The organism is Reyranella aquatilis, from assembly GCF_020880995.1.
In the GTDB taxonomy this organism is placed as follows: domain Bacteria; phylum Pseudomonadota; class Alphaproteobacteria; order Reyranellales; family Reyranellaceae; genus Reyranella; species Reyranella aquatilis.
In genome coordinates this window covers 107926-162499 of record NZ_JAJISD010000014.1, presented here as the reverse complement: position 1 = coordinate 162499, position 54574 = coordinate 107926, and the positions used below count along the sequence as shown (strand labels likewise).

At 66.7% G+C, this 54574-nt stretch carries 60 protein-coding genes (2 of these 60 running past the window's edge); 38 read left to right on the top strand and 22 right to left on the bottom strand.

Going from position 1 to position 54574, the window contains the following annotated elements; all coding sequences use genetic code 11:
• Both LJ725_RS26005 and LJ725_RS26000 read right to left on the bottom strand, forming a co-directional pair.
• Positions 1-1356 carry the 5' portion of an OprD family outer membrane porin gene (locus LJ725_RS26005; RefSeq protein ID WP_230553868.1) on the bottom strand. 60 nt of this gene lie to the left of the window's left edge, so 1356 of the gene's 1416 nt are visible here — the first part of the coding sequence; the start codon lies at positions 1354-1356; its stop codon lies off the left edge, out of view.
• A 252-nt stretch (positions 1357-1608) separates the two neighbouring features.
• Positions 1609-2601: an HNH endonuclease gene (locus LJ725_RS26000; protein WP_230553867.1), complete on the bottom strand. Its 993-nt coding sequence runs from the start codon at positions 2599-2601 to the stop codon at positions 1609-1611.
• 230 nt (positions 2602-2831) lie between these two features.
• Here LJ725_RS26000 and LJ725_RS25995 point away from each other — a divergent pair, with 230 nt between their 5' ends.
• Positions 2832-3605, top strand: a complete 774-nt coding sequence (locus LJ725_RS25995) for a tetratricopeptide repeat protein (protein ID WP_230553866.1) — start codon at positions 2832-2834, stop codon at positions 3603-3605.
• Between the two features lie 10 nt (positions 3606-3615).
• Here the strand turns inward: LJ725_RS25995 and LJ725_RS25990 are convergent, their stop codons facing one another.
• The gene (locus LJ725_RS25990) at positions 3616-4122 is read right to left on the bottom strand and encodes a cytochrome c (RefSeq protein WP_230553865.1); all 507 of its coding nucleotides are present in this window, start codon (positions 4120-4122) and stop codon (positions 3616-3618) included.
• 187 nt (positions 4123-4309) lie between these two features.
• Between LJ725_RS25990 and LJ725_RS25985 the strand changes: the two genes are divergently transcribed.
• The gene (locus LJ725_RS25985; RefSeq protein ID WP_230553864.1) at positions 4310-5596 is read left to right on the top strand and encodes a patatin-like phospholipase family protein; all 1287 of its coding nucleotides are present in this window, start codon (positions 4310-4312) and stop codon (positions 5594-5596) included.
• A gap of 198 nt (positions 5597-5794) precedes the next feature.
• On the opposite strand, the gene LJ725_RS25980 is transcribed toward LJ725_RS25985, so the two are convergent.
• Together LJ725_RS25980 and LJ725_RS25975 are read right to left on the bottom strand one after the other, a co-directional pair.
• The gene (locus LJ725_RS25980) at positions 5795-7222 is read right to left on the bottom strand and encodes a DUF1254 domain-containing protein (RefSeq protein ID WP_230553863.1); all 1428 of its coding nucleotides are present in this window, start codon (positions 7220-7222) and stop codon (positions 5795-5797) included.
• Positions 7223-7239: 17 nt separating this feature from the next.
• Positions 7240-8193 carry a hypothetical protein gene (locus LJ725_RS25975; protein ID WP_230553862.1) on the bottom strand — a complete coding sequence of 318 codons (954 nt, stop codon included), beginning with the start codon at positions 8191-8193 and terminating at the stop codon, positions 7240-7242.
• A gap of 102 nt (positions 8194-8295) precedes the next feature.
• Here LJ725_RS25975 and LJ725_RS25970 point away from each other — a divergent pair, with 102 nt between their 5' ends.
• Complete coding sequence (locus tag LJ725_RS25970; protein WP_230553861.1) at positions 8296-9351, top strand: AraC family transcriptional regulator; 1056 nt, start codon at positions 8296-8298, stop codon at positions 9349-9351.
• Positions 9352-9513: 162 nt separating this feature from the next.
• Positions 9514-11874, top strand: a complete 2361-nt coding sequence (locus LJ725_RS25965; RefSeq protein WP_230553860.1) for a M10 family metallopeptidase C-terminal domain-containing protein — start codon at positions 9514-9516, stop codon at positions 11872-11874.
• Positions 11875-11911: 37 nt separating this feature from the next.
• Here the strand turns inward: LJ725_RS25965 and LJ725_RS25960 are convergent, their stop codons facing one another.
• Complete coding sequence (locus LJ725_RS25960; protein WP_230553859.1) at positions 11912-12502, bottom strand: hypothetical protein; 591 nt, start codon at positions 12500-12502, stop codon at positions 11912-11914.
• A 288-nt stretch (positions 12503-12790) separates the two neighbouring features.
• On the opposite strand from LJ725_RS25960, the gene LJ725_RS25955 reads away from it, so the two are divergent.
• From LJ725_RS25955 to LJ725_RS25920, 8 genes are all read left to right on the top strand, one after another.
• Positions 12791-13249 (top strand): hypothetical protein, encoded by a 459-nt coding sequence (locus tag LJ725_RS25955; protein ID WP_230553858.1) that lies wholly within the window; start codon positions 12791-12793, stop codon positions 13247-13249.
• A 253-nt stretch (positions 13250-13502) separates the two neighbouring features.
• Positions 13503-13838: a hypothetical protein gene (locus tag LJ725_RS25950; RefSeq protein WP_230553857.1), complete on the top strand. Its 336-nt coding sequence runs from the start codon at positions 13503-13505 to the stop codon at positions 13836-13838.
• A gap of 846 nt (positions 13839-14684) precedes the next feature.
• A complete protein-coding gene (locus tag LJ725_RS25945; protein ID WP_408015775.1) occupies positions 14685-15656 on the top strand; it encodes a HamA C-terminal domain-containing protein in 972 nt (323 codons plus the stop codon).
• Positions 15646-18246: a DEAD/DEAH box helicase gene (locus tag LJ725_RS25940; RefSeq protein ID WP_230553856.1), complete on the top strand. Its 2601-nt coding sequence runs from the start codon at positions 15646-15648 to the stop codon at positions 18244-18246. The genes LJ725_RS25945 and LJ725_RS25940 overlap by 11 nt, the downstream gene beginning before the upstream one ends.
• Positions 18247-18283: 37 nt before the next feature.
• On the top strand, positions 18284-18601 hold the full coding sequence (locus LJ725_RS25935; RefSeq protein ID WP_329958395.1) for a DCL family protein: 318 nt from the start codon (positions 18284-18286) through the stop codon (positions 18599-18601).
• A gap of 114 nt (positions 18602-18715) precedes the next feature.
• Positions 18716-19681: a hydroxyacid dehydrogenase gene (locus LJ725_RS25930; protein ID WP_230553855.1), complete on the top strand. Its 966-nt coding sequence runs from the start codon at positions 18716-18718 to the stop codon at positions 19679-19681.
• Positions 19682-19838: 157 nt separating this feature from the next.
• Positions 19839-20627 carry an HpcH/HpaI aldolase family protein gene (locus tag LJ725_RS25925; protein ID WP_230553854.1) on the top strand — a complete coding sequence of 263 codons (789 nt, stop codon included), beginning with the start codon at positions 19839-19841 and terminating at the stop codon, positions 20625-20627.
• 164 nt (positions 20628-20791) lie between these two features.
• Complete coding sequence (locus LJ725_RS25920) at positions 20792-21127, top strand: H-NS histone family protein (RefSeq protein ID WP_230553853.1); 336 nt, start codon at positions 20792-20794, stop codon at positions 21125-21127.
• A gap of 45 nt (positions 21128-21172) precedes the next feature.
• On the opposite strand, the gene LJ725_RS25915 is transcribed toward LJ725_RS25920, so the two are convergent.
• The 4 genes from LJ725_RS25915 to LJ725_RS25900 are packed head-to-tail and all read right to left on the bottom strand — an operon-like array spanning position 21173 to position 23538.
• Positions 21173-22093 carry a class I SAM-dependent methyltransferase gene (locus tag LJ725_RS25915; RefSeq protein WP_230553852.1) on the bottom strand — a complete coding sequence of 307 codons (921 nt, stop codon included), beginning with the start codon at positions 22091-22093 and terminating at the stop codon, positions 21173-21175.
• A 56-nt stretch (positions 22094-22149) separates the two neighbouring features.
• Positions 22150-22647, bottom strand: a complete 498-nt coding sequence (locus LJ725_RS25910) for a hypothetical protein (protein WP_230553851.1) — start codon at positions 22645-22647, stop codon at positions 22150-22152.
• A gap of 13 nt (positions 22648-22660) precedes the next feature.
• Positions 22661-23296, bottom strand: a complete 636-nt coding sequence (locus LJ725_RS25905; protein WP_230553850.1) for a hypothetical protein — start codon at positions 23294-23296, stop codon at positions 22661-22663.
• Positions 23297-23304: 8 nt separating this feature from the next.
• The gene (locus LJ725_RS25900) at positions 23305-23538 is read right to left on the bottom strand and encodes a hypothetical protein (protein WP_230553849.1); all 234 of its coding nucleotides are present in this window, start codon (positions 23536-23538) and stop codon (positions 23305-23307) included.
• A 158-nt stretch (positions 23539-23696) separates the two neighbouring features.
• Between LJ725_RS25900 and LJ725_RS25895 the strand changes: the two genes are divergently transcribed.
• Complete coding sequence (locus tag LJ725_RS25895) at positions 23697-23945, top strand: type II toxin-antitoxin system RelE family toxin (protein ID WP_329958394.1); 249 nt, start codon at positions 23697-23699, stop codon at positions 23943-23945.
• A 9-nt stretch (positions 23946-23954) separates the two neighbouring features.
• Entirely contained in the window at positions 23955-24308 is a 354-nt protein-coding gene (locus LJ725_RS25890; protein WP_230553847.1) for a helix-turn-helix domain-containing protein, read from the top strand.
• A 49-nt stretch (positions 24309-24357) separates the two neighbouring features.
• Here the strand turns inward: LJ725_RS25890 and LJ725_RS25885 are convergent, their stop codons facing one another.
• Together LJ725_RS25885 and LJ725_RS25880 are read right to left on the bottom strand one after the other, a co-directional pair.
• Positions 24358-24732, bottom strand: a complete 375-nt coding sequence (locus tag LJ725_RS25885) for an ester cyclase (protein ID WP_230553846.1) — start codon at positions 24730-24732, stop codon at positions 24358-24360.
• A gap of 26 nt (positions 24733-24758) precedes the next feature.
• Positions 24759-25289 (bottom strand): hypothetical protein, encoded by a 531-nt coding sequence (locus LJ725_RS25880; RefSeq protein ID WP_230553845.1) that lies wholly within the window; start codon positions 25287-25289, stop codon positions 24759-24761.
• Positions 25290-25459: 170 nt separating this feature from the next.
• Here LJ725_RS25880 and LJ725_RS25875 point away from each other — a divergent pair, with 170 nt between their 5' ends.
• Positions 25460-26317 carry a transglutaminase family protein gene (locus LJ725_RS25875; protein WP_230553844.1) on the top strand — a complete coding sequence of 286 codons (858 nt, stop codon included), beginning with the start codon at positions 25460-25462 and terminating at the stop codon, positions 26315-26317.
• Between the two features lie 91 nt (positions 26318-26408).
• On the opposite strand, the gene LJ725_RS25870 is transcribed toward LJ725_RS25875, so the two are convergent.
• Positions 26409-26624: a cold-shock protein gene (locus LJ725_RS25870; RefSeq protein WP_230553843.1), complete on the bottom strand. Its 216-nt coding sequence runs from the start codon at positions 26622-26624 to the stop codon at positions 26409-26411.
• Positions 26625-26934: 310 nt separating this feature from the next.
• Here LJ725_RS25870 and LJ725_RS25865 point away from each other — a divergent pair, with 310 nt between their 5' ends.
• The 3 genes from LJ725_RS25865 to LJ725_RS25855 all read left to right on the top strand — a co-directional run bounded on the left by LJ725_RS25865 (position 26935) and on the right by LJ725_RS25855 (position 29647).
• Positions 26935-28377 carry a YcjX family protein gene (locus LJ725_RS25865; RefSeq protein ID WP_230553842.1) on the top strand — a complete coding sequence of 481 codons (1443 nt, stop codon included), beginning with the start codon at positions 26935-26937 and terminating at the stop codon, positions 28375-28377.
• Positions 28374-29306, top strand: coding sequence for a DUF697 domain-containing protein (locus LJ725_RS25860; protein ID WP_230553841.1), 933 nt, complete (start codon positions 28374-28376; stop codon positions 29304-29306). The genes LJ725_RS25865 and LJ725_RS25860 overlap by 4 nt, the downstream gene beginning before the upstream one ends.
• A gap of 92 nt (positions 29307-29398) precedes the next feature.
• The gene (locus tag LJ725_RS25855; RefSeq protein WP_230553840.1) at positions 29399-29647 is read left to right on the top strand and encodes a hypothetical protein; all 249 of its coding nucleotides are present in this window, start codon (positions 29399-29401) and stop codon (positions 29645-29647) included.
• 135 nt (positions 29648-29782) lie between these two features.
• On the opposite strand, the gene LJ725_RS25850 is transcribed toward LJ725_RS25855, so the two are convergent.
• The 3 genes from LJ725_RS25850 to LJ725_RS25840 all read right to left on the bottom strand — a co-directional run bounded on the left by LJ725_RS25850 (position 29783) and on the right by LJ725_RS25840 (position 32266).
• On the bottom strand, positions 29783-30481 hold the full coding sequence (locus tag LJ725_RS25850; protein ID WP_230553839.1) for a hypothetical protein: 699 nt from the start codon (positions 30479-30481) through the stop codon (positions 29783-29785).
• 343 nt (positions 30482-30824) lie between these two features.
• Entirely contained in the window at positions 30825-31295 is a 471-nt protein-coding gene (locus tag LJ725_RS25845) for a hypothetical protein (RefSeq protein WP_230553894.1), read from the bottom strand.
• Positions 31296-31507: 212 nt separating this feature from the next.
• A complete protein-coding gene (locus tag LJ725_RS25840; protein WP_230553838.1) occupies positions 31508-32266 on the bottom strand; it encodes a LexA family transcriptional regulator in 759 nt (252 codons plus the stop codon).
• Between the two features lie 95 nt (positions 32267-32361).
• Here LJ725_RS25840 and LJ725_RS25835 point away from each other — a divergent pair, with 95 nt between their 5' ends.
• Both LJ725_RS25835 and LJ725_RS25830 read left to right on the top strand, forming a co-directional pair.
• Complete coding sequence (locus LJ725_RS25835; protein WP_230553837.1) at positions 32362-32556, top strand: hypothetical protein; 195 nt, start codon at positions 32362-32364, stop codon at positions 32554-32556.
• A complete protein-coding gene (locus tag LJ725_RS25830; RefSeq protein ID WP_230553836.1) occupies positions 32556-32900 on the top strand; it encodes a hypothetical protein in 345 nt (114 codons plus the stop codon). Before LJ725_RS25835 ends, LJ725_RS25830 begins: the two co-directional genes overlap by 1 nt.
• On the opposite strand, the gene LJ725_RS25825 is transcribed toward LJ725_RS25830, so the two are convergent.
• The gene (locus LJ725_RS25825) at positions 32873-33586 is read right to left on the bottom strand and encodes a hypothetical protein (RefSeq protein ID WP_230553835.1); all 714 of its coding nucleotides are present in this window, start codon (positions 33584-33586) and stop codon (positions 32873-32875) included. The genes LJ725_RS25830 and LJ725_RS25825 overlap by 28 nt on opposite strands.
• A gap of 84 nt (positions 33587-33670) precedes the next feature.
• Complete coding sequence (locus LJ725_RS25820; RefSeq protein ID WP_230553834.1) at positions 33671-34261, bottom strand: thermonuclease family protein; 591 nt, start codon at positions 34259-34261, stop codon at positions 33671-33673.
• Between the two features lie 173 nt (positions 34262-34434).
• Between LJ725_RS25820 and LJ725_RS25815 the strand changes: the two genes are divergently transcribed.
• The 3 genes from LJ725_RS25815 to LJ725_RS25805 all read left to right on the top strand — a co-directional run bounded on the left by LJ725_RS25815 (position 34435) and on the right by LJ725_RS25805 (position 35415).
• A complete protein-coding gene (locus tag LJ725_RS25815) occupies positions 34435-34689 on the top strand; it encodes a hypothetical protein (protein WP_230553833.1) in 255 nt (84 codons plus the stop codon).
• Positions 34689-35096: a terminase small subunit-like protein gene (locus tag LJ725_RS25810; RefSeq protein ID WP_230553832.1), complete on the top strand. Its 408-nt coding sequence runs from the start codon at positions 34689-34691 to the stop codon at positions 35094-35096. Before LJ725_RS25815 ends, LJ725_RS25810 begins: the two co-directional genes overlap by 1 nt.
• 154 nt (positions 35097-35250) lie before the next feature.
• Positions 35251-35415, top strand: coding sequence for a hypothetical protein (locus LJ725_RS25805; RefSeq protein ID WP_230553831.1), 165 nt, complete (start codon positions 35251-35253; stop codon positions 35413-35415).
• 263 nt (positions 35416-35678) lie between these two features.
• Here LJ725_RS25805 and LJ725_RS25800 read toward each other — a convergent pair whose 3' ends face one another.
• Entirely contained in the window at positions 35679-36080 is a 402-nt protein-coding gene (locus LJ725_RS25800) for a hypothetical protein (protein WP_230553830.1), read from the bottom strand.
• A 349-nt stretch (positions 36081-36429) separates the two neighbouring features.
• Here LJ725_RS25800 and LJ725_RS25795 point away from each other — a divergent pair, with 349 nt between their 5' ends.
• The 6 genes from LJ725_RS25795 to LJ725_RS25770 all read left to right on the top strand — a co-directional run bounded on the left by LJ725_RS25795 (position 36430) and on the right by LJ725_RS25770 (position 44024).
• Positions 36430-36876 (top strand): hypothetical protein, encoded by a 447-nt coding sequence (locus tag LJ725_RS25795; protein ID WP_230553829.1) that lies wholly within the window; start codon positions 36430-36432, stop codon positions 36874-36876.
• A gap of 285 nt (positions 36877-37161) precedes the next feature.
• Positions 37162-38013, top strand: a complete 852-nt coding sequence (locus LJ725_RS25790; RefSeq protein ID WP_230553828.1) for a carboxypeptidase-like regulatory domain-containing protein — start codon at positions 37162-37164, stop codon at positions 38011-38013.
• Positions 38014-38379: 366 nt separating this feature from the next.
• Positions 38380-39924: a hypothetical protein gene (locus LJ725_RS25785; protein ID WP_230553827.1), complete on the top strand. Its 1545-nt coding sequence runs from the start codon at positions 38380-38382 to the stop codon at positions 39922-39924.
• 8 nt (positions 39925-39932) lie between these two features.
• Positions 39933-40973, top strand: coding sequence for an autotransporter outer membrane beta-barrel domain-containing protein (locus LJ725_RS25780; protein ID WP_230553826.1), 1041 nt, complete (start codon positions 39933-39935; stop codon positions 40971-40973).
• Positions 40974-41011: 38 nt separating this feature from the next.
• Positions 41012-43168: a hypothetical protein gene (locus tag LJ725_RS25775; protein WP_230553825.1), complete on the top strand. Its 2157-nt coding sequence runs from the start codon at positions 41012-41014 to the stop codon at positions 43166-43168.
• Positions 43169-43196: 28 nt separating this feature from the next.
• The gene (locus LJ725_RS25770; RefSeq protein ID WP_230553824.1) at positions 43197-44024 is read left to right on the top strand and encodes an alpha/beta hydrolase; all 828 of its coding nucleotides are present in this window, start codon (positions 43197-43199) and stop codon (positions 44022-44024) included.
• 24 nt (positions 44025-44048) lie between these two features.
• Here the strand turns inward: LJ725_RS25770 and LJ725_RS25765 are convergent, their stop codons facing one another.
• Complete coding sequence (locus tag LJ725_RS25765) at positions 44049-44504, bottom strand: YccF domain-containing protein (protein WP_230553823.1); 456 nt, start codon at positions 44502-44504, stop codon at positions 44049-44051.
• A 178-nt stretch (positions 44505-44682) separates the two neighbouring features.
• Between LJ725_RS25765 and LJ725_RS25760 the strand changes: the two genes are divergently transcribed.
• From LJ725_RS25760 to LJ725_RS25735, 6 genes are all read left to right on the top strand, one after another.
• Positions 44683-45300, top strand: coding sequence for a class I SAM-dependent methyltransferase (locus tag LJ725_RS25760; RefSeq protein WP_230553822.1), 618 nt, complete (start codon positions 44683-44685; stop codon positions 45298-45300).
• A gap of 75 nt (positions 45301-45375) precedes the next feature.
• Positions 45376-46092 (top strand): SOS response-associated peptidase family protein, encoded by a 717-nt coding sequence (locus LJ725_RS25755; RefSeq protein ID WP_230553821.1) that lies wholly within the window; start codon positions 45376-45378, stop codon positions 46090-46092.
• A 118-nt stretch (positions 46093-46210) separates the two neighbouring features.
• Complete coding sequence (locus tag LJ725_RS25750) at positions 46211-46495, top strand: hypothetical protein (RefSeq protein WP_230553893.1); 285 nt, start codon at positions 46211-46213, stop codon at positions 46493-46495.
• Positions 46496-46506: 11 nt separating this feature from the next.
• Complete coding sequence (locus LJ725_RS25745; RefSeq protein WP_230553820.1) at positions 46507-47457, top strand: SGNH/GDSL hydrolase family protein; 951 nt, start codon at positions 46507-46509, stop codon at positions 47455-47457.
• Positions 47458-47787: 330 nt separating this feature from the next.
• Complete coding sequence (locus LJ725_RS25740) at positions 47788-49374, top strand: ABC transporter substrate-binding protein (protein WP_230553819.1); 1587 nt, start codon at positions 47788-47790, stop codon at positions 49372-49374.
• A gap of 16 nt (positions 49375-49390) precedes the next feature.
• The gene (locus LJ725_RS25735; protein ID WP_230553818.1) at positions 49391-50890 is read left to right on the top strand and encodes a M81 family metallopeptidase; all 1500 of its coding nucleotides are present in this window, start codon (positions 49391-49393) and stop codon (positions 50888-50890) included.
• Between the two features lie 44 nt (positions 50891-50934).
• Here LJ725_RS25735 and LJ725_RS25730 read toward each other — a convergent pair whose 3' ends face one another.
• Complete coding sequence (locus tag LJ725_RS25730; protein WP_230553817.1) at positions 50935-51351, bottom strand: hypothetical protein; 417 nt, start codon at positions 51349-51351, stop codon at positions 50935-50937.
• A 135-nt stretch (positions 51352-51486) separates the two neighbouring features.
• On the opposite strand from LJ725_RS25730, the gene LJ725_RS25725 reads away from it, so the two are divergent.
• Positions 51487-51747 (top strand): hypothetical protein, encoded by a 261-nt coding sequence (locus tag LJ725_RS25725; RefSeq protein ID WP_230553816.1) that lies wholly within the window; start codon positions 51487-51489, stop codon positions 51745-51747.
• 2 nt (positions 51748-51749) lie between these two features.
• Here LJ725_RS25725 and LJ725_RS25720 read toward each other — a convergent pair whose 3' ends face one another.
• Positions 51750-52382 carry a cell envelope biogenesis protein TolA gene (locus LJ725_RS25720; protein WP_230553815.1) on the bottom strand — a complete coding sequence of 211 codons (633 nt, stop codon included), beginning with the start codon at positions 52380-52382 and terminating at the stop codon, positions 51750-51752.
• Between the two features lie 920 nt (positions 52383-53302).
• On the opposite strand from LJ725_RS25720, the gene LJ725_RS25715 reads away from it, so the two are divergent.
• Positions 53303-54055, top strand: a complete 753-nt coding sequence (locus LJ725_RS25715; protein ID WP_230553814.1) for a hypothetical protein — start codon at positions 53303-53305, stop codon at positions 54053-54055.
• A 132-nt stretch (positions 54056-54187) separates the two neighbouring features.
• On the top strand, positions 54188-54574 hold the 5' portion of the coding sequence (locus tag LJ725_RS25710) for a DUF3800 domain-containing protein (protein WP_230553813.1). 276 nt of this gene lie beyond the right edge of the window; only the first 387 of its 663 coding nucleotides appear in the window; its start codon is at positions 54188-54190; the stop codon falls past the right edge of the window.

The following is a 54574-nucleotide window of genomic DNA, read 5'->3' as shown; positions in this document are numbered from 1 at the left end:
GCCGCCCTGCCAGATCGTGAAGCGGCCGTACTGCACGCGGAACCAGAGTCCCTGCAGCCGGTCGCGGTCGGGCCGCCAGTCGACATGGACGTCCCATTCGCTCTCGGCCAGCGGCGCGCCGGCCGCCGCGGCGCTGGTCCAGCCGTTGTAGAAGTGCGTCGAGACCGCGGCCGGCAGCCCCAGTCCGATCAGGCTGTGCGACACGCCGACCATCACCGCCTGCTCGCCGGCGCGCTGGAAGTTCTGGATCAGCGCGCTGGTGTAGAAGGGGCTGGCGCTCCAAGGCGTCAGGATGCCGAGGCCGGGGCCGGTGACGGAATAGCCGAGCGTGAGGATGCCGTTGCCGTAGCCGAGATCGACCTTCGCGCCGAACTCGCTGGTAGCGAACGGCGTTCCCCCGTTCAGCTGCGACTGGCCGGTGCTGTTCTGGGTGGCGATCTGCGCCGCAGCGAGCGCCGTGAAGCCGCGGCCGAAGTCATGGCCGATCTTGCCCTCGGCATAGAAGATGTTGAGCAGGTCCTGGCTGTAGTAGTTGATGGCGCCCACGCGCGCCGGACCCCAGCTCAGCAGGCCACCCAGCACGCCGACGCCGGCATTCGAGGTCGGAACGCCCGCTGCGCTCGCCATCGACTGGAAGGTGATGGCATCGCGCGGCTTGATCGCGTCGATGAAGCCACCGCCGTAGCGGAAGCTGGGTCCGCCGCTCAGCGTGCCGTCGCCACCCAGCGTGCCGTCCACGGAGTAGCCGGAGAAGGTCTGCGGCGCCATGCGGTTGTCGTGCGGCCCGAGGAACGGCGTATTGTAGAGATAGCGACCGACGGTGATGCGGTGATCGTCGAACAGGTGGGCTTGCCCGTAGAGCTGGCCGAACACCGCGAAGCCCTGCTGGTCGGGCAGCAGCAGCCCGGTGTTGCCATACTGCGGCGGCGCGATCACGGGAAACGAGGTGTAGAGAACGGCGCCCAGCGTCACGAGGTCGAACAGCTTGCCGGTCTCTGCCGAGACCGAACCGCCGCTCGCCCAGGCCTGCTCCATGGTGCTGCTGGCCGGTGAGCTCGACACATAGTCGCGGAAGTAGCTGCGCGCCTCGAAGCTCACGCGGGAATCACGCAGGAACGCCGGCGTGTCCTTCCACCGCTCGCGCAGTTCGGGAAACGCGGTCAGCGGCGGCGGCTTGGGCGGCACGAAGATCCGCTCGATCGCGGTCAGGTCCTCGGCGGGCGTGCGCGGGATCGGATATTCCTGCTTGCTGTTCTGCGCGAGCGCGCTGCCGGGCGGGGCCAGAACGACCGCGAAGGCTCCGGCGGAGGCGAGGATCGAAGCGGCGACGCGCTGCAGGTACCTGGTCCTAGCCAATTGCGGTTTCCGTTGCATGTTCTCCCGCCGCGCGAAGCTTGGTGGCTGCCTGTCGTGGGACTGGAGACTGATGGAGCCGAGTTCCACGCGCGCCGAGGCCAGTGTCTCGGATGGCACCCACGAAGAACGGCAAGATTGTCTCCCATCGGTTTCGGCCCCCGCATTCAAGCACGGATCACGGGTCGATGAATCGCGAAATAATCGAGTGCTGCAGGGAACTGCGGATGGTCGATGCTAACGCAGGCGCATGATTCAGGTGATGTAGACCTGTGCGCGATGGTAGTTGAGGTAGGCTCGCTGGTTGTCGGAGAAGGCCTGGGCCATCCACGGCATCGGCGCCTCCGAGAAGCCAAGCTGTTTCCAGGCCTGTTCGCCAAGGCCGAGGCGGCGAAGGTCGTTCTGATCGAAACGCGGAGAGACCCGAACTTCGCCGCTGTCTTCGAAGGAAATGAAGCCTCGATCGAACAGCAGGTCGGCATCCGGAGTCAGGAGCAGCCCGTTGGCGCCGTCCAGTCGCTGGTCTGCCGTTTCGCATGAACGCCACGGCCTTATGTGACTGGCGATCAAAAGTGCGGGGTTTCTAATGCCGGTGAGCCGGCAGGCTTGCTCTACCTTCTGCACGTTAGATCTGAAGATACCCTGTCCGCGGCGCGCCTGGATGGTCGCGGTGCGAATGGTGTCATCCATCGTCAGATTGGAGCGAATGTCGATCTCGATGCGGTCGTCGAGTTCCTCGACCACATTCTGGAATGTCAGCCGGTTCGCGCCGCCGGTCTCCAGGCGCACGTCGTCGATGTGTGTGTGAGCCCTGACAACTTCGTAGATGTCTCGCGGGATCGCGGCCAGGTACACACCTTGATTGCCCTTGCCGGTCGCATGCTGGAGAGGCGAGTACTTTTCCGGCAGAATCGGGCCAATCAGGTGCAGCAGATCACGCGGGCGAATGGGCGGATCGAGCCGGGTCCAGAAGACCGGTAGCAGCCAGCCCTCGTTGCTCCAGTACGAGCCCGTCGCGCCGAATTCGGAGGGCTTGGGCGCCGTGAAGGCAAAATCCACGACCCGCCCGACATAGCGGATAAGCTGGCTCGCATAGGAGAGGACGATGTCCCCCGGATTTGCCGCACGCATGTTGTCGTAGAAGCGGTTGCGAACGCCGTTCTTCGAGGTTTTCGGCGACCACAGATACTGATGCTCAATCTCCTGATTGAACGTCTGCTTGTGATTGACCCACCAGAACTGGCGCATGGTGGCGTTAATCTAGCCGCTGTAAGGGGCAGCGACCAGGTAGTAGGCGCCGGCTGGCGGGCGGGTGGCACCTCGTGGCGCTCTCGGACATTGTTTCACAGTGTCCTGACGCTCGCGGGGCCGCGCGAAGCCCGCCCACAAATCCCTCTTTCGCTACGGCAAGGCGGTCGGCATAAGCTTTCCCCCGGGGAGGGCCGGATTGCGGTCTTCGTATCGGACAGGGAACGGGAATGACGGCGCTTTGGGGGGAACGCAGGACCGACGTCCTGAGTCTTGTCGCGACGGTCGCGATGGGAGCGCTGGCGGCGGCCTGTGCGAGCGGCGGCGAGTCCTACCAGGCCGAGGCCATGCAGGCGTCCGACAAGGGCGACCTCAAGACCGCCACCAGCCTCGCCCAGAAGGAGGTCGACAAGTATTCGGCGTCCGACCAGTGCTCCTCCACCACCAACTACAATTGCGGCACGCTGGCGCTCGCCTATTCGAGCCTGGCCGAGTACCAGATCCGCAGCGGCGACACGGCCGCCGGGGAACGCAGCTTCGACCGCGCCAAGGGCGCGCTGCAGCGGGTGCCGAAGGACAACAAGCCGAGCGCCACCGGCATGGTCTATCGCGACGTCTCCGAGGCCTTCTGGAAGGCCGGCGACAAGCAGCGCGCGATCGCCGTGTTCCGCGAAGGCACGACCCGCGGCGCCGACGAATGGCTCTACACCTCGTCCGCTGCCAAGGCGGTCGCCCAGCAGGAAGGCCGTCCCGCGGCGCCGCCGCCGGGCACCGCGCCGGCCGGCAGCGCAACCGCGGGCAGCCCGCCGGCTTCGGCCGCGCCCGGCGGCAAATCCGGCGCGACGCCAGCCGTCGGAGGTGACGAAAAGATCAATCCGACTATGGTCAACGATCCGGCGGTGAACCCCTACCGGGTGAACGAACCCTCGGTCGGCCCGACGACCGGTCCGCTCACGCCATCGCCCCTGGCGCCGCTCGCGCCCAGCCCGCTCACGACGCGCTGAGGTCCGGCGGTCAGGGCTTCTGCGGGCGGAAGTCCTGGTCGGGGAAGGGCGTGCCCCTGGGCGCCTGGATGACGATGAAGCCGCGTTCCGTGGCCTGGTGGCAGGCATTGCAGGTCGCGGTGAGGCGGGCATAGGCTTCGCCGAATCCGGCCGCGTTGCCGCTCTTGATGGCGGCCGCCACCGCTTCCATCGGCTCCTTGGTCGTGGCCTCCATCAGCTCGGCCACGTTGGTCTTGCCATAGACCGGCCAGACCGCCGCCGCCCCTTCGAACGACTCCTCCAGCTCGTGCAGCGCGTAGGCGGCATAGGTCCAGTTCTTCTCCTGGCCCGCGAGGCCGAGCTTGGTGTGGCGCGGCTGGATGGTCATGGTCATCAGGTCGCCGAGGCTCGGCTTGAAGGCCTGGGGCGCTGGGGGCGCGGCCGGCGTCGGGGCAGGCGATTGGGCGATGACCAGTCCGGCCGCTGCGAAGGTGAGCGCGCCCGTGAGCAGCGCGAGGGCGATGGGCTTCAGCGACATGACGATTCTCCGCAGTGCCCGCCGGACGTTCCGGATGAAGGCGATGACGTACCGGCGATAGCGCACGCGACGGCGACCAGCCAGTACGCCGTCATCACATGAGCGGGAGCGATCGGCGCCGCCGTCGATGCGCGCGACCTCGCGCGGCATTGATTGTGGGCGGATGCTGCGGGCACACTGTCGCGCAATGAAGCGGAGGTCTTTCCTGTGGGCGGTGGGCGCCGGCGTCGTCTCGGCGTCGGCCGGCGGCTGTGCGTCGCCGGACCGGCTCGCGGCGCTGCCCGGAAATCTCGGCAACCACGGGCGCTTCGCCGGCATGCCGGACGATTGCCGCATCGTGCTGGACGGCAGCAACGACCGGCTGTTCGGCCGCATCGCCTTCACCGCCCTGCGCCGCGAGATGGCTTATGCGCAGGGTCGCGGCGTGCCGGTGGGACCGGCTGCCTATCTCGCGATCTCGGGCGGCGGCGAGAACGGCGCATTCGGCGCCGGCCTGCTGACGGGCTGGACGCGGCTCGGCAACCGGCCCGAGTTCAAGGGCGTGACCGGCGTCAGCACCGGGGCGCTGAGCGCTCCCTTCGCCTTCCTCGGCCCCGACTACGACCGCGAGCTCGAGCGCGTCTATACCGACATCGGCCTCTCCGACGTGATGGTGAGCCGCGGCCTGCTGCGCGGCCTGCTGGGCGATTCGCTCTACGATTCGGCGCCGCTGCGGGCGACCATCCGGCGCTTCGTGACGCCCGCGCTGCTCGCCGCGATCGCACGCGAATACACCGAGAAGGGCCGGCTGCTGTTCGTGGCGACGACCAATCTCGACGTGCCGGTCGGCGTGCTGTGGAACATGGGTTCGATCGCCGCCAGCGGACACGCGCGCGCGGCCGAGCTGTTCACCGAGATCCTGCTCGCCTCGGCCTCCATTCCCGGCATCCTGCCGCCGGTGATGTTCGACATCGAGGCCGGCGGCACGCGCTACCAGGAGATGCATGTCGACGGTGGCACGGTGGCCCAGGTGGTGCTCTATCCGCCGTCGCTGGGCGGAGACAACCTGCTGCTCGATCCGGCGGCGGTCGGTCCCGGTGTGGTCGAGGCGCTGACCGGGCGGCCGCGGCGGCTGTTCATCATCCGCAACGCCCGGCCGGGCGCGGACCCGGAGACGGTGCCGCGCAACATCATGAAGATCGCCGACCGCGCCATCGCCACGCTGATCCAGGCGCAGGGGCTGAGCGACCTCTACCAGCTCTACGTCATCGCCCAGCGCGACGGCATCGACTACAACGTGGCCTGCATCCCGCAGAGCTTCACCGAACGGCTCGACGCGCCGTTCGACCAGACCTACATGCGCAACCTGTTCGCGGTCGGGCGCGACACGATGCTGAACGGCACGGCGTGGTCCGGCGTGCCGCCGGGCTTCAATGCGATCCCCGTTCCCAGCGCCCTGCCGGCCGCCCGGCGCGGCAGGACCGGCGCCTCGTAGAGTCCTCCCGCTTCAAGTCGACCCGCACACCTCATCCTGAGAGGCCGACCGGAAATGAATTGAGTCCATCCAAACACTGACCTCATCCTGAGGAACGTTCCGCAGGAGCGTGTCTCGAAGGATGAGGTCGGTATTGGAATGCTGGGCTCGCTCAATCTCGCCCAGCAACGCTCCAGCGGCCGCTCCTGCGGCGGCCCGTTACGCCACCTTCTTCGCCGGAGGCGGCGACCAGGTGCCGTTGATGATCGAGGGCTGGGTCTCGTTGGGCCAGTACATGCGCAGCATCAGCTGGAACTTGCCCTTGGGCGCGGGCAGCCAGTTCGCTTCCTTGTCGGCGCCCGGCGATTCGTTCTGGATGTAGATGTCGATCGAGCCGTCGGCATTGGCCTTCAGCTTCTGCCGCGCGCTGATCGAGTAGCGATTGATCGGGTTGGCGACGAAGAAGAAGGCGGCATCGTACATGGTGATCGACCAGAAGCCCTTGACCGGCGGCAGCTGGCCCTTGGCGAAGCGGATCACGTACTTGTTGGCGCCGTCATAGTCGCGGCCGTCGGCGTCCTTGGGCGACATCGGATAGATCGCATCCTGCGGCCGGTTGGCGCCCAGCCCGATCGCCGTCACGAGCGCCCGGTTGAGGTAGTCGGTGCCGTAGACGCCGGTGACGGTGTCGTAGAGCCAGCCGTTCACGTTCTTGACCGACTTGTTCACCTTCAGCTGGATCATGATGCGGTCGAAGGCGACATGCGGGATGCGCGACACGAAGTCGGCATGGAGCTTCGTCTTGTCGAAGTCCTGGCCGGGGACCAGCCCGATGCGGGCGAAGCGCGCGACGGCGGCGGCGTCGGCCGCGACCGGCGGGTTGGTCTTCATCAGCTCGGCCAGCAGGGTGAAGTAGGAGACGGCGTCGAGCGCGTTCACCTGCTCGCGCACCGCCGTCTTCATGTCGACCGAGGGATCGACCGTGGCGGCCGGCGGCGTGTAGTCCTTGCCCCACGAGCTGAGCGGCACCAGCTTGCACTGGTCCTGGAGCGCGTGGACGGCGGCATAGTCCTCCGGCGTGCCGGTGCAGTAGATGCGGCCCAGCAGCCAGACGATGCTGGTCGGCGACTTGTATTCCTTGACGCCGGCGGGAAGCGTGCCCTTCCAGCCCGGGCCGGTGATCGCATAGGTCTGCGCGCCGGTGCCGGTGGTGCGCGTGCCGGGCACCTGGAAGACGGTGGTCCAGCCGTCGAGCATCGGGAACAGGTAGTAGCGGCCCTTCATGTCGGGCAGGCTGAGCACCCACGGCTCCTTGCCGACGTCGATCCAGCTCGTCGTGTAGAGCGTGTCGGCGTTGGGCGCGGTGACGTCGCGGAAGCTGGCATCGGGATACTGACGGATGCGGGCGAACTGGCCCATCGGCGCGCGCGTGCCGGCCGGCGCGGCGACGTTGGTCATGATGCGCCGCGTCATCTCCATCGTGACCAGCGGATAGCCGTAGACATAGGCCTCGGTCGCCAGCCAGAACTCCTCCAGCCCGCCGAGGATCGGCACGCCTTCCTGCGCGTGCGCGGGCAGCAGGGCGCCCAGGGTCGAGACGGCGCCGGCGAGGCCGCCGAGGGTTGCGGTGCGACGGGTGACGGTCATGGCTGAACCTCTCTCTGTCAGAAACGAACGGTGGCGCCGATGACGGGGCCGTAGAAGACCTCGTTGAGGCCGAAGGCGGTGGCGCCGCTGCCGGTGTTGTAGTTGACGCCGAGCGCGCGGAAGCCGAGCAGGGCGGCGATCTGGTAGCCGGTGAACTGCCAGTCGTAGGAGTAGACGGCGATCGCCTGCCAGCTCAGCGAGTTGGCGAGGTTGAAGCCGCCGATGTCGCCGCGCACCGTGATCATCTGGTTGGGCGCGAGCTGGTGGCGCAGCCGCAGGCCGACCAGCGGATCGACCCATTGCGTGGTGCCGCTGTCGGCGAGCGCAAAGCCGCCGCTGCGGGAGAGGTTGAAGCGCGTCGTGTCGGCGGTGATCAGCGCGTCGAAGGTCCCGACCAGGTTGACGTTCCAGTAGCGGAAGCCGCCCACCGCCTCGAGTGTGGTGGCGTTGCCCGAGCTGCCGTTCCAGCGCGCGAGCTCATAGACGCCGCCCACCTCCATGATGAACATCTGCATCGTGAGCGCGGCGTTGGCCGTGGCGCTGAGCTTCAGGCCCGCGATCGGATTGCGATAGGCCGCCTGGCTGGTGGTGAAGCCCATCTTGGTGAACACGAAGTCGGCATAGACGCCGACCGGCCCCTTGTCGGCCTCGAGATAGGCCATGAAGCCGATCAGCGAATCGCTCTTCTGCATCAGGTCGATGAAGCTGGCATTGGTGTCGACCGTCTGGCCGTGCGAGGTGGTGCTGCCGCTCACGCTCATCAGCCAGCCGTAGGTCGCGGCCTGGAAGCGCCAGGCCTCGGGATCGCTCGTTGCCGCAGGCGGCCCGGGTGGAGAGGTCATGGCGGGCACGGTCGCGACTTCCGCCGCGGCCCCTGTGTTGGCAGCCGCCGGATCACCCGCCATAGCTGCGCAGGCGCAGACCAGGCCTCCCCCGAAGGCAAAAGCGGCAGCCGCCAACTTCCCGATCACGAGACCTCTCTAAAGCTACAGGACAAAGGTCGAGGCCGGGGTTTGCCAAACCGCGTGGCGGGAGGCCATGATATTTTGCGCCAAAAGTGCAATCATCGACGCGTGACACTGACGGAAGTCCTGACCGGCGGCCGCGAGTCGCCGCGGCGAACTGGCGACGCGGGCCGGACGATGCGGGTCGGCCCCATGATGGGGCTGCCCGGCCTGTTGGCTGGTTTCGGCGTGGAGCTTGCGCCCTTGCTGGCGGAAGCCGGCCTGCCGTCCGACGGTTTCCACGATCCCGAGAACCGCTGGCCGGTCGACCGGTTGCTGCACCTCGCCTCGCGCGGTGCCGAAGCGGCGAACTGCCCGCATCTCTGCCTGCTGCTGGCCGCGCCGGTCGGGCCGGCGGCGCTGGGCGCGCCGCTCGCCCGGCTGCTGGGCGGCGGGCTCTCGGTCGAGCGCGCGCTGCGCGGGCTCGTCATGAACCTGCATCTCAACGGCGAGGCGCTGGTGCCGGCGCTGTCGACCGGGCCGGACGGGGCGCGCTTCAGCATCATGCCCTACGCCCTCCACCGGCGGGGCAACGAACAGCTCGAGGACTTCGCGCTGGCGACCGTCGCCAACATCCTGCGGTTCCTCTGCGGGCCGCGCTGGGCGCCGCTGCGTGTCACCTTCGCGCGACGCGAGCCGGCCGATCGCCGGCCCTACGAGTCCTTCTTCGCCGCGCCGCTGGAATTCGGCGCGCCGCTCGGCGCCGTGGTCTTCGATGCGGCCTGGCTGCCGCGGCGGCCCGTGCCGTCGCCGCACGGTCTCGCCGCACCGGTGCCGCCGCCCGCGGGCGAGGATCTCGACATTCCGATCCGCGCCCGCCGGGCGATCATGGTCGGCCTCGCGCAGGGCAATGTCGGTGTCGATGCCGTCGCCGCCGCGCTCGGACTGAGCCGGCGTACCCTCAACCGGCGGCTTGCCTATCGTGGCACCTCGATCCGCGCGCTCGTCGCTTCGGTCCGGTTCGAGATCGCCCAGCGCCTGCTGCGCGACACCGATCTCACCCTCGCCGACATCGCCAGCACGCTCTGCTACTCCGACGTCGCCGCCTTCTCGCGCGCCTTCAGGACGGGCATGGGCGTGTCGCCGGCGGCGTGGCGCGACACACGCCCGCCCGAAGAGGCGTGATCGGCATTCTACGGCCGCCGCGCTTCAGAGCATGCGCAACGGGCGGACGGATCGTCGCGGAGCGGCCGGATCGGGTTCTTCGGTGACGCGCATCATTGACAAACAATACACGCGGCCAAAGGCTGGCCGCTAGTATCACCCTGCGCTGGAAAGACCCGAACCATGGCCGCTGTCTACGACACCCCCAAGGGAGGCCTCTACGGGGGTCCCTTCGATTCCTCGGGCCTCGATCCCAACGTCCGCGCCATCCTGATGGATTATCGCTGGACGACGGCCTATGGCGGCGACACGCCCGCGACGCAGGCCAACTTCTCGTTCCCGCAGTCGGCGCAGGACTATCTCGTCGTTCCGGGCTATCCGGCGGTCGAGGAGGTCGCCGAATTCTCGCCGATGAACGAGTACGAGCAGGCGGCGACGCGAATTGCCTTCAACCTGGTCGCGTCCTACACGCTGCTCGAGTTCACCGAGATCGCGTCCGGACTGGCGACGAATTCCACCTTCCGCCTGGCGCGCGACATCTCGGTGTCGGTCTCCAATTTCCCGCCCAACGAAGGCACCTACGACAAGTCCGACAGCCGCGCCGCGGGCGACACCTTCATCGGCGAGGACAATGGATGGATCTTGCCGGCGGAGCCGGGCGAGGAGACGGTCTTCTTCGGGACCGACCAGTTCACCACCATCATGCACGAGATGGGGCACGGTTTCGGCCTGAAGCACGGCCACGACCCCAGCTTCAACGGCAAGCTTTCGGCCGATCGCGACGACGTCGAGTTCTCGATCATGACCTACGCGGCCTATATCGGCGCCGACGTGGGGGGTGCCGAGCCGGCGCATGTCGGCTCGTCGGCCCAGAGCTACATGATGTACGACATCGCCGCGCTGCAGGCCTATTACGGCGCCGATTTCACGGCGCTCGGCGACGAACGCACCTACACCTGGAACAACTCGACCGGGCAGCAGTACATCAACGGCGACGAGGCCGAGAACACCGGCACGACGGCGACCGGCAAGATCTTCTCGACCGTGTGGACCCAGGGCGCCACGACGACCTACGACCTCAGCAACTTCGACGACGACCAGGTCGACGACCTGCGGGCCGGGCAATGGCTTCGCTTCTCCAAGGCGCAGATCGCCGACCTGAACATGAATGCCGCGCCCGGCACCGCGGCCTACAACAATCTCGCCAACGGCAACATCTACAACACGCTGCTCTACAACGGCGACACGCGCTCGCTGATCTCCAACCTGGTCACCGGCGCCGGCGACGATCAGATAATCGGCAACGAGCTGAACAACATCCTCACCGCCAACGACGGCAACGACGCGCTGAACGGCGGCGGCGGCGTCGACGTGCTCTATGCCGGCGACGGCAACGACAGCCTGGCCGGCGGCATTTCGACCGGCGGCATCAACCAGCTGTGGGGCGGCGAGGGCACCGATACCGTGACCTACGCCGACCAGACGGTGGTCGTGTATGTCGATCTCGGCGCCGGCGCGGGCTACGTGAAGGAGGACGGCGTGCTGGTCCTCGCCGATGCGCTCGACTCCATCGAGAACGCCACCGGCGGCAGCAGCAACGACACGCTGATCGGCGACGACGGCGTCAACGTGCTGAACGGCGGCGCCGGGCAGAATGCGCTCTACGGTCTCGACGGCGACGACCTGTTCGCCGGCGGCACGGCGACCGGTGGCACCAACCAGCTGTGGGGCGGCGAGGGCACGAACACGGTCGATTATTCGGATGTGGCCTCGGCGGTCCGGGTCGATCTCGGCGCCGGCGCGGGCTACGTGCTGCGGGGCAGCGTCTTCGTGCTGGTCGACCAGATGGACAACATCCAGAACGCGATCGGCGGCGCGGGCGACGACCGGCTGATCGGTGACGACAGCGACAACCGGCTGGACGGCGGCCTCGGGCAGAACGCGCTCTACGGTCTCGATGGCGATGATGTCTTCATCGGCGGGCTCGCCGCGGCGCTGCCGAAGAACACGGAACCGCAGGGCGTCGACACCAACCAGCTGTGGGGCGGGGCCGGCTCCAACACCGTCGACTATTCGGCGCAGGAGCGCAGCGTCTATGTCGACCTGATGCAGCAGCTCGGTTACGTCTGGTTCAAGGGCGTGCTCACCCTCACCGACCAGATGAACTCGATCCAGAACGCGTTCGGCGGGTCGGTCGCCGACACCCTGATCGGCAGTGGCGGCAGCAACTACTTCGAGGGGCTGGGCGGCGCCGACAGGCTCTATGCCGGCGGCGGCGTCGTGACCTTCGGCTACCGCTCCTACGAAGACAGCAACCTGAAGACCGGCTACGACACGATCGTCGACTTCATCCTCGGCACCGACAAGATCGACCTCACCGCGTTAAACAAGGACTTCGAGCATGTCTGGATCGAGAACGCCGGCACGTCGCACTCGGTCTATGTCGTGCAGACGCCCGGCGAGTTCAACATCCTGACCGACCTCGCGATCAGCATCAGCAGCACCGTCGCCGGCCAGCTGACGGAGCAGGACTTCATCTTCTGACGGCCGGGATCGGCTGACGGCGGGGATCTTCCGGCCGTCAGGCCGGGCCGGCGTCCCCGCCCGCGGCGCCGCCGCCCGTGCCGGCCGCCGCGAAGGCGCGCGGCCGGTCCTTCGCCGACTGGCGGAACATCAGGTTCCACAGCACGTCCTTGCCCAGCACGCGGCTGATCTCGCGCAGCGCGAAGAACGGCAGCAGCGACACCGTGATGGCGGCCCACACCGCGGCGATGCCGTCCCACGAGCCGCCGCCGATCTTGGGAATGCTGGCCCGCGCCGTCGCGCCCGAGAGCAGGCCGACCGCCATGCGCTCCACGATGTGGAAGAGGATGAACACCACGGCGAACAGGCAGGATTTGTAGAGCACCGACCAGAACAGCGGCAGGTGCTCGAAGCGCCGGCCGAGCTTCAGGTCCTCGGCGATCAGCATCACCTTGCCCAGCACCGCGGCGTTGATGACCGCGAAGCCCTGCAGCACGAGATGGCCGTGCTGGTGGCCCAGGGCCACGTACTCGTTCAGCAGGAACAGCGCGAAGACCAGCCACAGATAGAGGAACATCACCGTGAAGCGGTGGAATTCCTCGATGCCCTTCTCGGCCAGCCGGTGCAGCCGGCTCTTGTCCTGTTCCATGGATCGCAGTCTTTCGTCGCGGCGGGAGACGCTGCCTTAGCGGGCGGCGCCCCCGGCCGGCAAGCGCGCGCCGGCTTCGCGCCATCCCCGCGCGCCGCCTCGTGCGGCGGCCGCCGGGCGGCCGGCCGGACCTGCGGCCTGTCGGGGGGACGGCGGGAGGCGGGGAGGCGGGTGCAACTCCGGCGGCGCGGCAGCGTTTTCGGGGAGAGACCATGGCCGACCCCGCCTTGGTTTGGCCCGAGACCTTTCGGATGATGGCGCTGCCCGCGAGCGGGCCTGGAGGAAGAAATGCCGAGGATGCCCCTGAGCCCCGTGCCCCTGAGTGCCGTGTCCCCGAACCGCGTATCCCCGAACCGCGTATCTTTGCGCGGCGTGAGCGCGCGCCTCGCGCTGGTGGCCGGTCTCGGGCTGGCGCTGGCGGCCTGCCAAGGCGACGGCTACGGCGCGCCGAGCGGCGCCTATCCGGCCGGGCCGGGCTACTACAACGCCGGCTACTACAGCCCGCCGCCGCGCTACGGCTACGCGCAGCCCGCCTACGGCTACGCCCAGCCGGCGCCGAACTACTACTATCAGAACCAGCCGCAGCAGGGCGCCTGGTACAACCAAGGCGACGGCCGCCGCTACACCAGCGTGACCGTGGTCAACCGCGGCCAGAACGGCTATCGCGACGACGTCGTGCAGCAGCAGGTCGTCTGCGGCAGCCAGTACTACGACGGCTACCGCACCCGCACCGCGCCGCGGTGCTGACGGCGGCCCCTGATCGAGATCGGCCGAACCCCGCCCAAGAGGGCGCAGCCTTTGCCGTGGTCATGGCAGCCCGCCGAACCGACTCACCGTTCCTCATGCCCCTCTCCCCCGTCAGGGGGAGAGGCTGGGTGAGGGGGTGACGCACACCCGACCAAGCGAACGCTCACCGGAAGCCCACTCCACCGGGGTCCCCTTGCCGAAACCGAGCCCGTCTAGGCTCCAACTCAGTGTCAGCGTCGCGCGAGGGGTTTTATTGATCGAATCGTACCGCCGCTTCGTTGCATCGTTGGACCGCCCGTCCGTCCTTATCCGGCTGGCAACCGCGTTCATTACCTCGTGGGCGATCTTCTTCGCGCAAGTTACCACACTCGACCTTGTCCCGCCCGACTCCCTCGACAAGGGCACCTACTGCCTCCAGGCGCTGGGTCACACCGTGATCATGGCAACCTTCCGGATCGCCTTTCCCTGGCTGGTTGCTGTGCAGATCGTGGGCAGCGTCCTGATCGCATTGCGGCTTCTACCCGTCGTCTGGGTAGCACTCGTCGTGCTCCTTCTCTTCTGGCAGCGATTGGTCGATCTTTGCCCGTAGCTGGTCGGCCGCCCCATCGGCTCGGCGTCATCTTTGTCGATGGAGCGACTGGCGCTGCGGGACGTCTCAACCTGCCTGATACGCCGACGCCCGACGAGCTCGGGCTAAGGGGCTTCGAGGTTGTCACCGGCCCGGGCCAAATCGCCCCCGCCAGGACGACGCCCGCGACGGTCAAGGTGCTGGGCGACGCGCTGCAGAAGGTGCTCGACGATCCCAGAGGGCCAGGCCAAGCTGCGTCGCCTCGGCACCGAGGGCCGCAAGATGACCCCCGACCAGTACGACGCCCTCCTGAAAATGGAAGACGCCGCCGCCGCGCAGATGATCAAGGACGGGTTGCTGAAGGCGGAGTAAGGCCTCTCATGCCCCTCTCCCCCGCGGCGTGTAATCACGCCGCCTCTCGGGGGAGAAGCTGGGTGAGGGGGCGACGCACCATCCGGCAAGAACAACGACCGACGGGAGCCTGAACCGTCGGCGCTTCCGCACCCAACTAGTGCCCGTGCTACGCTCCGCCTTGCCCTGAGAGCGTATGCGAGGCTCGTGGATGATCGAATCGTCATCGCCTGATCTAATGGCTGGACTACTCGGCCATGGGGGCCTGATAGCCGCTTCTACGATCTGCGCCCTGAAGATATCGATTCCAGTTGTGTTCCGATTTATCGACCATGACTGCGTCCTGCGCGGTTCCAATCGGCTTGGGATGTGTGTGGGGATGCGAAAGCCACGGAGATTGGAGCGCGTGAGTAGCCGTCGACAGCCGAAGGTGAATTGCAACCACTGATAGACAGGATGAGAGTTTTTCGATATGTTTGCATTTCTAGTGCCTAATAGTGGCCTGTCTGACAGATTTTGAAACAGGGGCTAGAACTGTCCACTATTACTGCCGCCGATCTTACATCTGCGGTTACCGGAGATCCTGACGCCCTCGGCGTTCATCTTGCTTTGATTGAACGCGACGTATCAATCGATGGTCACTGCGTTAAAATTCATTGCCATTGCCTCACGGTCGATGGGAATGCTCGGGTTCAGCCGCGACGACTCGCTGAGTTTATGCGCAATGCTATAGTTGACTATGCAATACCCCGCGCGAAGTTAGCTGACGCCAAGGCTCGTGACGCTAGGTACAAGAGCACAGAAGCAACTGCGGCGTTAGTGGAGCAAGCTCGCCGGTCCTTCACGGACTTGTCTACCACCGGTGAGGGTGGTGAAATGCTGCTATTTCTACTTGCAGAGCGATTTCTGCAGTTGCCACAAATCCTCTGCAAGATGGACCTAAAAACCGATGGTAGGATGCATTACCATGGCGCGGATGGTGTTTATGCAGGTGTTACCGATTCGGGAATACTAAAGTTATATTGGGGCGAGTCTAAGATCTACCAAAAGGTAGCCAGCGCAATATCAAACTGTCTGTCGTCACTCGCCCCCTTTCTTGTCGAACCAGAGGGTGAATCTGCTGAGCGAGAGCGTGATCTTGTTCTGCTCAGTGACAAAGCAGATTTAAGTGATCCTGCCTTAACTGGAGCGTTGAGGCGCTACTTCGATCGGAATTCACCTCTGTCAAATCGAGTGCAATATTGCGGCGTTGCACTAGTAGGGTTTGACGCAGATTTCTATCCTAGTGATGGCGGAAAAGCCGTATCGAAAGAAATCGAGACAGCAGCACGAAAAGAGCTTGAGGGTTGGCGGACTAAAATAGGTAACCGCCTTAGCGCAGAAAAACTTAATCTGTTCGAGATCCACTTCTTCTGTCTTCCTTTGCCGTCTGCAGAAGGATTTCGTGACGCTTTTCTGAAGGCGATGGGGCTAAGAAATGAGTCTTAGCGAGCTTCAAGATTGGTTGATAGCGGAAGGTATCGATAGTGACCTCGACATTGTAGCTCATCGCTCAATTAGAGCTGAGTTAGATAATTTACTCGATGAACCAGAAGAAGCGCCGTCTAGGTCAATTGATTGGCCAAGATTACTATTTGCTGGAAGTCTTTTGGCGCGTTCAGAGCGGCGAGATCATCAAGAGGCCGCTTTGAGAATTGCCACAGGCGCTATATCAATCGCCGCTAGCCAGTCAGTGAAGGACGCTGGTGCAGTCCTTCTTGGCAAGTTGTCAAATTTTCAGGCAATTGAACTAGCCATTAAGCGTGATCTGTTGGCGCCAGGCTTCGAAGGTCGTCTTGGAGTATCGCTACGGCTTGAAACTCAACGAAGGCAGCTAGAGCAATCAATCCTAATTCAATCTAATGGACGATGGCTTCCTGCCAATAAGTTTCAGAATAAGTTCTGGACTGAAGCTGGGAATCAAAGCTGGCTCTCGGCGTCTGCACCGACGGCGTCTGGCAAGACTTTCCTCATATCCCGTTGGCTCGTGGATCAGATACTCACCAGCAATGTCCGTGTCGTAGTCTATCTCGCGCCTACGCGTGCATTAGTCTCCGAGGTCGAGGCAAATCTCATTTCATTGCTGGGGAAGAACAGTGGCATCGAGGTATCGTCTCTGCCAGTGCGTACCAAATACGATGCGGCAGTGTCAGGTGGCGCACGTCTAGTCGTCGTTTATACTCAAGAGAGATTGCATCTGTTCGCTAACTCGATAGGTGATGGCATTGCTGTCGATCTGCTGATCGTCGATGAGGCGCACAAGATTGGTGATAATCAGCGCGGTGTCATCATGCAAGACGCAGTCGAACGTATCAGCCGCTCCAACGGGAAACTCAAAACCGTTTTTGTTAGTCCTGCGACACAGAATCCCGAAGTTCTGCTGGCTGATGCGCCTGTTGGCGCAACCTCACTAGCGATTCAAAGCGACGCGCCAACCGTACTCCAGAATCTTATCGTGGCGGAACAAGTTCCGCGCATGGCGAAGTTGTGGAAGTTGTCCGTCTTGCGGGACGAGAAAGCGAGTCTGCCTATTGGTGTGCTGCGACTCGCCAGTTCACCAAGCGGTCATCCAAAGCAGCTAGCCTTTATTGCTGCGGCTGTAGGGGAGAGAGGCGGCACGCTTGTCTATGCGAATGGCGCCGCTGCCGCCGAGAAGGTGGCAAGTCTCGTTAGCCAACTGCTGCCTGAAATCAAAATCGTAGATCAGGAACTACTAGAACTGGCAGACCTCGCCCAAAAAGGGGTCCATCCGAAATTCGCGCTTGTACCCTTAGTAAAGAAAGGTGTCGCATTTCACTACGGCAATATGCCTTCGTTGCTTCGGTCGGAGATCGAGCGACTGTTCCGCGCTGGGAAGATTCGTTTCCTAATTTGTACGTCAACCCTTATTGAAGGCGTTAATCTATCTTGCCGCAATATTGTTATGAGGGGGCCACGCAAGGGTACTGGTCGTCCAATGAAACCTCATGATTTCTGGAATCTGGCGGGCAGGGCTGGACGATGGGGAAGTGAATTCCAAGGCAATATAATTTGCATAGACCCTGGAGATTCCGAAGCTTGGCCTGATGGAATACCGCGTCGTACTCGTTATTTGATTAAGCGGGAAAGCGATGCAGTACTTGAACTCAATGACGAGGCACTGACGAATTACCTTGCTAACCGTGCAACGAAAGACGTTTCGGAATTGAAGGATGCCGACAAGTTTGAGCAAGTTGGATCATATCTTCTAGCGACTCGACTTCGGCTGGGCTCGCTCGTCAACGCTAACTTAGCGAAGCGCCATGCCCCTAGCGCTATTGCGAAGTTAGACGAGACGCTGGCGTTGCTGGCGAGTCAAATCGGCATTGGAATGGACTTGGTGGATCGGCACCCAGGAGTAAGTGCCTTGGGCCTTCAAAGATTGCTTGATGGCTTTCGTGCATACAGAGGCGATGTGCAAAATCTAATGCCGGCTACGGTCGATAGTTTAGACAGTCTTGATAGATTTGTGACAATTATGAAGAGGATCAATCAATATTTGTATCCTGCTTTTGTTCCGGAGAAGCGCGCCAGGCTCTTCGCACTAATAGTCGTCCAATGGCTCAAGGGACTTTCTCTGGCGGCAATAATCAGAAAAAATATTGATTACCACGTGCAAACGAAGAGGCCATATAGATTGCCGGCTTTGATTCGAGAAACAATGGAATTGGTGGAGCAAGTTGCGCGCTTTAGTGCGCCTAAATATCTGTCTGCTTACGTTGATGTTCTTAAGCTTCACTTGCGTGAGATTGGTCGTGAAGATTTAATCAGTGATGAACTCGATATTGGTATGCAGCTCGAATTTGGTATCTCGTCGCAAACGCTCCTTTCACTCATGGAATTGGGCCTCTCGCGATTCAGTGCTGTTGCTCTTTATGAGCTAATTGCCCGCGACGATCTAAGCAAAGAAGATTGCTTGGTATGGATTAGCGAGCGTGAAGCGAATTTTGAAGGAATGGATATTCCAGCAATTATTCTTCGTGAAATTCGCGAAAAACTTGTAGTCGACGATGCAGGCTGAGTTGATGTTGAAAAATATAACTAGATAAGGGGGTAGTATGCGGCGAGGCCATCCTGTGGATCTTGGTCCACTTAGTTTTAGCAAGAAGGGGGATGCAGCTAAGCATCTAAGAGAGATGCTTGGAAGGTATGACGTTGGCGATGGTGTCAGCTCGGATGACGCAGTCGTCTTGGAAGCGGCGCTTCGTCGTCATCCAGAAGCGAGCGCCAAGATAGGAGTTGGAATCAAGAATTTCAGCGTCCGAGGCGCCGACTTTGGAACAAAGTGCTTCTGGGTCAATCGTACAGACGGGTCGACGGAAGATTTCTCCATAAACGCTTGTATCTATGAGAAAGTTAGAGGCAGATCACGCTAGCGGACGTGCCATTTTTCTTCCGCTCCGCGCTGACTCCCACAACCCACCCACTCGCCCCACCGCCTCGATCCCGCTAAACACCACCCTCACATCGCGTCGGGAGAAGGAGCGCCAATGAAGAACGGGCCGCGGATCATCGTGAATTCGGACGTGCTGGCGCCGGCGGCGATGGCGTTGCTGGAGGCGCGCGGGGCCGATGTGCGGCAGCTGGGCACGCACGCGTCGGAGGCCGAGATGATCGCCGCCGTCTCCGAGGCGCCGACGCACGGGATCCTGGTGCGCTCCACGAAGATCACGCCCGCCGTCTATGACGCGGCGCCCGACCTGTGCGTCGTCTCCAAGCACGGTGTCGGCTACGACAATATCGACGTGGCGGCCGCCAAAGCGCGCGGCATCGCGGTGCTGCGCGCGCACGGCGCCAATGCCCGCTCGGTGGCCGAGCTGGCGCTCGCCATGACGATCTCGCTGCTGCGCTATGTGCGGCCGCTCGACGTGGCGCTGCGCGAGGGCAGGTGGGCGCAGTCGGCCTTCGCGGGTCGCGAGCTCTCGGGCTCTAAGCTCGGCATCGTCGGCTGCGGCGCCGTCGGCTCCTCGCTGGTGGCGCTCTGCCGGCCGTTCGGGCTCGATCTCCGCATCTACGATCCGTATCTCGCGCCCGAGGCGGTCCCCGAGGGTGTCGGGCGTTTCCACGCCTTCGACGAGCTTCTGGCCTGGGCCGACATCGTGACCCTGCATTGCCCGCTGACCCAGGAGACCGACCGCATGATCGATGCGGCGGCGCTGGCGCGCATGCCGAAGGGCTCGTTCCTGGTGAATGCCGGGCGCGGGCCGCTGGTCGACGACGTGGCGCTGGTGGCGGCGCTGGAGAGCGGCCATCTCGCCGGTGCGGCGCTCGACACCTTCGTGGTCGAGCCGCCCGCCGCCGACCATCCGCTGTGGAAGCAGAAGAACGTGATCTTCACGCCGCATATCGGCGGCTCGACGCGCCAGTCGATGGAGAGGGTCGCGGTGCAGGCGGTCGAGAACATCTTCTGTATCCTCGACGGCCAGGCGCCGCCGGCGCGCTGCGTCGTGGGGTGAGGATCAGTCATCATGTTCCTCTCCCCCGTCAGGGGGAGAGGTTAGGTGAGGGGGGGGAGTCGAGGGCGTGCGTGCGTAACCCCCTCACCCAGCCTCTCCCCCGAGTGGGGGAGAGGAGTATGAAAGCAGACTTAAAGGGACAGAGAGGAACTGCCAGATGGCCATCCGCCAGAACGTCATGAAGGCCGCGATGCAGAGCGGCCGCACGGTCGCCAGTTTCAACGTCAACCGCTGGCGCAGCGTCGATGCCGCCGAGATCGCGAAGTTCGCGGGCTTCGAATGGATGTTCCTCGATCTCGAGCATTCGACGCTGAGCGAGGACCTCGCGGGGCAGATGTCGATCACCGCGCTCGCCACCGGCGTGACGCCGATCGCCCGCGTCGGCATGGACCAGTTCTACCAGGCCGCGCGCCTGCTCGATGCCGGCGCCCAGGGCATCGTCTTCCCGCATGTCGACACGGTCGAGCAGGCGACGCTCGCCGCCGCCGCCACCAAGTATCCGCCGATGGGCACGCGCTCGCTCACCAGCCCGCTCGCCCAGGCCGAGTTCCAGCGCAGCGGCGATCCGCAGTCGCTGGCCCAGCTCAACGCCGAGACGCTGACCATCGTGATGATCGAGACGCGCACCGCCGTCGCCAACGCCGCCGCCATTGCCGCTGTCCCGGGCGTCGACGCGCTGATGATCGGCACCTCCGACCTCACCGCCGACTTCGGCATTCCCGGCAATCAGGGTCACGCCGACATCGCGGCGGCCTATGCGACCGTCGGTGCGGCCTGCAAGGCCAGCGGCAAGTTCTTCGGCATGGGCGGCGTCTATTCGAAGGAGCTGATCGAGAAGTTCCTGAAGCACGGCGTCCAGTTCCTGCTGGGCGGCGCCGACGTCTCCTTCGTCATGGACGGCGCGAAGGCTCGCCGCGAGATGATCGCGGCCGCGGGAAAGGCTTAGGCAAGCTTCGTCGGCTTGCATCGCAGAGGCTTTTCGAAAGCCTTTGCGATAGGCTTTCTGCATACCCTCTGTCGTAAAGCGGTATGGATAGGCTTGCACGCGCCGTGTTTCCTCACTAGACGAAATTGCGCGGGGCTTTCCCTCCAACAAACCGGTGTATTGAAATGAAGCGACTGGACTCGATGGACTTCGACGAGCTGCTGGCCCTCAAGGCGAAGGTCGAGGCGGCCATCGCGGCGCGCGTCGAGAAGGAGCGCAAGCGGCTCACCGCGTCGCTCGAGCGTCTCGATGCGATCGGCCTGGGCGGTGCGCCGTCCCGCGGCAAGCGCGGTCCGCGCGCCGGCACCGGCAAGGGCCGCAAGATCGAGCCGAAGTATCGCAATCCGGAGAACGCCGACGAAGTCTGGGCCGGCCGCGGCAACCGTCCGCGCTGGCTGGTCGCCGCGCTGAAGGGCGGCCGCAAGAAGCTCGAGGACTTCGCCGTCGCGCCCTCGAAGTAGAACGCTTTCATGGTCCTCCCCCGTTTGACGGGGGAGGTGGAAGAGCTAGGCGGCGTCCATCACGTCGAGCAGGCGCGGGCGGACGCCGAGCTGCTCGACCAGCTGGTCGAGCTTGCGGCGGGCGAGCGGGTTGGACTGCTGGTGGCGCGTTGCCAGGATCAGCTCGTTCTTCAGCGAATGTTCGAGGCCGGTGAACTCGGTGACACGCACCTTGTAGCCGTGCGCCTCCAGCACCAGGCCGCGCAGCACGTTGGTCGCATGCGCGCCGAACTCGCGGCGGTGCATCGGATGGCGCCACAGCTGGTCGATCGGCGCGGGCTTCGCGCCCTCCAGCAGCGACGCGACCTCGGCCTGGCAGCAGGGGATCAGCGCGATCACCTTGGCCTGGTGGCGCAGCGCGAAGCGGATCGCGTCGTCGGTGGCGGTGTCGCAGGCATGCAGCGCCGTCACCATGTCGGCGCGGCCGCCGGGCAGGGCGGTGTCGGCGATCCCGCCCGCCACGAACGACAGTCGGTCGAAGCCGCACGCTTTCGCGAGCGCCTCGGCGCGCTCGACCAGCTCGGCGCGCACCTCGACGCCCACCAGCGAGCCGTGGCCGGCCGGGCCGACGACGAGATCGTAGAGCAGGAAGCCGAGATAGGATTTGCCGGCCCCGAGATCGGCGAGGATCGCGTCCGGCCGCTCGGCCAGCAGCGCGTCGAGCGAGGGCCGCAGCAGCTGCACCAGGTGCAGCACCTGCTTCAGCTTGCGCCGCGAATCGAGGTTGAGCCCGCCGTCGCGCGTCAGCACGTGCAGTGCCTTCAGGAGTTCCACCGAGCTCGCGCGCGCGCCGCCCGGCCAGATCTCGGCCAGCACCTTCTGCGCGGCGATCACGTCGGGACGTTCGCGGGACGCGGACGGGTTCGCGGGCCGCTGCCGGGACGAATGCTTGGGCGACGAATGCTTGGGCGACGAATGCTTGGGCATGGGCCAAGCTTGTGGGCGAGCCGCGGCATCGGCGCAAGTCCGCGGCGCGGTGCGCCTCAGGCGCCGCGCGGCGCGTCCGGCGGCGGCAGGCGAAGCCAGGCGTTGATGTCGGCGACGTCGTGGATCCACGGCGGCTCCTCCTGCGGCGGCAGGTCCTCGGTCGTCATCATCTGCGTGACCTGCACCGTCTCGGGGCCGGGCAGCGCATCGCCCGGCTCGTCCTCGGGCTCCTCGCCGCAGATGTAGAGCAGGTGGAAGCGGCGGCCGTCGGTGAGGCTGACGACGCAGCCGAGGAACGACAGCTCGACCTCGAGCTGCGACCAGTAGGCCTCGACCCGTTCGAGATCCTCGACGCCGAAACCGTAGGTCTGCTCGGAGGCGAGTTCCACCGCGCGCAGGATCAGGTCGGCCTCGATCTCGTAGGAATCGAGGGCGTCGGGATCGGTCGCCGTGCGTGGCGGCCCACCGCGCCTGTGTTCGTCGGGTCGATGTTCGTCGGGTCGATGTGCGTCGCGGGGAACCGCGAGCGGCTGCAGCAGGGGAAGGACGGACATGGCTCTCTCGCTTTCACAGGTGATGGTTGCCGCGGCAGCCGTTCCAGAACCAGGCGCGGTGTTCCTTCTCGGCCCACACGATCATCACGCCGGCGTAGTTCACGGGATCGGCCACGGTCGGATGCGTCTTCTCGATCAGTCGCCCGGCCGAGAGATGGGCGGTGTAGGACCAGGCGCCGGTGCTGCGCTCGAAGCGGTAATGCTGCACGACCTCGCGCAGCATGCCGGTGGTGCGGCCCCAGGCGAGGATCTCCTCGCGCTCGGCCTCGCGCCGTTCCCATTCGATCGCCACCTCCTCGCGCGTGGCGCCCTTGTTGCTGTTGGCGCGCAGCCGGTGCAGCCCGTTGGCCAGCGCATGCTCGGCGAACAGGGAAGCGGGCTCGGGCTCGAGGAAGCGGATGGTGGTTATGCCGTTGAAGTTGTTGAGGCGATACTCGCCCAGCTTCTGCAGCGTCACGTTCACCTCGGCCTGCTCGTAGGTGAGCCAGTGGCCGCGCTGGATGACCTGCGTGGCATGCGGATAGACGCGCTCGATGTCTGCGGCGTTGACGAGATAGCCGCGCGCGGTCGGATCCTGGTCGCGCGGGATGCGGCCGCGCTTCGGGGCGGGCGGGCGAACGAACGGGGGAGGCGCCGGGGTGTCGGTCATGGCGCGCCTCACCGGGCCCGGATGAAGGAGCGCACCTGTGCCTCCGACAGGAAGCGCGTGACGGCGAAGGCGCGCGAGCCGCACTTGCCGCACACCACGCCCGCCTGTTCGAGCGTGCGCCGGTCGCCCGGCCGTGCCCTGAGCGCCGCCGCCGTGACGACCACGCGGCGAATGCAGCGTTCGCATTCGATGCCGACGGGCCGCGTGCCCGTGGCGACGTCATGAAGCGTCAGTCCAACCATCCGTCACCTCCTTGCCGGAGGCGACTCGTATAGGAACAAAACAGGAACAACAAGCCACGGAATGTGGGGCGTGAAAGCCATGAAAGCACGCCAGATATGGGTTTTCCGGGCCTTGAAAGGGCTTGTATTTAGTTAGCTATTAGCTAATATGAGCCGTGGTGACGGTCACCTACACCAAGTCGGCATCGAAGGTCCTGAGCCGTCTGCAGCCCAAGCTGGCCGCGCGGATCATGGATAAGATCGAGCAGTTCGCTGCCGATCCCCGCAGCCAGGCGAATAATGTGAAAGCATTGGCGGGGTCGCCGTATATCCGGCTCCGCGTTGGCGACTGGCGCGTCATCATGGACGATCAGGGCAACGTGCTCCTGGTTCTCGAAATCGGTTCTCGCGGCGACATCTACAAGTAGGAGGCGAGCGTGCAGATCATCACCACTCCAAACGGCGAGAGCCTCGTCATCCTGCCGCTCGCCGATTACGAACGCCTCGTCGACCAGGCCGACATCGCCCGGGCGAACAGAATCAGGCAGGCCCTTGCGTCGGGTGAAGAAGAGGTCGTTCCGGCGGCGATCGTGCGCCGTCTCATCGCCGGGGAGAACAAGGTCAAGGTCTGGCGCAGCCATCGCGGCCTGTCGGGACGCGATCTAGCAGCCGCCGCCGGCGTCAGTGCGCCTTTCATCTCCGAGATCGAGAGCGGCCGGAAGGACGGCAGCGTGTCGGTGATGAAGAAGATCGCCGAGGCGCTGAAGGTCGATCTCGACGATCTGGTGTGAGCGTCACGGGGCGCACTGCAGCGCAAGGCGGGACCGTCGCCGCCGAACGCTACGGGTGCTGGCGGTAGTCGAAGTCGGTGTCGCTCAGCAGCCAGAACTCGGCGATGCGGCCCTCGCGCAGGCGATAGAAGTAATTCACCTCGGTGACGAAGCGTTCGCCACTGGCGATCAGCGTGCAGCTATAGAGGAAGCGGATCGCGAAGCGGTCCGTGTCGGCGACGATGTCACGAATGTCGTAGACCGGATCCGCGAAATTCCCCACATCCCAGCGCAGGCGGTTGACCACATCGTCGAGCGTCAGCACCTGAGCGCGATGATGGCCGATCGCGTCGGGGTGATAGAAGCGCGGCACGGCGGTGTGGTCGAACGGCATCCACACTTCCTGCATCAGGCGCAGGGCGAACTCGCGAACCGTCCCGGACATGGCGATCTCCGTCGTCTTCGTCTTCGTCACGCCGCGCGGGTGGGGCGTTCCGGGCTGCGGCGATCGGATGAACCGAGCGTACCGTCCGGCATGAACTGCAGGATCAGCACGCAGAGCGCGACCGCGAGTGCGGCCCAGGCGAGCCAGGTGGAGAGGCCGGCGCGCGGCCTGGTCGAGGCCGATGTCGATGCGGAAGTCGATGACCATGACGTGCCGGCGGCCGCGGCGCGGGCGGCCTCGCGCATCTCCCTGGTCTGCGGGATCGCGGCGACGGCGCCCTTGGGCAACAGCGCGATCAGGCGGGCGGCCATCTTCACCACCTCGATCGCGGTCCAGGGATGGCCGGGCAGGCGCGCGATGTGGCGGGCCAGCGCCTCGACCGCTTCCTCGCGCGGCAGTGCGGCCAGGCGCGCCGCCTCCTGCCACGGATCGAGATCGAGGCGCGTCAGCGCCGAGAGCACGGTGAGGTCGATGCCCGACGCGTCGCTGCCGAGCGGGCCGAACAGGAAATCGTTGTAGGCCGAATGGCCCAGGGAATATTCCGGACGCAGGGTCATGGGGATTCTCCGGGGCATCCTTGCCTTGGGGCACGGGCCGAGGACCATGGCGGCATTGCCCTCGCTTGACCAGTGAGATGGCGGCTTCGATGCCGGTTGCCAAGTCGTGCCGCGCCTGCGATGCCCGTGCGGCCGGGACACGCCCCCCGCGCGCCGACGGTGGAGACCGCATGCTCACGCTCAGGATCCGCCACCGCACCACCTATCTCTATCATTCGCCGGTGCAGCTCGGGCCGCACCGGCTGATGCTGCGGCCGCGCGAGAGCCGCGAGCTGCGTCTGGTATCGCACGCCGTGACGGTGTCGCCCGACGCCGCCGTGACCTGGGCGCACGACGTATTCGGCAATGCCGTGGCGACCGCGTCGTTCGTGGGCATGACCGACCGGCTGGTGGTCGACAGCGAGGCCGAGCTGGTGCTGGGCGCCGATCCCTGGCCGGTCTTCGACATCGCCGTCGCCGCCGCGGCCTATCCCTTCGCCTATACCGACGCCGACTGGCGCGATCTCGGCGCGCTGGTGGTGCCGCAATATCTCGATCCCGAGCGCCGGCTGCTCGCCTGGGCCGAGGGCTTCGTGCGCAGCCGGCCGACCGACACGCTGTCGCTGCTCAAGGACCTGAGCGCGGGCGTGGCGGCGCGCGTGGGCTACGAGAGCCGCGAGAGCGAGGGCACTCAGGCGCCGCTCGAGACGCTGGCGCGCGGCCTGGGCTCGTGCCGCGACCTCGCGGTGCTGTTCGTCGAGGCGGCGCGCTGCCTGCGCTTCGGCGCGCGCCTCTGCTCGGGCTATCTGCACCGGCCCGAGCGGCTGGCGTCGGAGATGGAATCGACCCACGCCTGGGCGGAAGTCTATGTGCCGGGCGCGGGCTGGATCACCTTCGATCCGACCAACCGCAGCGTCGGCGGGCGCAACCTCATCCCGGTCGCGGTGGCGCGCGAGATCTGGCAGGTGACGCCGGTCTCGGGCGCCTTCACCGGCGCGGGCAACGCCTATCGCGGCCTGTGGGTCGAGGTCGCCGTTACGCCGGTCTGAACACAAGAAAAAGCCCGCTCCCTTCGCGAGGAAGGGAACGGGCTGGCAGACGTCGGGGAAGCGCCCGCGAGGGCGGCTCCCCCCGGGAGGATTACTCCTCGACGTTGCGCAGATTCTCGGCCGACATCTTGCCGCTGCGGCGGTCGGCGACCAGCTCGAACGAGACCTTCTGGCCCTCGTTCAGCATGCCGAGGCCGGAGCGCTCGACGGCGCTGATATGCACGAAGGCATCGGCGCCGCCCTGGTCCGGCTGGATGAATCCGAAGCCCTTTTGGGCGTTAAACCACTTCACGGTTCCCGTCGTCATGGGAGACCCTTTCACTACAATAGAAATGCGCTCCGGCCGCGCCTGCGGGCAGGCGTGGTTGGAGTGTCGAACTTGCGATTTTTCAGGATCAAACGCGGTGGAGCGGGCTGCCGGACTCTCACCGGAAACGCGGACCAAAATCAGATGTCCGTCTTTCGACGGCGGATGTATGCCCGCATCCGGCGCCGATTACAAGCGGCGGTCGCAGAATGCCTCCGCCTCCGCAACGCCGTCCGCGCCGCCATCTTTCCGACACGGTGGCTTCCCACATCGGCGGCCGGGCTGGCCGAACCTCGATGGGCATGATTTCGTGACTCCGCTTTCGCGTCTGAAGACCGTGGCCGATGCCGCGCTGGAGAGCGTGGGCGCGGCGCTGGATGCCACGCCGCTGTCGCACCGGCGGCATCGCATCGCCGTCACCGGGCTGCAGCGTTCGGGCAAGACCGTGTTCATCACCGCGTTCGCCCACGCGCTGATGACGGCGGCGCGCGCGCCGATGACGGCCTTCCCGTTCTTTCCCTGGCGCGAGCATGTGCGCAGCGTCGAGCTGCTGGAGATCCCCGGCGTGCCGCGCTTTCCCTTCGAGGAGCGCCTGGCGCAACTGCTCGGCGACACGCCCGCCTGGCCCGCGCCGACCACCGGCCTCAGCGGCCTGCGCGTGCGCATCCGCCACGACGATGTCGGCCTGCTGCGCTCGGTCGTCTCGTCCACCGTCACGACCGATCTCGATCTCATCGACTATCCCGGTGAATGGCTGCTCGACCTGCCGATGCTCGGCCAGTCGTTCCGCGACTGGTCGCGGCAGATGGAGGAGCTGGCCCACAGCGCGGGCCGGCGCGATCTCGCGGCGCCGTGGCTCGACGCGGTGCGCGGCCTCGATGCGGAGGCACCCGAGAACCCGGCGGAACTGGCGCGTATCGCCGGCCTCTACCGCGACTATCTGGTGCGCTGCCGGCAGGAGCGCGGCCTCTGCTTCGTGCAGCCCGGGCGCTTCGCGATGGAGGGCGATACGGTCGATCCGCACGCGTCGTTCTTCCCGCTCTCGACCGTGCGCGCGGGCCTGGGCGCGAATTTTGGAGCGGGCATCGGCGCGGCAAAGCGCGGCACTATGGGCGCGGCGCTGCTCGCCCGCCACGCCGCCTATCTGAAGCAGGTGCGCCAGTTCTACGGCGACGTCTTTGGCCGCCTCGGCAAGCAGGTGCTGCTGGTCGATCTCCTGTCGGCGCTGCAGCAGGGCCGCGAGCCCTTCGCCGATCTCGGCCTCGCCATCCGCAGCATCAGCGACGCCTTCGAGGAGCTGAAGCATCCGCTGCTCAGGCTGCTGCCGATGGCCAAGGTCGAGCGGCTGGCGCTGGTCGCGACCAAGGCCGACCACGTCACCGCCGACCAGCATGCCAACCTGGTCAACCTGCTGCGCGACATGGTGGGCGAGCCGTTCCTGCTCGCGACCGCGCGCCAGTCGGGCCTGCTGGCCGTGGCCTCGGTGAAGGCGACGACCGATCTCAAGCTCAAGGTGAACGATCTCGCCACGCCCTTCCTGCGCGGCATCCCGGCCGGGCGCGCCGAGGTGCTGGACATCCAGCCCGGCGTGATCCCCGGCACGATCCCCGCCGCCGACCAGTGGGACGAGACCGGCTTCAACATCCGCCGCTTCGAGCCGCCGCGCCTCGGCCCCGGCTTCGCCGACCGGCCGCTGCCGCACGTCAATCTCGACAAGGTCCTCCAGTTCCTCCTCGCCCGGACAGGCCCATGAGCATCACGCCCACCACGGACGCTTCCGTCCCCCGGCCCCGCCGCCTCGTCGACATGGAGTTCCGGCCGGGCGAGCTGCCGCCCGCGGAGGCGCCGTCGGTCGACGCGCCGCTGCCCGAGGTGACCACGCACCCGCCCGCGATGCGCTGGCCCGCGAAGCTGGCACTCGGCTCGGGCGCGCTCCTGCTGCTGCTGTGGGTGATCGACGGCGCGGTCTCGCTGCTGCGCGGCGCGATCGAGCGCGGCAGCCTGCTCGACTTCGCGCAGTTCGCCGTGCTGGTGGCGCTGCTGGGCTCGACGCTGTGGCTGCTGGCTGGCCAGGCCCGCGCCTACGCGCGGCTGAAGTCGGCGGAGCGGGCGCGCGAGCTCGCCGAGCATCTGACGCGGCTGGGCGGCGTCGGCAGCGGTGGCCGGCTGATCGGCGTGCTGAAGGCTCTCTATGCCGGCAACCCGGCGGTGCTGGGCAAGCTCGACGGCGTGTCCGCCGCGCTGCAGCCGCAGCACACCGACGCCGACGTGATCGATCTCCTGAACCGCGAGATCTTCGTGCCGATGGACCGCCTGGCCGACGAGCGCATCCAGCGCGCTGCCCTTCGCGCCAGCCTGGGCGTCGCGGCCTGCCCGCATCCCGCGCTCGACGCGGTGGTGGTGGTGGGCGTCGGCCTCGCGCTGGTGAAGGACCTGATGCAGATCTACGGCCTGCGCCACAGCGCGCGCGCCGTCTGGCGCATCGTCTCGCACGTCCTGTTCTCGGCCTCCTCGACCGCCGTCATGAGCAGCGTCGTGGAGTTCGCGATGAAGGCCACCCACGACCGCATCGCCACCGCCGTCGTCGGCACCGCCGGCGAAGCCCTGGTCGTCGCCCGCCGCCTGTTCGCGCTGGGCGTGCTCGCGAAGGCGGAGATCCGGCCGCTGCCGGTGGTCAGGTGAGGGGCGTTTGGGCCAGGAGAGGAACGGCTCGCGTCACCCGATGCGCGTGGACTTCATCGCCCCCCGCGATATCGTGCGAGTGGAGGCGCGCGATGTCCGTGGAATTCAAACCCATCCTCAAGCTCGACACGATGTACGGGCATTGCGACGAGCTTAAGATCGAGTTCCGTGACATGGATCTGATCGCCAGCGTCCAATACTACCGGACGGCCGGCACCTTCCGCCGAACCTTCACTTTCGGTTTCGTGGAGGCTCACAGCCTCTATTCCGAGATGCTGCTGCCGCCAACGGCGCGCCACTGCCACGATCAACTATGCGAGGTCGTCGGCCCGACTGGGTAAAGTGCTGTAGATACTTGATCCATTTACAGCACCCTGCGCGCGAGTCCGCGAATGGAAATCCTTAAAATGAACGTCCAGCGCGTTCTTGATCGATGATGGAATCTCAACAGGGTCTGACATATTAGAATCCCACAGTTAGATCTTGAGGATGTTCTTTACATCTAACGCGACGAGAGTTGCCGCACTTATCGCCACGGCGGAGCAACACTGAACTATGCTTATGAGGAATGTCGCGAGAACGCTGACAAGGATCGGAGAGTATTCTCTACCCGTTTTGGCATGAGTAGTTCGGTCAGATCCACCGATCTCATAAAGCGCATATAGAAACATAAAGAGAATTGCGCCGCTCAACATCATGGCAATGATGTCCATGAAGACTACACCTCCGCCAGTTGGAAGTGGCTTTGGCGTTCCGTCTGGCATCTTGCCCAACGGCGCCAATCCACGACTCAGCGCTTCTAGCTGGGCACTTTTGAGTTGGACTGTTGCGATAGCAGAGAGAATGCCAAATACAACGGCGCCCACGTAAGCTAGGCCAACTGCGATCACGTTAAACGCGACAAGCGAACACTTCGTGCCACATGATTCAAATGAGATGGATTTGAAGTGCGACCAGAAAAGATCATTGATCGACGCGCCTAGAACTATCAGAGCCGGTGTCGGTATGCAGGCATAGAATAAAGGCAACACCAGTGGCCAAAGAGCCGCCGCGCAATAGAGCTGCTTTTGCCTTTTAAATTGATCAGATAGAGCGCGAGACATCGTTCGACCTTCGCTCAGATGGAGCACGTCAGTCGGTTTCTCTTGGATGATCATGAGTTGTGGTTCAGTCACGAATCCAGACCTCGTCGTATTTAGCCTAGAGGAATTTAGCAGCTGAAACGAGTGTCGTTCCATTTCAGGCAAGCAATCCGATGGCACTGTGGAAGGTTCCATCGTCTTTCCCGAGGCGAACCCACGAACGTCCAGGCACTTTGTAAGTCGTCGCCATCGCGCTGCTTCGCTTTTTGGGCACGATCATCTGCAGCAGCCGTACATTCCGAGGGTGAAAGCAAAACCTAGGAACACGACCGTATGTATACTGTCGAGAGCGGCGCGATTTTCGTTACTTCCATTTCAGCAAGTTTTTGGAGATATTCCAAGTAAGTCCGCAACTACTGAAGACTATGGGTTTTCTCTAGCAGCCGGTGGCCTTGCCACATCGGTAATGTTCGACCTGTCGCACGAAGCCGCGCCATAGATCGCGGCGCTTGGCGAGCCATCGGGTGCGATCGGGTTCGGGCCAGGATCTGAAAGGGACGCCGTTCCATGGCGTGCGCTTTTCGCTTTCGTGCGTCTGCAGATGGGAGAGCCAGACCAGGGCGGCGGCGGCGTGGGCTTCGTGGGGGAACTGGCCCAGTTGTTCGCAGTCGGGTTCGAGCCAGCGGTCGAAGGTGAGGCCGAGGGTGCGTTCGACGCGGGCGAAGTCGCGGCTGCGGTGGGCGATCTCGGCGTGGCAGGCGGCGACGGCTCTCGCGCGCCAGTTTCTCCCGGCGGCGGCGGGATCGTGGGCGCCGGTCGCGAAGGCGGGCGCGGGGAGGGGACGGCGGTGGCGGCGGATGAGGTCGGCGACGGTCTCCGTGGCGGGGCGGGCGAGACTGTCGGGCATGCGGACAGTATCGGATCAAGGTCCGGATTTGGCAAGGGAGAGCCGGATAAAAGTCCGGAACTGGTTCCGGCCAACTCAATAGCATGAGGGCCGGGAGTGATCGGTCTTTCACCGGCGCTCCCGGACATTGCTGCGCAATGTCCTGACGCTCACGGGGCTGAGCTTCGCTCAGCCCTACCGACGCTCCCCGTCGTTGGCCGCGCTTCGCGCGGCTAACGACCACCCTTCATGAGTTCGTCCCACTCCAGCACGCGGTAGACGCGGAAGACGGTCTTGCGGTCGACGTCGAATTCCTTGGCCGGGCGGTATTGCGCGAGCTTGAGGGTCTTCAGCGAGATGCCGACCAGCAGCTTCACCACGGTCTGGCGCACGCTGGAGCCCGCAATCGGCCTGAACTCGACCACGACATGGTCGTTGACGCTGGGGGCGCGGTCGCGCTCGACGTAGATCAGGCTGTTGGGCTTGCGCCACGGCCACATCGAATCGCCCACCACGTTCAGCGCGAAGACGTCGCCGCGGCCCAGGATGCCCGGTGGGCGCGCGACATGGTCGATCACGGTGCCGTTCATCTCGAACTCGCCGTTGCCGTCGCCGCCCATCGCGGTGCCGTAGAGCGGCACGTCCTGCAGCATGTGGCCGATCATCGGCCGCGCCGGCGCGTCGAAGGCAGGCGCGACGTTGCCCGCGATGTCGCCGATGGGCACACCGCCGGACCCCGCGCTGCTCTCGTCGGGGCTCTCGCCCTGCAGCTCGGCGACGCCGACGGGCCGGCCGGTCTTGCGCGCCGCGCCGGCGGCCAGCTTCGCATAGGTCTTGTCGGTCAGCGTCTTGGCGCCGGTCGGATCGTCCAGGAACTTGCGCAGCGTGCCGTCGCCCAGGCCGGAGAGGGTCTCCCACTGGGCGACGTTGAGGCCGGCTCCCGCCATGAAGCGGCGGAGCGCGCGGCGGCGCTGATTGGCGTCGAAGGCCATGCCGGCATCATGGCACGGACAGGAATAGAATCCGAGCGGAGTTTTTTCCGGAATCCGTCTTGTCACGGAAAACAATCCGGATATGCTTGCCGGTCATGACCTCTCCCACGCTCGAAGCCGTCGCCCGTGTCCGCCGCTGGCTCGCCGCCACCCGGATGCCCCGCGGCGAGGTCGCCGCCCGCGCGGGCGTCGACGAAAAGACGCTGCGGCTGGCCGCGCGGCCCGGCTGGAACCCGACGGCCAACACGCTGGCCCGGCTCGAGGCGCTGATCCCGCCGGAGTGGACGTGATGCACCGCACCGACATGAAGCGCCCCGGCATCAGGCGCGCCGATATCAAGTGCGCCGGAATCAAGCGCACCGACATCGAACGCGCCGATATCAAGAGCCGGGTGCCCGCGCCTGCGTCCGTGCCGGCTTCCATGCCGGCGCATCCGCTGCTGGTCGAGGATGCGCGCGACTGTCTCGGCTTCGAGCGCCAGGCCCACTTCTCGGCGCGGGCCGCGCGCATGGCGACGCGCGACATGCTGGCCGACCGCGCGCGCGAACTGGGCATTGCCGAGCGCGACGTCGAGCGCGCGGTCGATGCGGCGCTGGCGGCTGCCGCTCAGCCGGCGGCGCGGGCGGCGAGGTGACGTTCGGTCGTTTCGAGATGGTGGATCAGCGGCACCAGCGTCTCGCGCACCCGCTCGCCGCGCAGGCTGGCGTCGATCCACGCGGCCGCCGCCGCCGGATCCTGCAGCGCGCCCTCGGGCACGCGGAACTGGGTGCGGGCGGCCTGGAACGCCCAGCGCGCGCGCTCCAGCACGTCGAGATCGTCGGGACTGTCGACCAGGTCCTCGAAGTCGGCGCCGACTTCGGCCGCGTCGCCGATGCGCCGCAGCACGCTGCGCGCCGCCTCGAAGCACGGCGTGCCCGGTTGCGGCGCTTCCTCGGCGAAGCGCGGATTGACGACCAGCGTCTCCAGTTCGAGCAGCAGCGTGCGCAGGCGCGCGACATGCAGGCCGGCGACCGCGGCGCGGCGGCGGCGGCGCGCATGGTCGGTCCACTGGCTCACGGCCCAGCTGCTGAAAACGCTGATGCCGGTGACGAGGATCGCCGCGCCGGTCAGCAGGAAGGCGGTGCGCACGTCGCCGCCGGCATGCGTGGCGCCGGTCGCGACGGCGAGGCAGAAGCCCGCCACGAGCCCGAGGCTCGCCGGCGCGGCGATGCGCTTCAGCCCGTCGCGCCATCCGGCGGCCGGACCAACTGTTGCGTCGGGCCGCAGCACGGCCGAATCGTCGACTCGGCCGCCCCCGGCCGTGGTCGTTCCCAAGTTCATGCGGATTCCCCAATCCCCGCGCCCAGACAAGCACCGCCCCGCACCGGAGTCGAGGGGGGTACCGTCACACCGCGCGGGACAAACTCACTTTTCCCCGAGCCAGACCGGCCACATGCCCTTGCGCGCCTTGCGGGCCTCGAACTCGGCGTCGGCGTAGCGCTGGCTGGCGCGCGGTTCCCACGACAGCGCGTCCTCCAGCTCGTGACCCCAGGCCACGCCCGAGGCCAGCATCGCGCCGCCGAGATCGACCGGCTGCGCCTCGTCGAGCGCGCATTGCGCCACCAGGCGGCAGTCGGAATCGAAGCGGGCGATGCGGCACTTCACCTTGTGGTCGGCGCGCGCCAGCAGGTCCTCGAGCGTGGCGCGGGCGCGCATGCCGCCGACCGTCTCCGCCTTCGCCGCGTCGCGCAGCGCCGGCGCCTGCAGGCCCCAGAGTTTCAGCGGCGCCTTCAGCCCGACCCCGCCCAGCTGCTCGCCGTCGATCGCATAGGCCTGGCCCGACCAGCTCTGCGGCAGGGCGCCGGCACTGGCGCAGGCGGCGGGCTTCGCCGCGGGAGCCGGCGGTGCAGCGGGCGCGGCGGCGGGCGCCGCCGGCTTGGTCTGCGCGAACGCAGGGCCGGCGCACAGCAGCAGCGCCAGCGGGAGCAGGCCGGATCTTTTCGCGAATCTTTTCATGCGCCGACGGTGGCGTGCGTTTGCGGCGACGACAAGGCCGCACGGAGGATCGACATGGCTGAAGAGAGGCGGGGCGACATCGCGATCACGGATCGGACACGGCCGGCGCGCGCGCGGCGCGCGGCGCGGCGCACGGGGCGGCAAGAGGGCGAAGGCTTCGCGGGAGCCGCGCCATGAGCCGCGGCCGTCCCTGGACCGCCGACGATGCCGCGCGCCTGCGGCGGCTGGTGGCGGCGGGCCACACCGACGGCGAGATCGCCGCGGCGATGGCGCGTCATCCCGACCTCGTGCGTCGTCGCCGCCGCGAGGCGGGGCTTTCGCCCGGCCAGTCGCGCGCCGCCACGGTCGCGCTGATGCGCGTGAACCGCCGCCGTCTCGGCAAGAAGGTGGCCGGCCGCATCGATGCCGGCTCCGAGGGGCAGGGCTGATGGACGAGCGTCCGGTGCGCTTCACCGAAGCGCTGGGAGCCGAGATCTGCCGCCGCGTCGCCGAAGGCAATCTGCTGCACGAGGTCTGCCGCGCGCGGCGCATGCCGCTGGCCGGCACGGTGAGGCAATGGCTGCGCGAGAACGCCCAGTTCCGCAACCGCTACACGCTGGCGCGCGAGACGCTGGCCGACGCGCTGGCCGAGGATGCGATCCGCGTCGCGCGCGAGGCCTCGCCCGGCGACGCCACCGCGCGCCGTCTCTATGTCGATGCGATCAAGTGGTACGTCGCGCGCATCGCGCCGGGCAAATACGGCGAGCGTCCCGCGCCCGAGGCGACACTGCGCGTGACGGTCGGCGATGCGATCGAGAAGGGCCGCGAGCGGGTGAAGCGCCTGCGCGAGGTGTGAGAGGAACGCCCTCCTGTCGGTGCGCTGGCGCACCCTGTTCCGCCTTTATTTGTCCGCGTGATCTTTGCCGGCGTGGGCAACCGGTTCGTCGAACGGGCCGTTCTCCACGGACAAGCGCCGCCGTCCCGGCCGCGCACATCCGATGGAGATTTTCGTGAACAACAACAACCAGACCCAGAACCCGAACCAGAACCAGCAGCGCGAGCAGGCCCAGAAGGAACAGCAGCAGAACCAGAAGCAGAACCAGGGCGGCAAGGAGCAGGGTTCGGACAAGAGCCAGGGTCAGGGCCAGAAGCCCGGCCAGTCCGAGAACCGCTGATCCGGTTCGATAAGAGAAGCCCGCCGCAAGGCGGGCTTTTTCTTGCGCGCGGTTCCTGCGCGGCTCGCGGCTATCGCCTCAGAAGGCGATGGTCGTTGGCGTGCCGAAGAAAGCGCAAGGTCCCTCCCTTAGGCTCGGGATGACAATGTTGCTGGAATCGACGCAGTGCGCCGATCAAACGAACAGTGTCATCGCGGGCGGGGGAACCCTCGCCCTGGAGCGTAAGCGAGGGACCCTTATCTTCTATGCGCATCTCCGCCGCGTCAGGCGTCCGTCTTCAGGATCCAGCGCCGCGCCGGTGCGACCCGGCGGAACAGCCGCATCGGCCGCTGCGCCGCCGCGATCAGGCCGAGCAGCCGCCGCAGCTCCGGCTTCTCGCCGCCGGTCGGCATCACGAAGGCGAGCGGCCCGACCTCCTGTGCGCCCGCGGCCTCGCGGATGCGCGCGCCGATCGCCTCGACCTCCTCGAGCGTGAACACGCCCTGGCCGTTGCGCCCGTCGAACAGCTTGCGCCACGGCACCAGGCCGGCGCGGACGAGGAAGGCGAAGAGCGATTCGATGTCGCCGCGCGTCACGTCGCCCTCGGCGACGATGGTGACGAGGGGCGGATTGGATTGGGCGGTCCAGTGGAGGGGCATGTTCGGGGAGAGGTTGGTCGAGTTCACCGGGTCCTATCCTATCCCGGCCGGTGCGGCGCGGGGAGGCGGACGGCGGCAGTTTCTCCGCCGGCAGGTCTCACGGTTGGACGCTGGCCTGTCGCGGCTGGTCCCTTCGTGTCGGCGACGCCGCGCACGAACCTGCTCTTTACGAACCGGCCCTTGTCGTAGAGCTGGCTGATCTCCCATCCGCCGAACGAGGGCGCTTGGCGTCCGGCCCGCCTCTCTGTCCGCTAACGGGCAGAAGGCACGAACGCATTGGTATCTCAGGCGCTTCGGGTGGCATGATCGCGAGCGGGCGACCCCGGTGCACCTCCGCGTCACGCGAGGGCGCGGCGCGGGGCGCGAGAGTCGGGTCATGCCGGTCTATTGGAAGATCGATTCGGAAGCGCAGCTGTTCGACGTCCAGTGCGAGGGGGTCGTCGGCCTCGCCGACCTGCAGCGCATGCTCGACGCGGCCGCGACCTCGGGCGCGCTCCACTACCGCAAGCTGTTCGATGCGGAGAGCGCCGATCTCAGCCTGTCGGAGGACGAGATGATGACGCTCGGCGTCCGGCTGAGGACTCTCCAGGACACCGCTCTGGGGCCTCTGGCGCTCGTGCTGCGCGACGAACAGGCCGTCGCGCTGTCGCGTCTGCTCGGCATCCTCGCCGTCGCGCGGCGGCCCATCAAGGTGGTGCGGGACGCGGCCTCGGCTCGCAAGTGGCTCGAATCGAGACCCGTGCTGCAGGCCCTGTCGGGCGACACGGCCGCTGTCGGTCCGACTTCCGACGTTGGGTTTCAGTCCGGACGGCCCGCGACGTAGGCCCGGACCGCGGCCTTCACCGCCTCGCAGGGCTCCTCGGCGCGGCGCAGGATCTCCGGGTCGCCGAGAAGGGCGCGCCTCTCGCGCAGCCGGTCGCCCAGTCGGCGATCGGCTGCCGTTGCCTGTCTTGTGCAGTTTCACGAAATATGAAAAAACATATCCGTTGGCTAGCGTACCGTAGCGACTTCGATGCCCTGGGAAGTCGGCCGTCGGCGGTTGACCCTCCCTCCCTCGAAAATCCCTGCGGTCCTGACCGTCGATCCAACGGGGGAGGCTGCGATGCGCATGAATGATCGGACTGTTCGGACCGCGCCGCGGGTGCGGCGTGTCGCCGGCACCGTATCGACGCTGCTGGCCATGAGCCTCGTTCTGGCCGCGTCGCCCGCGCTGTCGCAGGGCGCGATGGGACCGGGTGGCGGTGCGATGACGCCCCAGCCTCGCGTCGCACCGGCCGCCCCGCAGGCGCCCACCATCACGCCGCAGGCGCCGGTCGTCGCGCCCCAGGTGCCGCAGATGCCGGTCGTCGCTCCCTCGGTCAACCAGCCCGTCCCGCAGCCGCAGACGCGCAGCGCGACCAGCAACTCCAACCGCGATCACATCGATCAGGATGCCCAGACGGACATCAAGAAGCTCACGACGTCCGGCGGAAGCTCGACCGGCGGTACGAGCGGCCCGCAGAAGACCATCCGTGTCATCAACAACTCTGAAAGTGATACAGCGACCGTTGACGCGCAGTATTCGAGAACGACCGGCGCACCGACCGGTCCCGCGAAGCCGCAGCCCAACTATTCGAACAACCCGATCCCGGGCATCGACGTCGTGGTGCAGAAGAAGCCTGCCGGCAACGCCATCAAACAGACCACCGGTGGCGACGGGCAGACGACGTTCAGGCAGTTGGAACCGGGCACCTACGACGTCGCGCTGCCGAAACTGTCCGGCGGGGGCACGCTGAGCATGACGGTCTTCGTCAATGGCACGCCGGCCTCGCGCACCGACTTCCCGGTCGGCAGCTCGACCGGGACCTTCACGGTCGCCAAGGCCAGCGACACGGTCATGCTCAAGTTCCAGACCAACTCCGGCCAGACACCGGTCAACGGTGTCGGCGGCACGGGCGGCGGGAGGTACACCTTCAAGTAACGCGCGGAGGACGGAGCAGCCTCTCCACTCTGTTCGCGGCGAGTATCCGTGGTGGTTGGCGTTGTGAAGAAAGCGAAGGTTCCCTCGCTCATGCTCGGCATGACACCTCTTGCTTGATCGGCGCGCCGCGCGAATCCCAGCAAAACTGTCATCCCGAGCGTGAGCGAGGGACGTCTGCCTCGTGGGCGATCGCTTTGGCTCCGGTGGCGCGAGATGGACTTCGCTCGGCTCCGCTCCCACGCATCACGGCGACGCCTCGCTAAATTGCATGCACGCCGCAATTGCGCGCAGTTCTTGTGCACATTCATTCCGTGTGTAAGGATGCTTCCGGGAGAGTCGGTTTTGCTGGCTTGGGGGAGAGCTTTCATGCGGAACGGAGTCGGTGCGCGACGCGCACGCGAACGGGGCGTGAAAACTGTGGCCTTGTCCGCGGCCCTGCTCCTGTCGTTGTCGTATCCCGCCGCGTCGCAGGGCCCGATGGGGCCCGGCGGCGGCGCGATGACGCCACAACCGCGCGTGGCACCGCCGCCTCCGCCACCGATACCGCCGCCGGTCATGGCGCCGCCGGCGCCCGGCCTGCAGCCCGGCGCGCCGGCCGGGCCCGCGCCGCGCACCGGCTCGGCCTCCGGCAGCGACGTCGCGCCTCAACCGCAGGTCGCGCCCGCGCCCGTCCCGTCAACACCCGTCCAGCCGGTGCCGCGCGACCGCCCGCCCGCGACGGCGACGACAGCGACGGGCAGTCCGCCGGCCGCCGCACCGGCCGTGCCCTCCGTCGATCGGACGGCGGCGCTCGGCTCGGCGACCCGTGGCCTGCAGCCGGCGCGCGACGTGCCGCTGGTCGCCACCGACGACAAGGGCGGCAACCGCACGCAGGTCCGCACCGACGGCAAGGGCCAGTTCTCGCTGGGCACGCTCGCGCCCGGCGTGCGTGACCTCGCGCTCCCGCTCGCCGACCTGCAGCGCGCGCTGCCCACCGGCACGAAGCGCCTGCCCAGCGTGACCGTCAGCCTGGTCGTTCCGGCCGCGCCCGGCGCCGGGCCGCGCGGCAATCTCGTGGTCCACACCTATGTGCGGCCCGATCCGAAGAAGGACATCCGCGCCCGCATCACCGTGCCGCGCAACGGCGGCGGCACCATCGTCGACTGGGGCGACGGCACGCCGCCGGTCGACACGGTGCGCGACGGCTGGCCGGTCAATGTCGGCGGCGGGCGCGGCCCCGTCGACACGATCGGCACGGTCTCGTTCGTTCGCAAGTTCGAGAAGATGGGATTCATCCAGATGGATCCCTGCACCCCGTGGTGGCACTGCGAGCCGCCACCCGATTCCGATCCGCCGCCGATGGACGATCCGTGGACCGAGATCCTCCCCGAGGGCGACCCGCCGCCCGACGATCCCTTCATCGAGATCGTCGAGCTCGACGATCCGCCGAAGGACGATCCGCCGCGCGACCGTCCGCCCTGGGAAGATCCGCCCAAGGACGATCCGCCCCCGCCCCAGACCGGCGAGAAGGGCACCTTCGACGTCGGTCCGCTGCGGCCGGGCATCCGCGAGATCAGGCTGGGCCTGCCGATCGCCGAGCCGCCGCGGCCGCCGGTCAAGGTGGCGCTGCTGCTGCCGGTCGAGCCGCGCGCCGCCGTCGAGGCGATCAATGCCGGCGGGCGGCCGCCGCGCGTCGGCGAGAAGGACCGTCTGCATCTCGTCGAACACATCTATGCGCCCGACACCACGGCGCAGACGCTGCGCGTGCGCATCAGCATGGCGAAGGACGGCAGTGGCGCCCTCGTGGACTGGGGCGACGGCACGCCGATCACCGACGTCAAGCGCGACGGCAAGCCGATCGCCGCCGCCAGCGTCGACCGCGAGGCGGTCGGCCGCATTCTTTTCCTCGGCCCCAAGAAGAAGCAACCATAGGACACAAGATGAAGAAGAAACTGATCGCGCTCTCCACCCTCGCCTCGGGCGCGCTGCTGGCCGCCCCCGCGCAGGCGCAGCTCGCGCCGCAGACGGTCACCGTCGCGCCGGCCTCGCCCTCGGCCACGTCGCAGTCGACGGCGGTCAACAGCGGTGTCCAGAGCCAGGCCAACACGACGGCCTATGTCACGCTGCCGGGCATCAGCGCGGTGATCCAGCAGACGCTGGCCGGGCCGGTGCTGGCCGGCCCGCGCCGCACGGCCGACCTCGCGCCGCTGCACAGCGGCGTATCCGCCGGCGACGATCCGATGAGCTGGCAGGTCTGGGCCCAGACCGGCGGCGGCCAGAGCGTCAACAGCGTGGGCGTCGGCGGCTACACGATCGGCAGCTACGGCGCGCAGCTCGGCGTGCAGAAGCAGATCACGCCCAAGTTCCTGTTCGGCGTCAGCGGCGCCTGGCAGGGCTCCGACGGCACGCTGACCGGCGGCTTCGCCTCGACCAACTCGACCTTCGGCGTCACCGCCTATGCCGGCTACCAGCTCGACGAGAACTGGAACGTCTCGGCGATGGCGGGCTACAGCGGCGGCACGAACTCGATGACCAACTCGGGCTTCAACTATCGCGCCACCTACGGCAGCAGCCAGTGGAACTTCCAGGGCGGGCTGAACGGCTACTACAAGGTGGGCGCCGTGGTGCTCGCGCCGATGGTCTCGATCCTCTACTCGCCGATCAACAGCTTCGGCTACACCGACAGCAACCTCGTCGTCGTGCCCGGCCAGTCGACCTCGCTGACCCGCGGCTCGGTCGGCGGCTTCATCAGCCTGCCGCTCGACAAGTGGCAGCCCTATGTCCGCGCCACCCTCGAGCACGATTTCAGCCTGCCCACCGGCAGCTGGGTCAACGGCTACACCGGCGGCACCGTGGGCGCCGGCGCGACCGTCCCGCTCAACGACACGATCTGGGCGTCGGTCGACGCCGGCTACAACTCGATCGGCCGCTACGCCCTGTCGTCGTGGTCGGGCAGCGTGCGGCTGAACGTGAGGTTCTGAGAAGGGAAGCCGATACGAAGCGAGGGGAGGGACGTGACATGACCCGACGGATGACATGCACGGCCGGGGCGATGCTCCTTGCCGGCCTCGGCGGCTGGACCTCCTCCGCCTTCGCGCAGGGACCGATGGCGCCGCGCATGGACGTGGCGCCGCCGCCCGCCCGCGTCGCCCCGCCGCCGCCGCCGACGTTCATCCCGCCGCCGGTCGCCCCCACGCCGCCCATGGTGCCCGTCGCGCCCGCGGTGGCGCCGCCACCACCGCCGCCCCCCGCGCCCAAGGCACCGACGGCCACCGCGCCGGTCGTTCCGGCGCCGGTGGCCACCCCGAACCCGATCCCGTCGCCGGCACCGACGGCTCCGACCGCCTCGCCGGAGACGCCGCGCGCCACGGCCACCGCAGCGCCGCCGCCCTACACCGATTCGCAGGTGAAGGCGCTGCGCGGCGTCGGCGTGAGCCAGCGCGGTCCCGGCGTCCAGCGCCAGGTCACCAGCGATTCCAACGGCGTCGTGTCGCTGGCCAGGCTGGGACCGGGCCGTCACGAGCTGACGGTCAATCCCCGGAGTCTCGGAACGGGACCGCAGCCCGGCGCCCAGCCGGTCGCCCTCGTCGGCCTGCTGCTGCCGGCGGTCCAGAAGGTGCGCGAAGGCGAGCGCCGCTACCGCACGTTCGTCGTCCGGGCGGTCGACGGCCAGAAGCCCCTGCAGGTCAGGATCGACGTCGACGCCAGCGGTCAGGTCTCCACCGTCGACCCGGGCACCGGCATCGGCGTCAACGTGGCGGCCGGCGACGTGAACGGCGACGGTCGCGCCGACATCAAGCTGTTCGAGGATCTCGCCAAGCGCAACACGTCCGGCGAGACACGTCTCGTCTTCGTCACGCCGGTCCCCGGCAGCACCGCCGCCGCCCTGGCCGACGCGAACAACATCCTGCAGGAAGTGAGCACGACGCGGCTCGGTACCTCGCCGGGGAACCCGGGCGCGGGCGACAAGCCGACCGCCAACGAAGCGGCCATCAACACGAGCCGCTCCAACATCAAGCGGCCCTCGCTGGAGGCCGTGGCGGGCGAACCCGAAAAGCCGCAGCGGAACTATCAAAACAACCCGATCCCGGGCATCGACGTCGTAGTGCAGAAGCAGCCGGGAGGTGGCGCCATGACGCAATCCACCGGCGGCAACGGCACGTCGACGCTGGGCGTGCTGACTCCCGGAACCCATTCGGTGGTGCTCGACACGAAGAAGCTGCTGGACGTCCGACTGCCCGGCGGGCCCGGCAGCGAGCCGGCGCAGCCGGCCGGCATCCTGATCGGCCTGCTGCTGCCGGCGGTGCAGAAAGTGGGCGAGGCGCCGCAGCCGAGGATGGTCGAACGCACCTTTCCGCGGTCGCTCCTCGCCAACGCGCGCGCGCTGCAGATCGACATCGTGATCCCCGACGGCGGCGGCAGCCCGAAGGTGAACTGGGGCGACGGAAGCCCGACGACTGACGTCGGCCGGGACGGCGTACCGGCCCCCTCGGAATTGCGATTGCGCATCTCCGCCGACGTGTCGACCATACGGGTACAGAGTCTGTCGATCCCGCAAACCGGGTCTGGCGGCCCCGGTACGCCGACCGCCAACGAAGCGCCCATCGTCACGAGCCGCTCCAACATCAAGAAGCCGTCGGTGAAGCTTCCCGAAGTCGGCGTGACGGCGACGGGGCCGGATGGCACGCGGCAGTTGCGCAGCGACGGCGAAGGCTGGACACGGCTGGGCAAGCTGCCGGTCGGCAACACGGTGATCGAGTTCAGCGGCGCGGACCTCGCGTCGGCGCTGAAGAAGACCGCTGAGCCGACGATACCGACGGCGCAGCAGGTCTCGGGCTCGACGGGAATCATCATCGGGGTCGTCGCTGCTGTCAGGATCGACGGCACCGTGGCGGTCTTCACCGGCTCCGTGCCGGCCAGTGACGTGACGACGCTCAAGGCCGATCTTCGCATCGGCCGCGACGGCAATGCGATGGAGGCCAACTGGGGCAACGGCCAGCAGCTGCCGCAGATCCTGCCGCGGACCGGCACGGCGTCGCTGACCGTGCCCGGACCCGACGGCCCGATCCCGCTCGATCCGGCGATGGTGAAGTCGCTGCAGGATCGCGCCGCCGGCAGTGCGCCTGGACTGGTCGACGCCAACAACATCCTGATGGATGTGAGTACGACGCGCTGACGGCGTGCAGGTGATCGCGGCGCGCGACGTGGCCGTTCGTCTCGTCGCGCTCGTCACGCTCGCGGCGATGCTGGCCGGGTGCGGTCAGGGCGGAGCCGCGCGCGACGAGACCGCGGCGGGGATCGCGCGCGCGGCGGGGCTTGTCGCGGCAACATCCGGGGGCGCGGGCTTCGATCTGCAGAGCTGGCGGCGCGACGACGGACGGCCCGGGCCGCTGTTCGTCTACCTCGAGGGCGACGGGCTCGCCTACATCGACGCGCGCACGCCGTCCTCCGATCCGACGCCGGCGGATCCGGTGGCGCTGCGCCTCGCCGCCGCCGATCCCGGACCCGCCGTCCTCTACATCGCGCGGCCCTGTCAGTTCGCGGCCGGCCGCGCCGATCCGCGTTGTAGCGTGCGCGCCTGGACGACCGGCCGGTTCGCCGACGATGTCGTTGCGTCGGTCGATGACGTCATCACGCGCGAGCGGCTGCGCCATCCCGAACGCGCGCTGGTGCTGGTGGGCTATTCCGGCGGCGGCGTGATCGCGGCGCTCGTCGCGGCGCGACGCAGCGACGTGGCGCGGCTCGTCACCGTGGCCGCGCCACTCGATGTGGCCGACTGGACGCGCCGCCTGGGCGTGTCGCCGCTCGACGGCGTGCCGCTGCCGCTCGACCGGATCGACCGCCTCTCGCGGATACGCACGGTCGCGTTCGCCGGCGGTAAGGACAAGGTCGTGCCCGTCGCCTCGGTCGCCTCGGCGATCGACAGGCTCGGCGCGTCGGCGACGCTGATCGTCGAGCCGGACTTCGACCATCGCTGCTGCTGGTCCCGCGACTGGCCGCGCCTGCGCAACGTCGCGCTGGCCGCGCGATAGATCGGCCGGTAAAGCGGCGCCGCGTCAGCCGGCGCGGCGGTCGAGGGCGGCGCTGGCGTTGCGGCGGGCCATTTCCTCGGCGACGGCGGAGGGCACGCAGACCTTGTTCACCGGGTTGAGCACGGTGCCCAGCGACTTGGCGATCACCAGCGCAACCGGGATGCCGACGATCGAGAAGCACAGCGCGAACACCTGGATCGCGTTCAGGATCACGAACAGCACGCCGAACGGCAGGTAGAGGATCATCACGATCGTCGAATAGGCTTCCCACACCGGGTTCTGCTTCACGTTGAGGCTGGCCTTGCTCACCATCTCGTTGCCGAACGGCGCGAGCAGGAACTTGCCGAACTCCATCAGCCCCAGCCCAAGCGGCGCGGTGACGACCAGCAGGGTGAGCACCAGCCCGAGCAGCCAGTAGAAGGCCGCCGTCAGGAACCCGAGGAACGGGACGTGCCACAGGATGTTGCCGAGGGTCCGCATGTGTCTTTCTCCAGCACCGGCCGCCGGCGCGCACCGACACCTTGCCCTGCCGGCGCCGCCCGCTCAAACGCCGCCTTCCCGGCGAGGGCGGCCAGAAGGATTGGGCTGGCAGTCGCCTCCGATTGTCGGCAGGGTTGGCCGGCTTCTGGCGCGTGTCGCCGGATGAGAGGAGGCACGCATGAGCGGCACGCGCAGCCATTGGGAAGAAGTCTATTCCACGAAGTCTGAAACCGCCGTGAGCTGGTTTCAGCCGCACTCGGAGCGGTCTCTCGAGCTCATCGCATCGGCGATGCCCGATCGTGCGTCGGCGATCGTCGACATCGGGGGCGGTGCATCGCGGCTGGTCGATGACCTGATCGCCCGGGGCTACACGGACCTGACGGTTCTCGACGTGGCCGAAGCAGCCCTGGAGAAATCCCGGACGAGGCTCGGCAGAGAGGCCGGCAAGGTCGCGTGGATCGCGGCCGACATCACCCAGTGGCGCCCGCCCCGCGCCTATGCCGTCTGGCACGATCGCGCGGTCTTTCACTTCCTCACCGAGCCGGACAATCAGGCCGCCTACCTCTCGGCCCTGGAGGCAGGCACATCGGCGGGCTCCGCCGTCATCATGGCGACGTTCGCGCTGGACGGTCCCGAAAAGTGCAGCGGCCTTGCGGTACAGCGCTACAGCGCTGCCACGCTGGCGGCACGCCTCGGTCCGGCGTTCAGCCTGACCGGCGAAGCCTCCGAAGCGCACCGGACACCCTGGGGGACGGAACAGCGGTTCAGCTATGCGACCTTCAGGAGGCGGACTTAGAGAGAAGCGGTACCGGGCCGCACGATCTTCTGGCCGCGATGGCGCGGGCGGCCGGAGCGATGCTAGCGTGACAGCATGTGCGGAAAGTTCACGGCGCAGGCTTCGTGGCGCGAGGTGGTCGCCTTCTCGCAACCGCTGACGGTGGGTGACGCCGCGAGCGATGGCGAGGGCGCGGAAGCCGGGGCGGGCGAGGACGGCATCGTCACGTATCGCGTCGGCGCGGCGGTGCCGGTGATCGTGTGGGATGCCGAGGCGGGACGGCGCCGCGTCGTGCCGATGCGCTGGGGCTTTCCCGATCCGCGCGACTGGCGCCGGCCGCGCCCGATCCATGCGCGCTCCGAGACGATCGACCGGAAGGAGCCGTTCCGCACGCCGTTCCATGCCGGCCAGCGCGGCATCGTCGTCTTCCGCACCTTCAACGAGGGCGAGGAGATCACGAAGCCCTCGGGCGCGACCGCGACCAAGCAGTGGACGATCGATCCGCGCGACGGCCGGCCGCGCGGCTTCGCCTTCGTATGGCGGCGCTACGCGATCGAGGGCCAGCCCGCGCCGCTTCTGTTCTGCGTCATGGCGACCGTGCCGGCCAACGAACTGATCCGCCGCACGATCAAGAGCGGCGAGGGCGATCCGCGCATGCCCGCGATCCTCGAGGACGGCGATCCCGCCTGGTCGACCTGGCTGGGCGAAAACGGCGCCGACGCGATGGCGGCGAAAGCGCTGCTGCGCACGATGGAAGGCGTCGGCTGGACCTCCGCGCCGGAACCGCCGAAGCCGCGCACGCGCAAGAGCTGATCGACACGCGCCGCTCGGTCTCGCGAAGACCGGTGAAAGCTCGATCCGGCGGGCACGGTCCTGCGCCTGGAACTCTTTACCGCGTGGGCCGTTGAGGTCGACTCCAGGGAGAGACCGCATGGCCGCGAAGAAGAACGCAGCGAAGAAGAAGTCAGCGAAAAAGAAAGCAGCAAAGAAGAAGGGCGCGAAGGCGGCGAAGCGCAAGACCGCCGCGAAGTCGGCCAACCGGCGCGAACTGATCGACACCGGCACCAACAAGCTGTTCGTTCGCCGCAACGAGCGCGGGACTTCCTTCAAGGAGGTCGTCGACGTCAGCAGGTCCCTGAGGTCCGATCGTCGCCAGAAGGCCAGGACGGTCAGCAAGCCGGGTCAGGGTGACCGCGGCGATCGAGCCCGGCGCTGATCCTCGAAAGAATGAAGAGCTGGGTTCTGGCGGGGGCGATCAGCCTCGTCGCGGCCGTCGTTGCGGCGCTCGCCTTCGGCGCTTGGAAGAACAGCGACTTCGTGGACGGTCAGAGCGACCGGCTCCGCATGGAGGGGACGTTCGTCAACGGCTTCTACGACCAGGGCATCGAGGACGTGGGCTTCATCGCGCAGCCCGACAAGCACGTCACCGCGCGCAGGCTGCTGGATTCGCGTGTCATCTACGACGCCTCCTACACGACCGGCCCGGATCGCTTTCGCGTCGTGCCCAGGGTGGAGGGCGCGCCGCGCTGCCTGCTCCAGTTCGGCGATTCCTTCACCTTCGGCGAGGGTGTCGACGACGACGAGACTTCGGCGGCGCAGATCGTCGCCCGGAGCCGGGGAGAGGTCGAGGTCAAGAGCCTCGGGATCGGCGGCTGGGGACCGCACCAGTTCCTCGCCGGGCTCCAGTCGGGCCGTTTCCAGCGGGCCATCTCCTGCAAGCCGACCGATGCCGTCTACCTGTTCATTCCCGCCCACACGGCGCGCGCCGCGGGACGCGGCAAGTGGGACAGGTTCGGCCCGCTCTTCGTCGTGGACGACGACGGGCGGCCGGTGCGCGAGGGCAACTTCAACACGGTGGGCAGGAGCTGGCGCGAGCTGATCGGCTTCAACCGTCTGACCGAAGAGGAGGAGGAAGAGCTGGCGGCCGCGCTGATCGCGGAAGCGTCGCGCGAACTCGAGCGGCTCTACCCCGGCATCCGCTTCCACGTCTTTACCTGGGACGGCACCACCGAGGGTGTCGTCCGGCGACTGCGCGAGCAGGGGCTGCGCGTCCATACGATCCGCCAGATCATCCCCGACTACAGCGATGCCTATCTGATCGCGCCGCCCTTCGAGTATCACCCGACGCCCGCCGCCTATGAACGGATCGCGGACTACTTCCTGAGTCTCGACCGCTAGAGTCTTTCCACCTCATTTTGAGCCACCGGCCTCACCCTGAGAGGCTGGCTCGAAATGAATTGAATCGCTTCAAGCCCTTACCTCATCCTGAGGAGCGGCCTCAGGCCGCGTCTCGAAGGATGGGCAACAAGCAAGGTGCGCGTTCCCATCCTTCGAGACGGTCGCTGCGCGACCTCCTCAGGATGAGGCAAGGGATTGACTTGGCTGGGAGGACCGGCCGTCTCTGGCCTCTCGTTCATGAGATGAAGGAATGAACCTTCGGGACGAATGAATTTCACAGCGTCCTGCGGCAGCCCCAGCATCTTCAGCGTGTGTGAAGAGGAGGGGGCGATGGTGGGACGCAGGCTGATGGGCTGGCTGGCGGCGATGGCCGCGGCGCCGCTTCTGATGACTTTGCCGGACGGGGCATCGGCGCAGCAGCCGAAGACGCTGAAGGTCGTGATGCATTCGGATCTCAAGATTCTCGATCCGATCTGGACCTCCGCCTTCATCGTGCGCAACCACGGCTACATGGTCTACGACACGCTGTTCGCGCTCGACGGCGACCTCCGGGTCAAGCCGCAGATGGTCGAGAGCTGGAGCGTCACGCCCGACAATCTCACCTGGACCTTCACCTTGCGCGACGGGCTCGAGTTCCACGACGGCCAGCCCGTGACGACCGAGGACGTGCTGGCATCGCTCAGGCGCTGGGCAGTGCGCGATTCGGTGGGCCAGATCCTGTGGAGCAGGATGGCCGAGGCCAGGGCGGTCGATGCGAAGACTTTCCAGTTCGTGCTGAAGCAGCCGACCGGCGTGGTGCTGCAGGCGCTGTCCAAGCCCTCGGGCAATCCGTTCATCATGCCGAAGCGGGTCGCGGAGACCTCGCCCAACGACCAGATCAAGGAGTTCGTCGGTTCCGGACCCTTCATCTTCAAGGCCGACGAATGGAAGCCCGGCGACAGGACCGTCTATGTGAAGAACCCGAAGTACAAGCCACGGCCCGAGCCGGCTTCCGGCCTCGCCGGCGGCAAGGTCGCCAAGGTCGATCGCGTCGAATGGATCGCCATGCCCGACCAGCAGACCGCGGTGAACGCGCTGCAGGCGGCCGAGATCGACATCATCGAGGCGCCGCAGCACGACCTCTATCCGCTGATCAAGAAGGACCGCAATGCCGAGCTGATCAATCCCAGCAAGTGGGGCAACCAGTACATCTATCGCTTCAACCAGCTGCACAAGCCGTTCGACAACGCCAAGATCCGGCAGGCGATGCTCTATGCCTTCAACCAGAAGGACTTCCTCGACGGCGTGATCGGCGAGCCCGAGTACTACACGGTCTGCAAGGCCATGTTCATCTGCGGCGGACCCTATGAGACGACCGTGGGCTTCGAGGACAAGTACGAGAGCAACTTCGCCAAGGCCCGGCAGCTCCTCGCCGAGGGCGGCTACGACAACACGCCCGCGGTGCTGCTGCACTCCACCGATCTCTATGCGCTCGCCAACATGGCGCCGATCGCCAAGTCGCTGATGGAGAAGGCCGGCATGAAGGTCGACATGCAGTCGATGGACTGGCAGACGCTGGTCGCGCGCCGCGCCAGGAAGGATCCGCCGGACAAGGGCGGCTGGAGCGCGCTGATCACCTCGACCTCGGCGCCGGATGCGCTCGATCCGCTGGCGCTGGGCTTCATCGTGGCGACCTGCGACAAGGCCCCGTTTGGCTGGCCCTGCGACGAGGAGCTGGTGCGCCTGCGGGCCGCCTTCGCCGACGAGCCGGACGAGGCCAGGCGCAAGCAGATCGTCGAGAAGATCCAGCTGCGCGCCGCCGAGACGCCCACGCACGCCTTCCTCGGCCAGTTCACCAGCGCCATGGCGCGCCGCAAGGCCGTCAGCGGCAACGTCACCTCGCCGGTGACGGTGTTCTGGAACGTCGAGAAGGAATAGGACGGGACTGAGCGCCATGCCGAGCCGGGTCCTGATCGCGCAGTTCATGCACGAGACCAACACCTTCTCGAAACTGTCGACGACGCTGGAGGACTATCGCCGCCAGCGTCTCGTCGAGGGCGAGGCGATCGTGCCCAACTTCACCGGCACGCGGAACGAGCTGGGCGGCTTCATCGATGCCGCGAAGCTGCACGGCTGGGCGCCGGTCTGGAGCGTCGCTGCCAACACGATCCCCTCGGGGCCGCTGACGCGCGAAGCCTGGGAGCATATCAGCGGGTGTATCGTGGACGCGGCGCGCGGCGGAAAAGTCGACGCGGTCTGCCTCTCGCTGCACGGCGCGATGGTGAGCGAGACCGAGGACGATGCCGAGGGCGCGTTGCTCGAAGCGCTGCGCGGCGTGGTCGGCCCCGACGTGCCGATCGTGGCGACGCTCGACCTGCACGCCAATGCCACCGAGCGCATGGCGCGCAACGCCAACGCGCTGGTGAGCTATCGCACCTATCCGCATGTCGATGGCTACGAGCGCGCGATGCAGGCCGCGCAGCTGGTCGAGGATGCCTTGCAGGGGAGGAAGCAGCCGCGCTGTCTGCTGGTGCAGCCCGCGATGCTGAAGGGCGCCGATCACGGCCGCACCACGCAGCCCGGCATCATGCGCGACCTGCTGGCGCGCGCCGAAGCCTTCGAACGGCAGCCGGGCCTCAACGTGGTCTCGATCCAGGTGGGCTTCACCTGGTCCGACATCCCGTGGGCCGGTCCGTCGGTCGCGGTCAGTCACGAGCCCGGCGCCGAGGACGCGGCGCGCGCGGCGGCCCGCGCGCTGATCGACGAGATGTGGGCGCGGCGGAACGAGTTCTCCTCGTCCTATCGCTCCATCGCCGAGGCGGTCGGGGCGGCGCGCGCCGGCGGCGAGCGGCCGCTGGTGCTGGCCGAGGGCACCGACAATCCCGGTGGCGGCGGCTACAACGACGCGCCCAACCTGCTGCGCGCGCTGCTCGAAGCGGGCGTGCCCAACGTCGCGATCGGCACGATCTACGATCCCGGCACCGTGCGACAGGCGCTGAAGGCGGGCGTCGGCGCACGCATCGACGTGGCGCTGGGCGGCCATACCGATCCGTCGCTGGGCGCGCCGGTGCGCGCGATGGCCGAGGTGATGCATCTCTCCGACGGCAACTTCCGCAACGACGGGCCGATGAATGCCGGCGTGCAGGTCGCGCTGGGGCCGACCGCGGTGTTGCGGCTCGGTGGAGCAGGCGGCATCGACGTCGTCACGACCTCGATCCGCATGCACACGATCGACCTGCAGGTGTTCCTGAGCCAGGGCATCGATCCGCTGCGCCGCAACGTGCTGGTGGTGAAGAGCTCGCAGCATTTCCGCGCCGCCTTCGAGCCGATCGCGCGGCAGGTCATGCTGGTCGACGCGGGCGGTCTCTGCTCGACCGACGCCACGCGCTTCACCTATTCGAAGCTGCGCCGTCCGATCTGGCCGCTCGACCCGGTCGAGACGCCGGTGCCGTAAGCCGCGCCGAGGTCGAGGCGGCCAAGCTTACGCGGATCGCGTCATCACGCAGAGGGGACTTCGGACTCGGGCTCGGGCACGCTGGCGAGAATGGCGGGCGAGTTGAGCCAGCGATGGGCCTGCTGGACGGTCTTGAAGACGCGCATCGGCCGGCGCGGCGCCGCAAGCATGCCCAGCGCGCGGCCGAGCAGAACGTACTTGTCGTCCGCAATGGCGACGGCGAGAGGTCCGAGCTTCACGTCGCCCCTGTGCAGGTTGCGCATGCGGACACCGATATCGACGATTTCCATCGCGCTTATGTTCGTCTCGCCGCGCGTCCCGTCGAACAGCTTGCGGTAGCCGAGTGCCCGCGCGCCCACCAGCGCATCGAGCATGGCGTGGACCTCATGCGCTTCGACGTTGCCGTCGCAGATCACTTCGAAGAAGCGCGAATCCGAATGGACATTCCAATGGAGGGGCATGGCGGTATCCCCACGACTTACACTAGTCTTAAAGAGACTGCATCAACAATGAAGACATAAAATGTGTAATTACACTGCAGTGCGACACCGATTCCGTTTTGGTGCATTGTGCCTCCAGATGATCCGGAGGGCGGGATGGCGGTAAAGATTAGCACGACTGTCGTAGCGGCGCTGACGGCGATGGTTATGGGCCTGGCCGGCTGCAGCGGCGGCAACGATGGAAATGCCGGAAACGGCGGAGCCTACGGGGCGGCGCCGGAGCGCTACATGGGCACGCGGTCGAACGTGAACGCCACCTGGAACGGCCAGACCAGCTCCAGCACCATGCTGGAACAGCGCATCAAGGAGGACTCCGCCCGCGGCGCCACCAGCGGCGGCGGCAACACGCAGTACTGATTTCACCGGCGGGCCCGCCGCAGCGCCTCGCGCAGACGCTCCGCCTCGCGGGCCCAGTCCTTCTCCTCGGCGCTCGCCCGCCGGTCGAGTGAGGCCCTTTCCCGATCGAGCGCCGCCACCCGGCGCTCATGCTCCGCCTTCGCGTGCCCAAGCGCGGCCTCGGCGGCGGCAACGTCCTTCGCGCGGCGCTCCTCTTCCCGGACGCGCGCCTGTTCCTCGCGCTTCTGCCGCGCCAGCCGCCGCTCCTGCTGCTTCGCGTCGTCGGCGCGCCCGGTCGCCTTGCGAGCGGCCGCGGGCTGGCGAGCGGCCCCGTCGCCACGTCGCGTCGGCTTTCCCCGCTTCGCCCCCCGCCTTGCCTTGGGGCAGGAAGCGGCAGCGCCGACCAGAGCGCGTTCGGAAATCTCCGCCGTCTCGGTGAAGTCGTGCGCGGTGCCGACGGGCCGGCGCAGGACGACACCCGGCTTGGCCTGGGTGGCCGCGATGATCGCGGCATCGTCGGTCTGTCGGGCAAACCCCTGATGGAAGAGATCGCTGTCGGCGCCCCACGCCGCCAGCGCGGCCTTCATGGACGGCGCGGCGACGGCGAGATCGAAGAAGCCGGCCGACGTCACGAAGGTCTTGAGCTTGCGGGGCATGGCGGCGCTCCGGCGGACGCGACTCGGGCCCGCTCCTGGTGTGTGGGAGGAGGAGCGGGCCCGTTACGCGTTGCGCAACCTTGGGGATCAGAAGGGCGCCACGCACTCTTCAACGCGCTCGCGGCCAAGAGGTTGCACTCGGAAAGAGAACTCTCGTTCGTCCGCCGCGTCGCTGGCTCGAAACGCCGGACCCCAAAGGGCCCTTACTTAACGCTCCACGGCGGGTACCCCGCTCGCGATGACACCGTTTGTATGATCGGCGCACTGCGCAATTACCAACCCAATTGTCATCCCGAGCGTGAGCGAGGGACCTTTGATCGTTGGTCCTGAAGTCCTTCCGATGCAGATGGATCCAACACCCACCTCATCCTGAGGGGCCGCGCCTGCGCGGCGTCTCGAATGATGGGCAACCGACGCGGTGCTCGTTCCCATGCCTCGAGACGCGCTCTGGAGTTTACCCCGGGGAATCGAGGGGGAGTGCCCTGAGCATGAGGTTGGGGTGGGTTCGTTGTAGATACAAAGGCCGGCGACCCTACCCGCCTAGAGATTCACAAAAGAAAGGGGCCGGTGTATAACCGGCCCCAGTTGGAACGCTGATCTTTCAGTAGCCTACGCTAGGCCGCCTCACCCGCTGGAATCGGGTCGGGCGGCCTTTCTATTAGCCCGTGCCGGCGCCGTACGCGCGCGATCCGGCTGGGGCGACCCTTGTCTTCATGTCGACCTCCAACATTCAATAGCGTAATCGCGGCGCTTGTTATCGTCAACGCCCGCGTCTGCGCGCTAGCGCAGTAAAAGCATGATCGTTACACCGATTTCGGTTGAAATACGAAAATCCGTGTCAGACAAGAAAAAAGTTGACAAATGGCCAAGCGAAGCCCACCTATACTTCGCCCCAGACTTCCCGTGGGCAGGAGTGACCAATGACGGACACCGCCAACAGCCCGGAGACATCGGCCGAAACGCCGAAGCGCTTCCGGTCCGAGATCGAATTTCCTTACACTGACTTGCAGAACGCTGTGGAACTTGCGCAGACGATCCACACCCGCGCCGGCTCATCCTGTGAGGCGGACGAGCTTGCGGTTTGGATGGGGCAGACTGCTACGGGCGGAACCTTTCGGACTCGCCTTGGGGCCGCCCGCATCTTTGGGTTGATCGAGACCGCACAGGGCCGCGCAACGCTCACACAGCTTGGGCGGGACATCATTACTGGGACTCCGGCGCCTCGCGTTATTGCCTTCCTGAATGCGGAACTGTTCCGCGTGATGTACGACCAGTTCAAGGGCAATGTTCTGCCGCCCGCCGCAGCGATCGAACGGCAAATGCAGCAACTGGGCGTCTCACCGAAGCAGACTGAGCGTGCCCGTCAGACGTTCATGAAGTCGGCGACTTATGCAGGCTTCATCGACGCTGCGTCGGGGCGTCTGGTCAAGCCTGGAATCGGCGGGGCCCCAGCCGTCGAGCAAGAGGTCCGCCAGACGCCGAAGAAGGAAGAAGGTGGAGGCGCCGGAGGTGATCTTCCGCCGATCGACCCCATTATTGCCGGTCTACTGAAGCGCTTGCCGAATGCCGGCGATGTATGGCCTGACGACGAGCGGAAGCTGTGGCTTCAACTTTTGGAGGGCAGTTTCAAGCTGATCTACAAGGACAAGCCTAGCGGGGGCGCTTTGGACTAGGCGCCTCTCGCTTGTGAGAGGCGACCTTCTTAACCGCCTCTTTCAGTACGTCCTTTGTCGGCCCGGTCCGCTTTCACGCTTTCGAGGAATCGGCGCGATTGTTCTGGTTCATCAGCTTTATGAGATTCCATCATGTCCCGTCTTTATGCCTTCGCCGACGAAGCGGGTGACTTCAATTTTAGCAATAATCCGCGTGCCAGTCGCTATTTCATCGTCTGCACGATGACTTGCCATTCGTGTTCAAGCCTCGGCGGTGCGCTACTGGATCTTCGACGCGAGCTGATTTGGAATGACGACCCAGTCGGCGAGTACTTCCACGCCACAGAAGACAAACAAGCCGTGCGAGACAAGGTGTTCGCGCTCTTGGAGAAGCACGACTTCCAAGTACAGGCCACCATTATGGAGAAGTCCAAAGCCCAGCCCCAAGTCCGCTCCGCCAACGGTCGGTTCTACAAATATGGTTGGTACTACCATCTGCAGTACGCAGCGCCAAAGTTCCTAGGCAATTCCACCGAGGTG

Coding starts and splice junctions, on each gene's coding strand:
- LJ725_RS25860 (WP_230553841.1), top strand. CDS start 28,374: ATGAGCATCACGCCCACCACGGACGCTTCCGTCCCCCGGCCCCGCCGC.
- LJ725_RS25780 (WP_230553826.1), top strand. CDS start 39,933: ATGAAGAAGAAACTGATCGCGCTCTCCACCCTCGCCTCGGGCGCGCTG.
- LJ725_RS25785 (WP_230553827.1), top strand. CDS start 38,380: ATGCGGAACGGAGTCGGTGCGCGACGCGCACGCGAACGGGGCGTGAAA.
- LJ725_RS25915 (WP_230553852.1), bottom strand. CDS start 22,093: ATGCCCAAGCATTCGTCGCCCAAGCATTCGTCGCCCAAGCATTCGTCC.
- LJ725_RS25985 (WP_230553864.1), top strand. CDS start 4,310: ATGAAGCGGAGGTCTTTCCTGTGGGCGGTGGGCGCCGGCGTCGTCTCG.
- LJ725_RS25930 (WP_230553855.1), top strand. CDS start 18,716: ATGAAGAACGGGCCGCGGATCATCGTGAATTCGGACGTGCTGGCGCCG.
- LJ725_RS25965 (WP_230553860.1), top strand. CDS start 9,514: ATGGCCGCTGTCTACGACACCCCCAAGGGAGGCCTCTACGGGGGTCCC.
- LJ725_RS25900 (WP_230553849.1), bottom strand. CDS start 23,538: ATGGTTGGACTGACGCTTCATGACGTCGCCACGGGCACGCGGCCCGTC.
- LJ725_RS25720 (WP_230553815.1), bottom strand. CDS start 52,382: ATGCCCCGCAAGCTCAAGACCTTCGTGACGTCGGCCGGCTTCTTCGAT.
- LJ725_RS25745 (WP_230553820.1), top strand. CDS start 46,507: ATGAAGAGCTGGGTTCTGGCGGGGGCGATCAGCCTCGTCGCGGCCGTC.
- LJ725_RS25935 (WP_329958395.1), top strand. CDS start 18,284: ATGCGGCGAGGCCATCCTGTGGATCTTGGTCCACTTAGTTTTAGCAAG.
- LJ725_RS25835 (WP_230553837.1), top strand. CDS start 32,362: ATGACCTCTCCCACGCTCGAAGCCGTCGCCCGTGTCCGCCGCTGGCTC.
- LJ725_RS25815 (WP_230553833.1), top strand. CDS start 34,435: ATGAGCCGCGGCCGTCCCTGGACCGCCGACGATGCCGCGCGCCTGCGG.
- LJ725_RS25885 (WP_230553846.1), bottom strand. CDS start 24,732: ATGTCCGGGACGGTTCGCGAGTTCGCCCTGCGCCTGATGCAGGAAGTG.
- LJ725_RS25725 (WP_230553816.1), top strand. CDS start 51,487: ATGGCGGTAAAGATTAGCACGACTGTCGTAGCGGCGCTGACGGCGATG.
- LJ725_RS25795 (WP_230553829.1), top strand. CDS start 36,430: ATGCCGGTCTATTGGAAGATCGATTCGGAAGCGCAGCTGTTCGACGTC.
- LJ725_RS25830 (WP_230553836.1), top strand. CDS start 32,556: ATGCACCGCACCGACATGAAGCGCCCCGGCATCAGGCGCGCCGATATC.
- LJ725_RS25960 (WP_230553859.1), bottom strand. CDS start 12,502: ATGGAACAGGACAAGAGCCGGCTGCACCGGCTGGCCGAGAAGGGCATC.
- LJ725_RS25880 (WP_230553845.1), bottom strand. CDS start 25,289: ATGACCCTGCGTCCGGAATATTCCCTGGGCCATTCGGCCTACAACGAT.
- LJ725_RS25730 (WP_230553817.1), bottom strand. CDS start 51,351: ATGCCCCTCCATTGGAATGTCCATTCGGATTCGCGCTTCTTCGAAGTG.
- LJ725_RS25775 (WP_230553825.1), top strand. CDS start 41,012: ATGACCCGACGGATGACATGCACGGCCGGGGCGATGCTCCTTGCCGGC.
- LJ725_RS26000 (WP_230553867.1), bottom strand. CDS start 2,601: ATGCGCCAGTTCTGGTGGGTCAATCACAAGCAGACGTTCAATCAGGAG.
- LJ725_RS25925 (WP_230553854.1), top strand. CDS start 19,839: ATGGCCATCCGCCAGAACGTCATGAAGGCCGCGATGCAGAGCGGCCGC.
- LJ725_RS25845 (WP_230553894.1), bottom strand. CDS start 31,295: ATGCCCGACAGTCTCGCCCGCCCCGCCACGGAGACCGTCGCCGACCTC.
- LJ725_RS25760 (WP_230553822.1), top strand. CDS start 44,683: ATGAGCGGCACGCGCAGCCATTGGGAAGAAGTCTATTCCACGAAGTCT.
- LJ725_RS25755 (WP_230553821.1), top strand. CDS start 45,376: ATGTGCGGAAAGTTCACGGCGCAGGCTTCGTGGCGCGAGGTGGTCGCC.
- LJ725_RS25955 (WP_230553858.1), top strand. CDS start 12,791: ATGCCGAGGATGCCCCTGAGCCCCGTGCCCCTGAGTGCCGTGTCCCCG.
- LJ725_RS25905 (WP_230553850.1), bottom strand. CDS start 23,296: ATGACCGACACCCCGGCGCCTCCCCCGTTCGTTCGCCCGCCCGCCCCG.
- LJ725_RS25940 (WP_230553856.1), top strand. CDS start 15,646: ATGAGTCTTAGCGAGCTTCAAGATTGGTTGATAGCGGAAGGTATCGAT.
- LJ725_RS25765 (WP_230553823.1), bottom strand. CDS start 44,504: ATGCGGACCCTCGGCAACATCCTGTGGCACGTCCCGTTCCTCGGGTTC.
- LJ725_RS25810 (WP_230553832.1), top strand. CDS start 34,689: ATGGACGAGCGTCCGGTGCGCTTCACCGAAGCGCTGGGAGCCGAGATC.
- LJ725_RS25995 (WP_230553866.1), top strand. CDS start 2,832: ATGACGGCGCTTTGGGGGGAACGCAGGACCGACGTCCTGAGTCTTGTC.
- LJ725_RS25920 (WP_230553853.1), top strand. CDS start 20,792: ATGAAGCGACTGGACTCGATGGACTTCGACGAGCTGCTGGCCCTCAAG.
- LJ725_RS25875 (WP_230553844.1), top strand. CDS start 25,460: ATGCTCACGCTCAGGATCCGCCACCGCACCACCTATCTCTATCATTCG.
- LJ725_RS25990 (WP_230553865.1), bottom strand. CDS start 4,122: ATGTCGCTGAAGCCCATCGCCCTCGCGCTGCTCACGGGCGCGCTCACC.
- LJ725_RS25980 (WP_230553863.1), bottom strand. CDS start 7,222: ATGACCGTCACCCGTCGCACCGCAACCCTCGGCGGCCTCGCCGGCGCC.
- LJ725_RS25715 (WP_230553814.1), top strand. CDS start 53,303: ATGACGGACACCGCCAACAGCCCGGAGACATCGGCCGAAACGCCGAAG.
- LJ725_RS25820 (WP_230553834.1), bottom strand. CDS start 34,261: ATGAAAAGATTCGCGAAAAGATCCGGCCTGCTCCCGCTGGCGCTGCTG.
- LJ725_RS25855 (WP_230553840.1), top strand. CDS start 29,399: ATGTCCGTGGAATTCAAACCCATCCTCAAGCTCGACACGATGTACGGG.
- LJ725_RS25750 (WP_230553893.1), top strand. CDS start 46,211: ATGGCCGCGAAGAAGAACGCAGCGAAGAAGAAGTCAGCGAAAAAGAAA.
- LJ725_RS25735 (WP_230553818.1), top strand. CDS start 49,391: ATGCCGAGCCGGGTCCTGATCGCGCAGTTCATGCACGAGACCAACACC.
- LJ725_RS25910 (WP_230553851.1), bottom strand. CDS start 22,647: ATGTCCGTCCTTCCCCTGCTGCAGCCGCTCGCGGTTCCCCGCGACGCA.
- LJ725_RS25790 (WP_230553828.1), top strand. CDS start 37,162: ATGAATGATCGGACTGTTCGGACCGCGCCGCGGGTGCGGCGTGTCGCC.
- LJ725_RS25870 (WP_230553843.1), bottom strand. CDS start 26,624: ATGACGACGGGAACCGTGAAGTGGTTTAACGCCCAAAAGGGCTTCGGA.
- LJ725_RS25840 (WP_230553838.1), bottom strand. CDS start 32,266: ATGGCCTTCGACGCCAATCAGCGCCGCCGCGCGCTCCGCCGCTTCATG.
- LJ725_RS25740 (WP_230553819.1), top strand. CDS start 47,788: ATGGTGGGACGCAGGCTGATGGGCTGGCTGGCGGCGATGGCCGCGGCG.
- LJ725_RS25825 (WP_230553835.1), bottom strand. CDS start 33,586: ATGAACTTGGGAACGACCACGGCCGGGGGCGGCCGAGTCGACGATTCG.